Origin of the sequence: Pseudomonas lini (genome assembly GCF_030812475.1) — a bacterium.
GTDB lineage: Bacteria > Pseudomonadota > Gammaproteobacteria > Pseudomonadales > Pseudomonadaceae > Aquipseudomonas > Aquipseudomonas lini_A.
In genome coordinates, this window is the sequence record NZ_JAUSSR010000012.1 from 115344 (window position 1) to 173014 (window position 57671).

A 57671-nucleotide genomic window follows, 5' to 3' on the forward strand; every position below is an offset into this window, starting at 1 on the left:
CGGAGGGTGTGAACTGGTTCAGTGTCGGATCTGCCATGCATGCCACGCCGCCCAAGGTCAGCGTTGTCAGCACCGTGGGTGCTGGCGACTCATTATTGGCCGGCATGCTCCATGGTTTGCTCAGCGCCGACACCCCTGAACAGACCCTGCGCACCGCCACGGCGATTGCCGCGATGGCGGTCACCCAGATCGGTTTCGGCATCGGCGACGTCGCGCAATTGGCGCGGCTCGAACAGGGTGTGCGCATACGCCCCCTGACAGAACAATAAGAGGGATAGTCATGAAGTTAGCCATTGTTACGGCGTGCCCGAACGGCATGGTCACCAGTGTGCTGTGCGCCCGGCTGCTCGATGCCGCGGCCCAGCGTCAAGGCTGGAGCACCAGCGTCGAAGTCGCCGACGCCGCGCATCCGGAACGCCAATTGTCGGCGGCCACGATCGAAGCCGCCGAGTGGGTGCTGCTGGTCACCAGCGCGCCGGTGGACATGTCGCGGTTCGTCGGCAAGCGCGTGTTCCAGAGCACGCCGGCCCAGGCCCTGCAAGATGTCGAGGCGGTGCTGCGTCGCGGCGCTGAAGAAGCCACGGTTTACGTCGCTCCCGAGGTCGTCGCCGAGCCGGCTGCCGCCACCAGGAACGCACCACGCCTGGTGGCAGTGACCGCCTGTCCGACCGGTGTCGCGCACACCTTCATGGCCGCCGAAGCTTTGCAGCAGGCCGCCAAGCGACTGGGTTACGACCTGCAAGTGGAAACCCAGGGCTCGGTCGGCGCGCGCAATCCGTTGAGCGCCGACGCCATTGCCGATGCCGATGTGGTGTTGCTGGCGGCGGACATCGAAGTCGCCACCGAGCGCTTCGCCGGCAAGAAGATTTACCGTTGCGGCACCGGCATTGCCCTCAAACAGGCCGAAGCCACGCTGAACAAAGCGCTCGCCGAAGGCAAGCAGGAAACGGCTGCCACCGGCGGCAAAGGCCCGGCCAAGCAAGAGAAGACCGGCGTTTATAAACACCTTTTGACCGGCGTGTCGTTCATGCTGCCGATGGTGGTGGCGGGCGGCCTGATGATCGCCTTGTCGTTCGTATTCGGCATCACCGCGTTCAAGGAGGAGGGCACGCTCGCGGCCGCCCTGATGCAGATCGGTGGCGAGACCGCGTTCAAGCTGATGGTGCCGTTGCTCGCGGGGTATATCGCCTACTCGATCGCCGACCGTCCCGGCCTGGCGCCGGGGATGATCGGTGGTCTGCTGGCCAGCACCCTGGGCGCCGGTTTCATCGGCGGGATCATTGCCGGCTTCATCGCCGGTTATGCGGCGCAGGCGATCAATCGCTATGCGCGCTTGCCGCAGAGTCTCGAAGCGCTGAAGCCGATCCTGATCATCCCGTTGCTGGCGAGCCTGTTCACCGGTCTGGTGATGATCTACGTGGTCGGCAAACCGGTGGCCGGGATGCTCACCGGGCTCACGCACTTCCTCGACAGCATGGGCACCACTAACGCGATCCTGCTCGGTGTGCTGCTGGGCAGCATGATGTGCGTCGACCTCGGCGGACCAATCAACAAGGCCGCCTACGCTTTTTCGGTGGGGCTGCTGGCGTCGCAGAGTTATGCACCGATGGCCGCGACCATGGCCGCGGGCATGGTGCCGCCGATCGGTCTTGGCATCGCCACGTTCATTGCCCGGCGCAAGTTTGCCCAGACTGAACGCGAGGCCGGTAAAGCGGCGTTGGTGTTGGGGCTGTGCTTTATCTCCGAAGGCGCGATTCCGTTTGCCGCCAAAGACCCGTTGCGGGTGATCCCGGCGAGCATTGCCGGTGGTGCGCTGACGGGGGCGTTGTCGATGTACTTCGGCTGCAAACTGATGGCGCCCCATGGTGGGTTGTTCGTGCTGGCGATTCCGAATGCAATCAATCATGCCTTGTTGTATCTGCTGGCGATTGTGGCCGGGAGTCTGCTGACGGCGGTGGCGTATGCGCTGCTGAAGCGGCCGGAAGTGGTGGAGATGGCGCTGGAACCCGCCAAGGCCTGACCCCCCTCACCCCCTGTAGGAGCGAGCTTGCTCGCGATGGTCGTTAACGATAACGCTTGAAACCTGACACCCCGTGGCGTTCTCTGGTTTTTCGCGAGCAAGCTCGCTCCTACAGGGGATCGCATTTCACGTCAGTGTCATGCGAAGGTGCTTAAGTTTTCCTTTTTCAGGGAGAACCCCATGAGCGAATTCGACCTCGGCCGCCGTCGTGTCATGCAAGCCGTCGGTGCCGGCCTGTTGTTACCCGGCCTGGCACCCGCGGTGATTGCCTCGGTCAAGGACCGTCCGCAACTCACCGATGGCGTGCAGTCCGGCGACCTGCTGGGCGACCGGGCGATGGTCTGGAGCCGCAGCGACCGTCCGGCGCGGATGGTGGTGGAGTGGGACACCCGCAGCCTGTTCAGCAACCCCCGTCGATTCGTCTCGCCCTTGGCCGATGCAAGCACCGATTTCACCGCCCGGGTCGAACTCAGCGGCCTGCCTGCCGACCAGGCGATTTTCTATCGTGTGTCTTTCGAAGACGCCCGGAGCGGTGTTGCCAGCGAACCCTGGTTCGGTCACTTGCGCAGCGTGCCCCAGGCCCGCCGCGACATCCGCTTCGTCTGGAGCGGCGACACCGCCGGCCAGGGGTACGGCATCAACCCGGACATCGGCGGCATGCGCATCTACGAAGCCATGCGCTTGCGCCTGCCGGACTTTTTTATCCACAGCGGCGACACCATCTATGCCGACGGCCCGGTGCCGGCGCAGTTGATGACCGAGAGTGGTCGCCTGTGGCGCAATATCACCAGCGAAGCCAAGAGCAAAGTCGCCGAGACCCTCGACGATTACCGTGGCAATTACCGCTACAACCTGATGGATGAAAACATCCGTCGCTTCAACGCCGAAGTGCCGCAGATCTGGCAGTGGGACGACCACGAAGTGGTGAACAACTGGTCGCCGGGCAAGCAGCTGGACCAGCGTTACAACATCAAGGATATCCACAGCCTGGTCAGTCGCGGGCGCCAGGCCTGGCTGGAATATGCGCCGATGCGATGGCAGGATGCCGATGGCGGTGGGCGGATTTATCGCAAGCTCGGTTACGGCCCGTTGCTCGACGTGTTCGTACTCGACATGCGCAGTTATCGTGGGGCGAATGACGACAACCTGGGCGCCGCCAAACCCTTCCTCGGACGTGAACAACTGGACTGGCTCAAGCGCGAATTGAAAGGCTCCAGTGCCCAGTGGAAAGTCATCGCCGCCGACATGCCGATTGGCCTGAGTGTCTCTGATGGTGAAGTCAGCCCGGGCGTGGCGCGCTGGGAAGCCGTGGCCAATGGCGATCCGGGACCGGCCCAGGGGCGCGAACTGGAGATTGCCGAATTGCTCGGTTTCCTGCGAGCGCAGCAGGTGCGCAACTACGTCTGGCTGACGGCGGATGTGCATTACTGCGCGGCCCATCACTACCACCCGGACCGTGCGGCGTTTCAGGACTTTGAACCGTTCTGGGAATTTGTCGCCGGGCCGCTGAATGCGGGGAGTTTCGGCCCTGACCCACTGGATAAAACCTTTGGCCCGCAAGTGGTGCTCGAAAAGGCACCATCGGCTCAGAACGCTTCACCCTTTGCCGGATTTCAGTTTTTTGGCGAAGTGAATATCGATGGGCAGACGGGGGAGTTGAGTGTGGTGTTGCGGGATCTGGATGGGGTGGGGGTGTTTGAGCAGAAGCTGCAGCCGGTCTGAGTCCAGCATAATCAGCAGGCCAACACCGGACCCTTGTAGGAGCGAGCTTGCTCGCGATGGACTCAAGAGCGCCGCGTTTAATCAGTAAACACGCGTTATCGTTAACGACCATCGCGAGCAAGCTCGCTCCTACAGGGAGTGTGGTGGGTCAGTAAACGTCGCGGCGGTAGCGGCCTTCCTCGATAAGGCGGTCGACCTCCTCGATTCCGAGCACTTCATTGAGCACGTGATCCACCCCTGACGCCATGCCCTGCAAGCTGCCGCAGATGTAAATGACTGCGCCGTCCGCCAGCCATTGCTTCAGTTCCGTTGCCGACTCGCGCAGTAGATCCTGCACGTAGATCTTCTCGGCCTGATCCCGCGAGAACGCCAGGTCCAACCGTTCCAGATCGCCCGAAATCAGCCATTCTTCAAGCTCATCGCGGCACAGGTAGTCGTGCTCGCGGTTGCGTTCTCCGAACAACAGCCAATGGCGCTGCTGCCCATCGGCAATCCGCGCCTTGAGCAAGCTGCGCAGGCCCGCCAGCCCGGTACCGTTGCCCAGCAGAATCATGGGCACCGGCTCGGTCGGCAGATGGAAACCGCTGTTGCGCCGTACCCGCAGGCTGACGGTGCCGCCCACCGGCACGTGTTCGGTCAGCCAGCCGGAGCCTATGCCGAGACTGCCGTCGGGATGCAGTTCCTGGCGCACGATCAGTTCCAAAACGCCATCGGCGGCAATCGAAGCAATGGAGTATTCGCGCATGGCCAACGGCACCAGGGCGTCCACCAGCGCTTGCGCGTGCAGACCGACCAGATGGGCGCGGTTCTCGGGCAACTGTCGGCTGGCCAGGGCTTGCTCCAGCGGTTGCGACAGGTTATCGAGCGTCACTGTGGCTCGACCGTCGATGCCCAGGCCATCGAGGAAGTGCTCGATCGCCCACGGGCAATTGCGCGGCAGGACTTCCACCAGGTCACCGGCCAGCCAGCTGCTGGTGGTAGGGGCGGCGAGGCCCAGCAAATACACGCCCGTGGCGCTGCTGTCAGGGTTGAGCAAATCCCGGCGAACCAGGGTCCAGTGGTCATAGCCGGGCGCTTGCCAGGTGTCCACGGGCGCCTGTCCGGTCACCAGGCCGAGTTGCTGCTGCCAGTGACGCAAGGCGTAGGGGTCGCCGCTGTCGACTTCCACCGGGGCGAACAGGGTCTTGCCGCCGTGCTCGCCCAGCCAGGTGTGCAGGCGTCGGGCGAAACCGCAGAAGTGCTGGTACTGCCGATCACCGAGGCCGAGCACTGCATAGTTCAGGCTTTCCAGGCTCGGCCCCTGGCCCAGCACCTTGCGCTCGAAGCCCCGGGCGCTGTCCGGCGCTTCGCCGTCGCCGAAGGTGCTGACCACGAACAGCGCGTTGCTGGAATCGCACAGATCCTGCTCACTGACATCCGCCAGGGGTTGAACCTTTACCGGCAGGCCGGCGGCCTGCAATTGGCCGGCGGTCTGCCACGCCAATTGCTCTGCAAACCCGCTCTGGCTGGCGAAACCGATCAACCAGGCCGGCGTATTGCTACCCGATTGCGCAAGATTTTTGCGGGCTTCTCTGATGTGCTTTTTCTTGCGTCGACGATCGAGGTACAACAGCCAGCCCGTGACGAAAAACAACGGCATGGTCAGCGCGCTGAGTGTCAGGACGATCCGCCCGACGATACCGAAGTAGCTGCCGACGTGCAGCGCGTAGATGCTGGTCAGCAACTGCGCCTTGAGGCTCTTGTCGCTGTAGCGGTCATGGCGTTTGACGATGCCGGTGGCCGGATCGAGGCTGATCTGGTTCAGTGCCCGGTCATGGGGGGAGCTGTTCAACAGATAGAACACGGTCGCCGGTTGCCCGGCCACTGGCGGCATACGAATGTTGTAGGCACTCAGGGCCGGGCCGGCGACGCTGTAGATGCTGCTCCACATCGCGGCGTAATCGGCGGTCGGTGCCGGGCCGGCTGGCGCAGGACCACGGCCGCCGCGAACACGCTCGTTCTGCGGTGAATCGGACAGCAGCCGCGTCAGGCCCTTGTTGTACCACTCATAGGACCAGGACAACCCGGTCAGCGCCGCCAGGAGGTAAAACACCAGGCACCAGGTGCCCGCCACCGAGTGCAAATCCCAATTGAAGCTGCGACCTTTTTTCTTCCAGTCGAGGGTCAGCCAGGCCCGCCAGCTGTTCCACTGGCGGGGCCACCGCAGGTAGAGACCCGAGAGGCAGAAGAACACCAGGATCAGCGTACAGGCGCCGGTGATCTGCCGGCCGGTATCGCCCATCGCGAGGAAACGGTGCAGCTGCAGCATGAAGCCGAAGAAGTCTTGGCCGATGGCATCGCCCACGAATTCGGCGGTGTACGGGTTGAAGTAGCGCATCTCGCCGCGGCGCTCACCCGGTGGCGGGGTGAAGGACACTCGCGCGGCGTTTGCGCTATCGGTCTCGACCCAGAGCATCGCCACTTTCTTGCCCGAGGCGCCTTCGATTTTTTCCACCAGTTCGGCGGGCGGCAGGACGCCGGCGACCTGCTTCTCGACCTGCAACACGCTCGGGTTCAGCACGCTCAGGATTTCGTCCTGAAACGAGACCGTCGCCCCGGTAATGCCCATCAGGGCCAGGACCAGCCCGGCGCTGATGCCGAAAAACCAGTGCAACTGGAACAGGGTTTTCTTCAACACGTCGCTCGCCTTGTTCGTTCGTAAATGATCATCACGGCGCGCATTATGCCGTGGGTGGTCGAGAAGCATTCTGTTTTACGCACAAAGGCCCCGTTCATCTGGATGAACGGGGCCTGGCCCAACGCCGATACTGTAGGAGCGAGCTCGCTCGCGAAAAAACCGAGAACGACGCGGGGTGTCAGATTCCCCGCATCATCGTTGACGACCATCGCGAGCAAGCTCGCTCCTACAAAGGTTGGGCTCACTGTAGGAGCGAGCTCGCTCGCGAAAAACCCGAGAGCGCTGCGGGGTGTCAGGTGTATCGCGTCATCGTTGACATCCATCGTCGGAACGCCGCCCGGAGCAAGCTCGCTCCTACAGGTTCTATCAGAAGTGGAAGTTGGTGCTCAGCAACGCGGTACGGCCTGCCGCCTGGTTGGCGAAGTGGGTCGAGAACGCTTTGTCGTAATAGGTTTCGTCGGTCAGGTTCTGCACGTTCAGCTGCAGGTCGACGTTTTTGGTCAGCTTGTAGGCCACCATCGCGTCGTAACGCACATAGTCATCCACCATGGTGGTGTTGGCCACGCTACCGAAGACGTCGTCGACGTAGAACGCTCCACCACCGATAGTCAGCTTCGGCGTGACCTGGTAGGTCGTCCAGAGGCTGGCGCTGTTTTTCGGCGTGTTAGGCAGTTCGTTGCCGTCGTTTGCTGCACCCAACGGGCCGCCATCGACTTGCTCGCTGTCCATGTAGGCATAACCGGCGAAGACTTGCCATTTGTCGGTGATCTTGCCGGTGGCCGACAGTTCGACACCTTGAACCCGGGTTTTACCTGCGTTTTCATAAGACGTGGTGTCGACTTGTACCCGGGCGTTGTCCTTCTCGGTGCGGAAGATATCGGCGGTCAGGGACAGGCGATCGTTGAGCAGATCCCACTTGGTGCCGATCTCGTAGTTCTTGGTGGTTTCCGGCTCCATGTCACTGCTTAGCAGGTTGCCGTTGCGATCCGGAGTGCCGCTCAGCGGGTTGCCTTCCTGGCCTTCACCCAAGGTGTTGCCCGGTGGGGTGGCGGAGGTGGCGTACGAGGCATAGATGCTGCCGTTTTCAGCCGGCTTGTAGATCACGCCGAACTGACCGGTGACGAACTCGCTCGTGTCATCGCCCTTGGACGTGGTGTTGCCGGCCGCCGTGTAGGTCTTGTACTTGGTGTCGAAATGGTCGTAACGCAGGCCCATGTTCACCAGCCACTGCTCGGACAACTCCAGGGTGTCGAACACGTACAGCGCGCGGGTGGTGCTGGAGGTGTCGGTGCCGGCGTAGTTGCGAGAAATCGCACCGTTCCACGGGTCGTTCGGGTTCGGGCTGGACAGCGAGGTGCAGTTGTAACCGCTTGGCGCGCCGATCAGGGCCGGGGTGCAGTTGGTACCTGATGGAGTCGCAGGCGTCGTTGGCGTCAGTGGCGTAGTGTCGGTGTTGACGTTGTACGAGGATTTTTCGCTGTCCTCGTGGCTCAACTCGATACCGGTGGAGAAGTTGTTCTTGAAGCCTGCGATGTAAAACTCACCAAACAGATCGGTCTGGTTAGTGGTGGTCTCGGTGTTGCTGACACGGGTATTCGCCCGACGCCAGAGACTGCCGTTGTTGACGTTGCCTTTACTGTCGTCCGGCTGGGTCAGGATGTAATCCTGCATGCTGCTGCCGTGGCGCAGAGTGTTCTTGACCGTCAGCGCGTCATTCAGGTCGTGCTCGATGGCGAAGGTCGCGGTGTCGGTGCGGCCCTTGCGGAAATCGCGGTCCAAACCGTAGAAATTGCTGTCATCGCCACCGGCGTAAGGCTTGTCCGGATTGGACTTGGTGCGGGCGGCGGCAAGGCCGGCAGGAATGGTGTACGGAATGCCCGAGTCCGGGGTGTCGTTACTTTCCAGGTGGTAGTAATCGAGGTTCACGCGAGTGTCGGTGCCCAGACCGAACGCCAGCGATGGCGCAATACCCCAACGGTCGTAATCGACCTTGTCCCGGCCGGCGACGTTGCTTTCGTGGCTCATCAGGTTCAGACGGCCGGCGGCGGTGTCGGTGAACTGGTAGTTGCCGTCGAAGGTGTAGCGCTGGGTCTGGTCCGAGCCCCAAGTGAAACCACCATTGAGCGAGTCGCCCAGGTGTGCTTTTTTGCTGACCAGGTTGATGCTGCCACCGGCAGCGCCACGGCCGCCAATGGCGGAGTTCGGGCCCTTGCTGACTTCGATCGACTCGACGGCAAAAATTTCGCGGCTCTGCGAACCGGTATCGCGCACGCCGTCCAGGTAGGTGTCGCCCTGGGCATCGAAGCCACGAATGAATGGACGGTCACCCTGTGGGTTGCCGCCTTCACCGGCACCAAAGGTGATGCCGGGAACCGTGCGCAACGCGTCCTGCATGTTGAGAGCGCCGGTGTCCTTGAGAACTTGTTGCGGGATGACCGTCACCGAACGGGGGGTGTTCACCAGCGGCGCGGTGTACTTGGGCGAGGAGGCTTTCTCGACGGTGTAGGAAGTCTGGTCCTGGGCCTCGCCGGTGATCGCGGTCGCGTCCAGGGAAATGGCATTGCCCGGCGCTTTCCCGTCGGTCTTCTCTGCAGCAAAAACCATGTGGCCAGCAGAGCCGGCAGTGATCGCCACGCCAATTGCAGACGCGAGCAAGCGCGGTGAACTGACCGGTAATTGTGAGTGTTGGCGTGACATGAGCATTCCCCTCCCCAAGGATTTGAGGCCGCGGAATATAGGGTAAACAGTTATTCGTATCAATTGCGAAACATTACTATTCGCAATGAATTTACATTCTTTACAATTTACCCTTACGGTTTTTGATGTTTCATTCGTCGCCAGGGTTTTACATGGGCAATAAGAATCAATACCATTGCCATCCTTTTGCCTTCAGGTGCTTCCCCATGCTGCTGCACATTCCCGGCTTGTTCGCTAAAGAAGAAGTGCGGCGCATCCGCGAGGCTCTGGAGCAGGCCGATTGGGCGGATGGCAGGATCACTGCCGGCTATCAGTCGGCCAAGGCCAAGCACAATCTGCAACTGCCTGAAGGTCATCCGTTGGCCAAGGAAGTCGGTGAGGCGATGCTCGAACGGCTGTGGAAAAACCCGCTGTTCATGTCGGCCGCGCTGCCGCACAAGGTCTTCCCGCCGCTCCTGAATTGCTACACGGTCGGGGGCAGTTTCGATTTTCATATCGACAACGCCGTGCGCCAGCCAAAGAACAGCATCGAGCGGGTGCGCACCGATCTGTCGGCGACGCTGTTTTTCAGCGAGCCCGAGGACTATGACGGTGGCGAACTGGAAATCCAGGACACCTTCGGCACCCAACGGGTGAAGCTGCCCGCCGGCGACATGGTGCTGTACCCCGGCACCAGTCTGCACAAGGTCAACGCCGTCACCCGCGGTACGCGCTTTGCCTCGTTCTTCTGGACCCAAAGCCTGGTCCGCGAAGACAGCCAGCGCGCCTTGCTGTTCGAGATGGACGGGGCGATCCAGCAGTTGACGCAAGACCTGCCCGACCATCCTTCGCTGATCCGCCTGACCGGCACTTACCACAACCTGCTGCGCCGCTGGGTCGAGGTATGAGCTTTCAATTGCGCCGCGAAGAAGTGCTCGATGGCGATCGACTCAAGGCCATGCTCAATGAAAGTCCCGCTCGCGCGGCCCAGGCGATACTGATCGCTGCCCGTGAAGGCGTGCTCGACGCCCAGGCCTTGCTCGGGCAGATTCTGCTGGACGGGCAGGGCATCGAGCGGGATCAACCCCTGGCGATGCGCTGGTTTGCGATCGCCGCCAACGGCGGGCACCTGATGGCGCGCAACATGCTCGGCCGGTGCCATGAGCATGGCTGGGGGTGTGCGGCGAATGCTTCGGTTGCCGCACGGCATTACCGAATCGCGGCAGACGCCGGGCTGGATTGGGCGATGTACAACTTCGCCAACCTGCTGGCGACCGGGCGTGGTGTGATTGAGGATCAGCAGCAAGCGTTGAGTCTCTATCACCGCGCCGCAGAACTCGGCCACGCGAAGTCGATGAACCTGCTGGGGCGTTATCTGGAAGAAGGGCAGGTGTGCGCGCCGGATTTACCTGCCGCACGCGCCTGGTATCGACGCTCGGCGGTCGGCGGGGACTTTCGCGGGCAGTTCAGTCATGCCGCTGTGCTGACGGATGAAGGGAAGATCGAAGAGGCACTGGACTGGTTGCGCAAGGCACTGGCGGGCGGCAATCTGAATTTTTTGCGGGTGGCGAGCAAGGCGTTGCAGGAAGCGGGTGATCCGCGCATTCGCGCCCTGGCCAGCGACTATGCCCGCCGCCGCGCCGAACTGGAGCTGGAACTCGTACCCCTGTAATTGGATGGACTCGCCCAAGCCGAGGCGTCAATGCGCCACGGTGGCAGTCTAAACAGCCATCGACAGCGAGGGCGAGTCCATGAAAAATCATAGTTCGATTGATCCATCCCTGTCTTCTACCGATTTGTCGGCCTGCACAACCTTGGCGGTCGATCTGGCCAAGCAAGTCTTTCAGGTCGCCGGTGAAGATGTTCTCGGCCAGGTGAGCTACGAGCGGCGAATCAAGTCGCGCGAGGCGTTTTATGAGTTTCTCCGACAGTTGCCACCTCATGTCGTAGTTTTGATGGAGACCGGTCCAGGTGCTCAAGCCTGGGCCCGGCAGCTGCAAGAGCAAGGCAACCTGGCGCGCATCCTGCCTGCCGGTCTGGTGGCCAAACATCGCAGCGGGCCAAAAAATGATCGCAACGATGCGCTGGCGATTCTGCGGGCTAATCGCGATGAAAAAATCTGCGCAGTACCGGTCAAAAGCATTGCGGCGCTGGCGATGCAGGCGTTGCATCGCGCCCGTCAGGGCTATGTGCGTCGACGCACGGCAGTCAGTAATCAGATGCGCGGCCTGCTGCTCGAGCACGGCGTAGCCTTGGCGCAGGGCGATGTTGCGATCAGCCAGAAAATTCCGCGGGTGCTGGAAGATGCTACCCAGCCGGTGCCGGGCCTGCTGCGTGAACTGATCGACGAACTGTTGGCCGAGTGGCGCCATTTGGGCGAACGCATCAGCGTACTGACGGGACGCCTGGAAGTGGCCGCCAACGCCGACATGACGGCGAAGCGATTGATGACTGTGCGCGGCATCGGCCCCGTCACGGCCACGGCACTGGCAGCCAAGGAAACCAAGCCTGAGCGATTTCCCAATGCCCGCAAGTTTGCCGCGTACTTTGGCATGGTGCCTGACCAGCACAGCAGCGGGGAGACGATCCGGCTGGGGGACATGACCAAGCGAGGTGATGTTTATTTACGCAGCTTGATGATCCAGGGAGCCCATGCGGTGCTGCAACAACTACGACCTGATTCCCAGCAACCCGATGACCGCCGCTTGTTGCGCTGGATGAGCCGGCTGGGCCGTAAGGAGGCTGCGATCAGGCTAGCCAATCGCAACCTGCGAATCGTCTGGGTGCTTCTACAGAATGACCAGACTTATCGTCGCCACGCGGGTGATGGCCAGCAGGCGACGATGAGCCATTGAGCGACAGAGTTCTGCCACCGAGGTACTGACTGTTCGACCCTTTGCTGAAAAAAAATTGACCCCAGGTAAGACCGGCGTGGATTGATGCCTAAGCTCCTACTGGCCTTCGAGGCCTGACTGTAATGGGCATACCACGAGCTTTTCCAATTTTGGCCAGAAGCCGAAGACGGCTTCCACGAATAGGCCTGATACATAGATGCAATGGGGCGACGGTTTTTCAAAAGCGGGTAGACAGTGGGGGCGAGTCCATACATAGGAGCTGGCTTGCCAGCGAAGACGGTCTATCGGCCAATACATGTATCGCCTGACACGCCGCCTTCGCTGGCAAGCCAGCTCCTACAGGGGGGCGGTGTATTCCAGATACGAAAAAGCCCATGACACGTCATGGGCTTTTTGATTTTCAGCGTGCAGCGTTTACACGTAGAACGATTTCAGCGGCGGGAAGCCATTGAATTCAACCGCGCTGTAGCTGGTGGTGTAGGCGCCGGTCGACAACCAGTACAAACGATCACCGATCGCCAGGTTCAGCGGCAGGCCGTACTTGTAGTTTTCATACATGATGTCGGCGCTGTCGCAGGTCGGGCCGGCGATGACCACTTCTTCCATCTCGCCTTTCTTCTCGGTCCAGATCGGGAACTTGATCGCTTCGTCCATGGTTTCGATCAGGCCGGAGAACTTGCCCACGTCCGTGTACACCCAGCGCTCGACGGCGGTACGGGATTTACGCGCAACCAGTACCACTTCACTGACCAGGATGCCGGCGTTGGCGATCAGCGAACGGCCCGGTTCCAGGATGATTTCCGGCAGGTCGTCACCGAAGTCTTCCTTGAGGAAACGGATGATTTCTTCGGCGTAGGTTTCCAGGCTGTTGGTGCGGGTGATGTAGTTGGCTGGAAAGCCGCCGCCCATGTTGATCAGCTTGAGTACGATGCCGTCTTCTTCCTTCAGGCGCTCGAAGATCACTTTGACCTTGGCGATCGCCGCATCCCAGACGCTGATGTCGCGCTGTTGCGAGCCGACGTGGAACGAGATGCCGTAAGGCACCAGGCCCAGGTCACGGGCGAGGATCAGCAGGTCCATGGCCATGTCGGTCTGGCAGCCGAATTTGCGCGACAGAGGCCAGTCGGCGGTGGTCGAGCCTTCGGTGAGGATGCGCACGTAAACTTTCGAACCCGGTGCGGCCTTGGCGATGTTACGCAGGTCGGCTTCGGAGTCGGTGGAGAACAGGCGCACGCCTTTCTCGTAGAAATAACGGATGTCTTTGGATTTCTTGATGGTGTTGCCGTAGCTGATACGGTCGGCGCTGACGCCGCGGTCCATCACCTTGTCCAGCTCATAGATCGAGGCGATGTCGAAGCTCGACCCCTTGTCTTTCAACAGGTCAATGATCTCGACAGCCGGGTTGGCTTTTACCGCGTAATAGACTTTGGCGAATTCGAAACCGGCGCGCAGGTCATCGTAGGCCTGGCTGATCATCGCGGTGTCGATCACCACGAACGGGGTTTCTTGCTTGTCGGCGAACGCTTTCATTTTGTCAAAGGTGGCGCGCTCGAAATAATCTTCGACGTTGATCGACATGCTGGAGACTCCTAAGGGCAAACTGAAATTAACAATGGGTGCAAATGAACGTCCTCCGTATCCCCACTTTGGTTCGCCTACTTCCCAAGGCATGTCGCCGAAAGCAAAAAGGCCACGGGAAGCGGTGCTTTCCCTTGGCCTTGCTGTCTCGTCGTCAGTACTTGAGCCGGATGGATCGTTTCCAGCATGGACGTTCGGCGCGAACTTTAGGGCGTGAGGGGCTTGAGATCAACAAAAAATGTCGCGTTTTTGCACGCTTCCGTCGTGCGGCACCGCACAGATACCTGTGTAGCTGACAGTGATGACGGTTTTATGTTCCCCGGATGGAGGCGTGGATAAGCATCCTGAACATCAGGATCGTCAGATGATCTGGTCGATTGCCGCCCGCCGCCGCAGCATAAAAAACGCGCAAAAAAGAGTTTGATCGGGCGCATGCGTCGCAAGATCGAATACGCGAAAGCGCGAGTACGGGCGAAGGTTGAACGTCCGTTGCGGGCGATCAAACGCCGGTTTTTGGCTGTGCAAAAGCGCGCTTTCGTGGCTTGTCGAAAAAACATTGCTCAACAAACGACTTTGTTCGCGTTATCGAACCTGTGGATGATGCGAAAACGCTCGTTGAATGCAGGAGATGTGCGTTTGTAATGCGGGCTGATCGTCCTGAAAAGGGCGATTAAAGGAAGAAGTCATGAACTAAAGGTAAGGAAGAGTCTGTTTTTTGACCGATTTAGAATTATTTGAACCTCCGCAAGCGAGGGCCTCAAAAATCGGAGCTACTTCAGACCTTCCTTAGCTGGTTGGAATAACCGAATCAATCAACCACTACGACTTCCACGTTATAATCCCCTGAAACAGACGGACTGGATGTCGTAGTAACTCTAACGCTGATGGTCATGTGTTGCTGCACGTTTGTTGCTAAAACTCTTCCGTTCAAGCCCCCTCGGGGATACACCGATACCCCGGGAAGGGGATTGACTAATGCCCAGCTCCCTGACACGCCGGGTACTATGTTGCCTTGTGCATCCAGCGCATCACCGACCGGAAGTTTTTCAAGGGTGCTTCCTCGGCGAACTCTGTTCGGATTGCCAGCACCGCTGAATCGAAGTGTAACAGGAGGGCCGGCGGTGACGGTGGATTCACTCGGTGAGGTCATGTTGGAATCGTCCATTGATTACTCCTAAGGCGAATAAAGGCGGATACCTGAGTTCGTCAGTTGATCGATGGGAATGGTTAATCAACTGTTCGTCTATGTTGGAGCGAGTTATGCGAGAAAGCACCTGATAGATATGACAGTTTTAGTTGTGGATTTGGCATAAGCACGTTCTTTTTAAGATTGGTTTTATCCAGTAAGTGGTTATTTCCTGTTGATCAAAACCGCCGCTGAAGACAGACAGCGACGGCACTCTCAGATCAGGCGACCGCAGTCTCCGCAGGCGAAACAATACTGGTCTTGCCCCCACGGGACTTACCGGAACTCAGGTACTCGGCAATCGACTCCTGAGTCACTTCACCGAGGAACACCCGCTCGGCATCCATCACCGGCAGCCACGAACGGTTGAACTCGTACATGCGCGACAGCAGGATTCGCAAATGCTCGTCGTACGCCGCGGTGGCATTGAATTCGCGCCGGTATTGCGCGCAAGTGCCCGTCTGACGGTGCAGGTCGCGACGTCGTACATAACCGAGCGCTTTATTCTCAGCATCAGTGACCACCACATAACGACGGTCAAGTTCGTCCATCAATTCCAGCGCTTCGGCCACCGGGGTTTCCGGGCTCACCGACGGTGCGTTGTCCGCGGCGTCTTCGGCCTTCACCAGCAACAGACGCTTGAGCGTGCTGTCCTGGCCGACGAAGTTGCTGACAAAGTCATCCGCTGGATGCGCCAGCAGCGTATCCGGGTGGTCGATCTGCAACAGCTTGCCGGCGCGGAAGATCGCGATCTTGTCGCCCAGCTTGATCGCTTCGTCGATGTCATGGCTGACCATGATCACCGTCTTGTTCAGCGCCCGTTGCATCTCGAAGAACTCGTTCTGGATCATCTCGCGGTTGATCGGGTCGACCGCGCCGAACGGCTCGTCCATCAGCAACAGCGGCGCATCTGCCGCCAGCGCGCGAATCACGCCGATCCGCTGTTGCTGGCCACCGGACAACTCACGGGGGTAGCGAGTCAGGTACTGCTTGGGCTCAAGCTTGATCATGCTCATCAACTCGCGGGCGCGGTCGTGGCATTTCTGCTTGTCCCAGCCCAGCAGGCGCGGAACGATGGTGATGTTCTCCTCGATGGTCATGTTCGGGAACAAGCCGATCTGCTGGATCACATAGCCGATGTTGCGGCGCAGGGTCACGGCGTCGAGGTCGGTGGTGTCTTCGCCGTTGATCAGGATCTTGCCTGAGGTCGGTTTGATCAGGCGGTTGATCATCTTCAGCGTGGTGCTTTTGCCACAGCCCGATGGCCCGAGGAACACACAGATCTCGCCTTCATTGACGGTCAGGCTTACCGAGTCCACGGCTTTCACATCTTTGCCGTTGCTCTGGAAAGTCTTGCTGAGGTTTTGAAGTTCGATCATTTCAGGAGTCCTTTTGGAGTCAGCGTGCGTTGCAGCCATTGCAGAAGCAGGTCGGCGAAGATGGCCAGGAGACTGACCAGCACGGCGCCGACGATCAGCATCGACATGTCGCTGCGGCTGATGGAAGCGAGAATGAGTACACCGAGGCCGCCGGCGCCGATGGTCGCGGCGATGGTCATCACACCGATGTTCATCACGACGGCGGTGCGTACGCCGGCGAGGATCACCGGCACCGCAATGGGCAACTCGACCATGCGCAGGCGCTGGCCGAAGGTCATGCCGATGCCGCGAGCGGCTTCGCGAATGCCGGGCTCGACACCGGTCAGGGCCAGGTAGGTGTTACGCATGATCGGCAGCAGCGAGTACAGAAACACTGCAGTGATCGCCGGCATCGGGCCCAGGCCCTGGCCGAATTTGGAGTAGAACGGCAACAGCAGGCCGAACAGGGCAATCGATGGCACGGTCAGCAGCACCGTGGCGCTGGCTTGCAAGGGACCGGCGAGCGTCGGAAAACGCGTCATCAGGATACCCAGAGGCACGCCGACCAGAATCGCCAGGGTCACGGCGATGCCGACCAGGGTGATGTGCTGCCCGGTCAGTTGCAGGACCTGCGCCCAGTCGAGATGGGAAAAGGCGTTCAGAAATTCCATGTCTTTTCCTCCTTAGTTGAGTGGGTGCTGGCGCAGGAAATCGGCGGCAACGGATGAGGGGCTTTCGTGATCGACATCGACCCGTGCATTCAGCGCACGCATGGTGGCGTCATCGAACAGCTCGGCCAGCGGTTTGATTTCTTGCGCCAGTTTCGGATGGGCGTTCAGGTACTCCTGACGCACGACCGGCGCGGCGGTGTAGTCCGGGAAGTAATGCTTGTCATCTTCCAGCAGTTTGAGCTTGAAGGCGTTCAAGCGACCGTCGGTGGTGTAGACCAGACCGGCAAACACCTGACTATTGCGCAGGGCGGTGTAGACCAGTCCGGCATCCATCTGGCGGGTGTTCTTACGGGTCAGGTTCATGCCGTAGAGGTCGACCATGCCGGCCATGCCGTCTGAACGGTTGGCGAACTCGGTGTCCAGGGCGACGAGGTGGTTGGTCTTCGCCTCAGCCTGCATCACCGTGTTCAGCTCGCTGATGGTGTTGATCTGCGGATAAGCTTTCGCGGTTTTTTCCGGCAGCGCCAGGGCGTAGGTGTTGCTGAACTTCGACGGGGTGAGCCAGACCAGGCCTTTTTTTGCGTCGAGTTCTTTCACCCGGGCGTAGGACTGAGCGCTGTCGAGTTTGTCGGTAATGTGGTTGTAAGCCACCAGCGACACGCCGGTGTACTCCCATATCAGGTCCAGTTGGCCGCTTTCCTGAGCGCTGCGGGCGAGGTTGCTGCCCAGACCGCCGGTCACCTGGGTGTCGTAACCCTTGCTGCGCAGGTACTGGGAAGTGATTTCCGCCAGCAGGGTCTGTTCGGTGAACACCCGGGCGCCGATGCGGATCACGGGTTTTTCAGCGGCTTGGGCAAATCCTGCGAACAGCAGGGCGCAGCCTAGAAATAAGCATACTTTTTTCATATCGATTCCTTTGCCGAGGCTTAAGACGGGCGCAGCCCGCGTTCGAGCCAGAGGCGGCTGGCGAGTGTCACCAGGCCGTCGAGCAGCAAGGCCAGCAGGGCGGTGCAGGCCGCGCCGAGCATCAGTTGCGGCTGATTGTTCAGGGCGATGCCGGGGAAAATCAGGCTGCCCAGACTGTTGGCGCCAATCAGGAACGCCAGCGGTGCCGTCCCGACGTTGATCGCCAGGGCCACGCGCACGCCACCGATGATGATTGGCACGGCGTTTGGCAGTTCGACCCGCCACAGCACCTGAGTCGGCGTCATGCCGATCCCGACGGCCGCTTCCTTGAGCGAACCCTGGACGTTTTTCAGGCCTTCATAGGTGTTGCGCACGATCGGCAACAGCGAGGCGAGGAACAGGGCGAAGATCGCGGGGCCGCTGCCGATGCCGAGGATACCCAGGGCGATGGCCAGTACGGCGAGGGGCGGCACGGTGTTGCCGATGTTGAAGATCTGCATGAAGCGTTCAGCGCGGCCCACCATGGTCGGGCGGCTGAGGAAGATGCCGGCGGGTATGCCCACTACAAGGGCGGCCAGCATGGAAACGAGGACGAGAATCAAATGAGCTTGCAGGTAAAACAACAAATCGTCGCGGTAATGTTCGATCGTGTTGATGCCGATCCAGTGGACCAGCAGGGCCAGGAGGGCGACGACAACCGCACCTCCTATCAGCCCCTTGCCATAGCGAATAGCCACAGGCGGACTCCTTTTCTTTGTCGGCGAACGCAGTCCCGTGTGGCAATGCCATTCCTGGCTGCCGGGATAACAACGTTCGCGAGAAGCAGCTCATATACCGAGCACTTTCCCCTGTAGGAGCTGGCTTGCCAGCGAAGGACGTCAACGATGACGCGTTCGGTCTGAATGAACGCATTGGTCTGGACGTTTTTCGCGAGTAAGCCAGTTCCTACAGGTGGAAAACGTACGGCTTATCGAGCCATAAGCGCAGCCTCGTCAGGCTAACTTGCTGATTTTTCAACCCTGACGAATAGTCGTAACAGGGGAGTGGACGCCTCCACGGTCTGAAAGGTTCCCATCTGAAGCAGCATTTGGCCACCCCTAATGTGCTCAACGGTTCGGTTATTGACTCAAGTTGGGCTATAATCTGCGCCCTTTTTTGAATCACCTGCCAGGCGATTTCCCATGACCAAACAGGCCGCCGAAGTCGCGAAACGCCGCACTTTCGCCATTATTTCCCACCCCGATGCAGGTAAAACCACCATCACCGAGAAGCTCTTGCTGATGGGCAAGGCGATTGCGGTTGCCGGCACGGTGAAATCTCGCAAGTCCGACCGCCATGCCACCTCCGACTGGATGGAAATGGAAAAACAACGGGGTATTTCCATTACCACGTCGGTCATGCAGTTCCCGTATCGCGACCACATGATCAACCTGCTCGACACCCCGGGCCACGAAGACTTCTCCGAAGATACCTACCGCACCCTGACCGCGGTGGACTCGGCCTTGATGGTCCTCGACGGCGGTAAGGGTGTAGAGCCTCGGACCATCGCCCTGATGGACGTCTGCCGTCTGCGCGATACGCCGATCGTCAGCTTCATCAACAAACTCGACCGTGACATCCGCGACCCGATCGAACTGCTCGATGAAATCGAAGCCGTCCTGAAGATCAAGGCGGCGCCGATCACCTGGCCGATCGGTTGCTACCGCGACTTCAAGGGCGTCTATCACCTCGCCGACGACTACATCATCGTCTACACCGCCGGTCACGGCCACGAGCGCACCGATGTGAAAATCATCGAGAAGCTCGACTCCGATGAAGCCCGCGCCCACCTGGGCGACGAGTACGATCGCTTCGTCGATCAGCTGGAATTGGTACAGGGCGCCTGCCACGAATTCAATCAGCAGGAATTCCTCGACGGCCAACTGACCCCGGTATTCTTCGGTACTGCATTGGGCAATTTCGGTGTCGATCACGTGCTCGACGCCGTGGTCAACTGGGCGCCGAAACCCCTGGCCCGTGTGGCCAACGAGCGCACCGTGGAACCGGTCGAAGAGAAATTCGCCGGCTTCGTGTTCAAGATCCAGGCGAACATGGACCCGAAACACCGCGACCGAATCGCCTTCATGCGCATCTGCTCCGGCAAGTACGAAAAAGGCATGAAGATGCGCCACGTGCGTACCGGCAAGGACGTGCGGATCGGCGACGCGCTGACGTTCTTCTCCTCCGAGCGAGAGCAGCTTGAGGAAGCGTTTGCCGGCGACATCATCGGCCTGCACAACCACGGCACCATCCAGATCGGCGACACCTTCACCGAAGGCGAAGTCCTGGGCTTCACCGGCATCCCGCACTTCGCCCCGGAACTGTTCCGTCGCGTGCGCCTGCGTGATCCGCTGAAATCCAAGCAACTGCGTCAAGGCCTGCAGCAACTGGCGGAAGAGGGCGCCACCCAGGTGTTCTTCCCCGAGCGCAGCAACGACATCATCCTCGGCGCCGTCGGCGTGCTGCAGTTCGATGTGGTGGCCAGCCGCTTGAAAGAGGAATACAAGGTCGAGTGCTCCTACGAGCCGATCACCGTGTATTCCGCGCGCTGGATCGATTGCGACGATAAGAAGAAGCTCGAGGAGTTCCGGGTCAAGGCCGTGGAAAACCTCGCGGTCGACGGCGGCGGTCACCTGACCTACCTGGCCCCGACCCGGGTCAACCTGGCGCTGATGGAAGAGCGCTGGCCGGACGTGAAATTCCGCGCGACCCGTGAGCATCATTAAGCGCTGAGCTGAAACACCAAAAGCCCCGTTGCGAAAGCTGCGGGGTTTTTTGTATTCGACGCAGTTCTTTGTAGGGGCGAGCTTGCTCCGGTCGGCGTTCCGACGATGGACTTCAGGACGCCACTGTTCGTCAGGCAACCCGCGTTTTCGTTGACGTTTTTCGCGAGCAAGCTCGCTCCTACACGCTATGGCGGACTGCCAGTCACCCCTTCGGAATAGATGTTCCCTGATGAAAGACCATCTGCCATTGCTCTTCCTTCTTGCGCCAGATTGAACTGCGCAAGCTGGTGCTGGCAGCGGTGTGACATTGATAGGTCACCAGGGCGGTATGCTCCGAGAGCGGTTTGACCGCGAATTCGCTGATGGTGCGCTCGGTGAAAATCTCATCAGGCAATCGCTCGACCACGTCAGTTTTGTTCCAGACGCCGCCACTGGCACCGAATTCGCTGAAGTCGTCGGCGATCAGTCGAGAGATTTCTTCGGCATCGCCTCGGGTGGCTTGTGACAGCAAGCGTCGTTCGAGTTCGAGCAATGTGTGCAACAGATCCATTGTGTTGACCTTCTTCCGACATGTTGAACAAAACCCTGTAGGAGCGAGCTTGCTCGCGATGGAGTGTCAGCTGAGCAGATGTCGACTGACCCACCATCGCGAGCAAGCTTGCTCCTACAGTGGACCTCATGCCTGTTAAATAACCATTCGCCATAGCGATTATGCGAAACCATTCTCTGCAACCGTGGCATTTCCCGGCGATCATCAACGTTCTGGTTTGAGAACCCGCTCGATTACAACTGGATCTCGCAAAAACGCCACGGCACCCGGGTTCGTCGTGGGCAGGAGGGCGTTGGCTATGAGCATGTTTCTTCGCGGTATTTTGTTGCTGAAGGTGTTGGTGTTGCTGTCCCTCGGTTCGTCGGCAGCGTGGGCGGAATGTCAGGACCATGAAAAACAGGCCTGGAATTGGCAGGGCACGCAGGGCGAGACGATGATCGCCCGATCCGGACCCGAGCCGGGTGAGCTGCTGCTGGCTGGCAGCACGGATGAGGACGATTCGATGGACGGTGACGAGGGTGAGGACGACAGCCAGACATAAAGCGCAAACAAAAAAACCTCTTCTGCGCCGACTGATGTGCGTTCGCGGTGGAAGAGGTTGGGTTATCACTTAACCCCGAGTGAACCACAGTCCCTGTGGGAGCGGGCTTGCCCGCGAAAGCGGTGTGTCAGTCGATACTTCATTGACTGATCCTCCGCCTTCGCGAGCAAGCTCGCTCCCACAGTTGTTTTGTGTCGGTTTCCAGGCTTGCTTATGCCGCGCCGTCGAGGAACTGCTCGGCGTAATGGCACGCCACCTGCCTGCTGTCGAGCAGACGCAGGGCCGGCTCTTCAGTGCTGCAGCGCTCGGTCGCGTACGGGCAGCGCTTATGGAAAGCACAGCCTGATGGCGGGTTCAGCGGGTTGGGCAGTTCGCCGACGATCTTGATTTTCGGCTTGTCCGAGCCCGGGTTTTGCGAGGCCTGCAAGGAGTGATTCGATTATGCAAGGAGTGGAGTATTTACGACGGATGGGATCATCAGGAGAGCCTAAAACCTTTGGATTGTAGGATTTTTCCGTAAGGTTTTTTTCATCAATCTTGTAGCTTGATTCTTCTTTTGAATAATCTGAGGTTTTTTATACTCGACAATGAATTGGTAGGCGACTAGTTTCAGAAGATGTTTCGCAAAAAAGCAAAAAAGCAAAAAGAGCGACGCATCACTAATAGGAATGAGGGAGCTCCAAAAAATCACTGTCATTGATCTAGTGCAGGTTGAGGAGTTCCAAGTGTAAGAATGACTTCTGAGATTTATACTCACGCTAATGCTCTGGGTGATGGTTGAAACGTTTTCTTTTGGGGCTGATACGCAATGGATTGTATAAGTGTAAAAAATTTGTCGAAGACCTATCGAATCAAAGAATGTTCGGAAGGGCCGTTCGGTTGGCTGAAAAATCTTGTTTCTCCCCGGTCCTCTGAAAAAATCGCTGTTGACGATATTTCATTTACTGTCAAGCAGGGCGAAGTCGTAGGCTTCCTCGGTCCGAATGGTGCGGGTAAAACCACTACATTGAAAATGCTGTCGGGGTTGCTCTATCCAACTGCCGGGCAAGTATCGGTTCTGGGCTATAACCCTCAACTGCGCAGCAAGGATTTTCTGAAGTCCGTCTCGCTGATCATGGGGCAACGTCAACAGTTGATCTGGGATTTGCCCGCAATGGAAACTTTCCGGCTAAACCAGAAGATATTTGATATTCCTGATGAGCAGTTCAGGCGGACCTATGGTTATCTGGATGAATTGCTTAACGTCTCGAAGTTGGCCGAGGCGCCGGTGCGAACCCTGTCTCTTGGCGAGAAGATGAAATGCGAGCTGGTGGCATCTTTGCTTCATGATCCAAAAGTTCTGTTTCTCGATGAGCCTACTATCGGGCTTGATGTCGGCGTCCAGAAAATAGTCCGTTCTTTTATTCGAGACTATAGTCGCGAGCGAAATGTAAGCGTACTTCTAACGTCGCATTATATGCAGGATATTGAAGCTTTGTGTGAGCGGGTCGTTGTCGTTTCTGACGGCAAGATTTCTTTCGATGACACCCTGGAGTCATTACGTAAACGTATGTCGAATCACCGCATCATCACGATGGAGCTTTCCGAAAGTGTCATGGCCTCGGAGCTTGGCAGATATGGCTTGGTGCGTTCCACGGACGGCTTTGTGCATGAGCTGCTGGTGCCAATTGACGAGGTACTGGGTGTTTGTTCCCAGGTTCTCGCTGAGCAGCTGGTCATCGACATTTCCATCGGTGATCCACCGATCGAAGAAGCTCTGCTGAAGCTGTTCATGACGTCGAAGATCGATGCCGAGCACAACATCGAGGATTCGTCCGGGGAGTGTGTTGCATGAGCCGTTTTGCCATGAAAGTTGCAGGGGTTGCGCGCACTGCCATCCGTCGAAAGGTTGCACATCGCGCAGAGTTGTTCGTGTTGGTGCTCGCCTCGTTAGTGCCGTTGTTTATGATGCTCATCTGGATGGGGATTGCGAAAGATGCCGCGCTGGAGGGTTTTACACCAGCACGGTTTGCCGCCTACTTTGCCTTGGTGTTTCTTGTTGGCGAAGTAGTATCGAGTACGGCTGCCGAAGAAGTAGAGAACGACATACATTCGGGCGATATCGGCAGCCTATTGTTAAAGCCGTTCAATATTGCCCTCTACTACTTTCTGGGCGAACTCGCTTCGGCAATGGTGAGGGTCATTCCCATATTTTTCCTGGTGGCAGGCGTATTCCTGTTCTCCGAGGCGGGTAAATATTTGAATCTGAGTTATTTGCTTCCTGCACTGATAGGGGTGATGCTTGGGTTTGCCATAAATTACTTGCTCTATTTTGTTGGCGGGCTTGCGGCGTTCTGGTCTGATCAGGCAAGTGCCTTTGATCTGGTGTTGACTTATATGCTAACACTGTTTGGTGGCGTCCTGGCGCCCTTGACACTTTATCCATTCTGGATGCAGTCGGTACTTGAGTGGTCACCTTTTCCATACATTATTAATTTTCCAATTCGCATCATCATGGGGGAGCTGAAAACCGAGCAGCTGATTAATGGATTGCTGTTTCAGGTTGCGCTGGTTGTTGCGCTTTCATTATTGGCTCATCTCATTTGGGCAAAAGGTGTTAAACGCTATTCGGTGTTCAGTTAATGAAGGCGCTGAGCGCAGTCAAGGCGCTTTTAATAGCAAGGTCGCGGGCAAGCATGAAAGACCGTGTTCCGGTCTTTGTAAGCCTGCTGAATACAGTCCTACTTGGTTTGTCGGTTTATGTCGTGATTGAAATTTTTTTCGAGAATGTCGAGACAATTGGTGGCTGGAACAAACAGCAATCGATCGTGCTGTATGGTGCATTCATCCTTATTCGCTCTTATGTACAAATGGTGGTATTGCCCAACTGCGAGGCCGCCTCGAAGCTGATCATCAGCAAGTCCATTGACACCTACTTGTCCAAACCGGTTGATGTTCAAACCATTCTGGCCTTTGGGCAGTTGCGCCTGTGGCATATCTTCGGCGTCCTGCTGGGGCTTGGATTGATGCTGGGCGGTAGTTATGTGCAGGGGCAACTGAATCTGCAAACGCTCGGCGCGTTTCTCATCTTCATAGTTTTGGCGTGTGCCTTGGTTTATTCGGTCTGGTTCAGCATCGCGAGTCTGGCGTTCTGGACCAAGAAGACCGGCAACATTTCCCACCTGCTGTTTATGTTTCTGACTACCGGGCGGTTTCCTTCCGGTGCGTACCCGGAGTGGATCCAGGTCGTGATCATGACCGTAATGCCAGTCTTTTTCATCATGGAAGTTCCCGCGCAATCAGCGATGGGAATGACGACGGGCCGGTCATTGGCAGGCGCTGTGCTGGCGACGCTGGCCTTCTTGTTGTTGTCTCGATTGCTTTGGCGCTGGGGGGTCAGGAAATACCTTCGAGAAGGCGCCTGACACACAGAAACACCAAAAATTTAGAACCATAAGACATGGAAGATATGGAAAACTTTCTAGATTTATTCACCGACCAGGTCCGACGGACGCCTGACGCCATCGCAGCTTCGGATGGCTGCAACACTCTGAACTATCGCGATCTTGACGAGGTATCTGACGGTTTCGCTCGCATGCTGAACGCGGCCTCCGTCAGGCAGGGCGATATTGTCGCCATCGGTCTGGAGCGGGGGCTCGGATTTCTGGTTTCGATGATTGGCCTGTTCAAGTTGGGGGCCGCTTATCTGCCACTGGATCGAACTCTCCCGCTGGACCGGCGGGCCTATATGCTGGAGCAATGTAGCTGCAAGTGGCTGATAGCGGAGGAAGACGCCCAGGTACTTTTCGATGGTGTTCGTCTTCTGGCGATGCCGGGCCTACTCAGAAACCTCAAGGGCGGGGCGTCATTCGAGCGCAGCGTGCTGACGGACGATAGCCTCGCTTATGTGATCTTCACCTCTGGTTCGACGGGAATGCCCAAGGGGGCGATGGTTCATCACGGTGGAATGCTCAATCACCTGCTGGCTAAAGTCGAAGATTTGGGGATGCACAAGGCACCCAATGTGGCCCAAACAGCACCACAGAGTTTCGATATTTCCGTCTGGCAATTTCTCGCGCCGCTCATCTGTGCCGGACGTACGGCTATCCTGACCCGCTCGGAGTTTCTTGATCTGGATCTTCTGGGCGCGCGTATCCTGCGTGACGAAATCGATATCCTGCAGGTGGTGCCGAGTCACCTGCAGGCCATTCTCGATGCGATTACCGTGGATGCGCAGAATGCGCGTTTTGATCGTTTGAGCTGCCTGGTAGTGACTGGCGAAGTGCTGCCCGTTTCACTTGCCCGACGGTGGCTGGCGACTGAGCCTCACGTGCCTTTGGTCAATGCCTATGGGCCAACTGAATGTAGTGACGATGTGACCCACCAGGTTATTACCCGGATGCCTCCTGCCAACATGGCAATCCCGATCGGGCGGGCGGTTCGGGGGGTACGGCTGGTCGTGCGAGACGCTGACCTGGTGGCGTTGCCCGAGGGTAAAGTCGGCGAGCTCTACGTCGAAGGGATTGCGGTGGGGCTGGGATACATCGGTAGCCCCGACCTGACCGACAAAGCGTTTGTCACTATCGACAGCCGACGAGCCTACAAGACCGGCGACCTCGTCAGTTGTGATGGCGATGGTATTTTTCACTATCACGGTCGAGCCGATGATCAGGTCAAGGTGAGAGGTCACCGAATCGAGTTGAGTGAAGTCGAATTCGGCATCCTGCGACTTGCTTACATTAAACAGGCGGCAGTGGTACTCAATACTTCGCACACCCGAGCCGTTCTGACGGCTTTCATCGTCGAGCAGCAGGGAGCCCCAACAAATCTAGACACGCTGGGTATCGATCTGCGCGATCTCCTGCCGGAGCACATGATTCCATCCGAGTTCCGCATTCAGCCATTTCTGCCCGAGACGCCCAATGGCAAGGTCGACAAGAAAAAACTCACGGCCATCGCCAATGAAACACCGGCGCCTGACACTGCACAGGGGGTTGCGGCGAGTGCGACTGGCGACGGACAGGAGCTACTCGAGACCTGGCGCGATCTGCTCCGTAACCCGGCGCTGCAGCCAACCGACGATTTTTTCAAACAGGGTGCTGATTCGATTTTCGCCTTGCAGTTCATCGCTCGGGCAAAGGCTCTGGGGCATGCCTTCACACTGGGGGATATCTTTCGACACCCGACCGCGCTCGGGCTGCTCAAGGTGGCACGAACCCAAAGTGCCATAACTGGCACTGCGGATACTACGGGCGTAAAACACTTGGATCTGCCGAAAGCGAAGGGTGACACCTTATCGTTCAAACAGGTTTCGCCGGCCCAGAAGGGCATCTACGTGCAGTCGTTACGGACCCGTCATCGCACGACTTACGTTCTGCAGTATTCGTTCCGCATGGTGTTGCCCGATGAGGGCGCCGCACTGGAAGAAGGCTGGCGCAAGGCCCATCAACACCACGAGTTGTTGCGCAGCGCTTTCGTTCTAACGCCGTCGAGCCAACCGGTGCGTGTCGTCGTTGAAGGCGCTCCATTGAGATGGACCCGGACCAGCCTTCTGCACCTTGAAGAGGCTCAACAGCGCAAATGCGTGGAAGACTTCCTTTTCCAGGACAAACTGGCCGGTTTCGAGCTTGATAAGCCCGCGCTATATCGATTGCATCTGTTCCATCTGGGAGGCAAAGACTATCAATTTGTACTCAGTGCCCACCATCTCGTACTTGATGGTGCATCGGTCTTCGCGCTGATGACCGAAGTGTTCTCAGGTGCGCCGGGAGCGGAGGATGCGTTTCCCGCCTATATCGCCGGTCAGGAAAAATTCCACCTGCAGCCGCAGGATCAACAGCTCTGGTCGGATCTCCTCAAACCTTTCCAGATGCCGGTCTGCGTAGCTGACAAAGTCGCGGAACCGTCCTTGAGCCCCGTGGAGCATCAGCTCTTCGAAAGACGCCTGCCGGCTACTCTCGAGCAGGCAATCATGCATCTGTGTGGTCGTGCCGGAGTCACGATTGCCTCTGTCGCGGCAACAGCCTGGGGAATGGTGCTCAATGCGATAAACGGCGGGCAGCACCAGTTGTTCGGCATGATCGTTTCGGGTCGTGCCGAAACCGGGGTTGGGCTGGATGATGTCGGAATGTACGCCAATACCTTGCCGATTCCCATTTCCCTTTCTGCGGCGGAGATTCCCGAGATCAGCCTGCAGGAGGTTAGTAGACGTATCGCCGAGTTGCTGCGGTTTGAATCGATATCAATGAACGAGGCCTTGGTCAGCACTCGTTCGCGTTTTGCCAACGGCGCTTTTGATACGGTGCTGAACGTCGAGACGCTGGCGGACTGGGCCTCCCTTGATACCCCCGGCGTCACCGTACAACTCACCCAAGTGACTGACCTCACCGAGTTTGCCTTTGCCGTTGAAGTCCTTAGCAGTGGCGATGCCATCACTGTGGATTTCATTCGCGATCCCGAACAGGTCTCCAAGGAGCGAGCAGAGGCGCTGAGTGAATATTTCCTGAGTGCGCTGACTTATATCTGTGGAGCACATCGTCCCCTGCAGGAGTGGCAAAACTGGCAAGGCGTGCCTGTGATCGGGGATGAATCTTCAGTACCGAAAAATCTGCACGCGGCTTCCTCGGAGCATTCGTCTTTCGAAGCTATTGTGCTTGCTGCCTCGCGTACGATCATCGGCAATGACACGATCACCCTGCATCAAAATTTCTTTTCCTCGGGCGGAGACTCGATCAGCGCTTTGCAACTCATTGCACGCCTGAGAAGTGACGGGATGACGATTGATCTGGATCGCATCTTTGCCAGTCGGTCGCTGTCCGACATTGCCCAGTCGGTGCGGTCGCTGCACATTACCGCTGGCGGGGAAATCCATCCGCCGACCGGTGCGACCGCGCTGGTGCCTGTACAACGCTGGTTCACCGAACAGCAGCTGGTCAATGCTGACCATTGGTGTCTCGGGACGGCGATCGAGATTCACCGTCCCGTTGCGGCCGATACCCTTGTCATGGCCATTCGCAAGATACTGCAGCGCTATCCGGTACTGAGCGCCCGGTTCAAGGTCGAAGAAGGATACGCCCAGACCATTCCGGCCAATCCCGTTGACACGCAGTCAAGTTGCAAGACAGTGCAATTGGCCGCGCCGATCGCTCAGTCGCTGGACCATATCCGGGCCGTGCTGGATGAGTCCCTGTCCGGTCTCGATCTTGAACAGGGTGATCTGTTTCGCGCGGTGCTGTTCCGCACCCCGAATCCCGACGCCAATCTTTTGGTGCTGGTGGCACATCATCTCGTTGTCGATGCGGTGTCCCTGCGCATCCTCGTCGAGGATTATCTGCATCTCTGTGCAGGCACCGTAGTTCCTGCGCAGGTCACACCGTTTCGCAGTTGGGCGCAGCAGCTTGCGAATGACGGGCAAGCATTCAAGGACGAAGTTCTAGCGCAGACCGGGTACTGGTCACGGGTCATCGAAACGATTCCTGCCTCGATACCTTTTGATCTGACCCGGCGACCTTCGAGGCGGACCGCAATACTTTCCCGGGGGCTGAGTGCCGCTGCGACCAGCGCGCTGATCCGGGAGGTGCCTGCGGCTTACAACATCCGTATCAATGACATCCTGATATCGGCGCTGGTTCGGACATTTTCCGATTGGCGGGCGAGTCCAGACATTGCAATCAACCTCGAAGGACATGGTCGTGAAAGCGTCCTGGAAGGTGTCGACGTGTCCCGCACGGTGGGTTGGTTTACTTCTGTGTTTCCAGTGTGCCTGCATGATCCTGAAAACGACCTTGGGAGTCTGATTCAGGCGACCAAGCGCACACTCGCGAACATCCCCCAGCGGGGTGTCGGGTATGGACTGTTGCGTTACCTGTTCAATGAGCCCCGGGTGATTCCTGCTGCCGAACCCATGGTGCAGTTCAACTATCTTGGGCAGTGGGACAACGTGTCGTTTGGCGATCCGGATGTGTCGATGCCATCTGCCAAGGTCTTGAGTCTCGTCGATCAGGTGTCAATTGACCCGCGCAACGGACGCCAGCATGCGCTGGAGATCGAGGCACGGATTGCCCAGGGCCGATTTGAAATCGATTGGTATTACGACGATGGGATCTTGACCCCGCAGGAAGCCGAGGATCTTGCGACGCGCTACGTCGGTGCACTGGGTGAAATCATCGATCATTGCACTGCGGGCGCTGTGGTACGCGTGCCTGGCGACTATCCGGATGTCGAACTGACTGAAGATGAACTGCAGTCGCTGGTTGCCAGTGCCGGAGCCATACCTGTGGATATTTATCCTTTGTCACCGACACAAGAGGGGATTCTGTTTCAGCACCTGATAAGCGAGGGCGATACCTATACCCTGCAATACGTCATGGACATCAACGGCGAGATCGACATCGGCGTGCTGGAAGCAGCATGGGGATTGTTGGCTGAGCGTCATCCGATCCTGCGGACGGGGTTCTTCTGGGAAGCGGTGTCCGGGCCGGTGCAGTATGTGGTGCAGAAGGCAACCTGCCGCTGGCAGTTTTTGGCGGACAGTGATGAGCCGTCGCAGTATGAACGCCTGATGCACAACGATCGCTCGCGGATCTTTGATCTTGCAATACCCGCGCTGACCCGCTTCACGTTGCTGTCCAATGGTTCGCAGACGCACAAGTTGATCTGGACTTACCATCACATCCTTCTGGATGGCTGGTGTGTGGCCAGGGTCATCAAAGAACTTTTTGCCATATACGACCAAATGATCCGCGGCGTTCAGCCCGAGCCGGTCTTCGGGCACGTCTATCGCGATTACATCGAGTGGCTGGCCAATCACCCCGAGCGGGAAAAGCGTCCGTTCTGGCGACGTTATCTGGCTGGTGTCAGTCCGAGTTTGTTCACAAGTCCAGTTGCGTTTCAGCCGTCCTCTCGTGCGAATCACAGTGTCTACCGTTTTAAACTCGGGTGTGATCTGTCGGATGGCATCGAGCGATTCTGCAACGGGCAGGGTGTGACCGTTGCGGTTCTCTTCCAACGTATCTGGGCAGAAATCCTGGCAGAGAACACCCAGAACCTCACACCGGTGTTCGGCTGGGCGATTTCGGGACGGCCTGTGGATCTTGAGGGCGCCCACGACATCATCGGACTGATGACTTCAATCGTTCCGTGCAAGGTAGATGTACGGGCCCCGTTTTCTGCTGAGGCCCTTCGGCAGTTGCAGCGCAGCAATGCAGCACTGCAGGACGAAGGGCATGTCCCGATGAGTCATTTCCAGAGTGCCGCCGGCCGTAGCCTGGAGGAACTGTTCAATACCGTTCTGGTGGTCGAGAACTTCGAGCTTCAGAACAACTTGCCGGTAGGTGATCATTACCGGCTCAGTAATCTGCAGTGGATAGAGAAGTCTGAGTTTCCTTTGGTGTTCGGTCTTGTTCCGGCAGATGATTTTATGATCGATCTGAACTTCAACCCCGAAAAGTTCTGCATTGCGCAATTGGCCGATCTTCAACAAAGGATTGTTTTTCATTTGCGCCGAATATCTCCTCTTGGAAATGGATACCCTGAGCATGATGCAAATTTACAGTACGAATCAATATCATAAGCTGGATAGCTTTATTGGCGATGTGCCGGTCTACCTGAAGATAGAAGGGTTGAATCTGGCCGGGTCGATAAAGCTCAAGACTGCAATATCACTGATCGAAGAAAGTGAGCGCCTAGGGCTACTTTCGCCCGGGCGAAAGGTAATCGAATCCAGCTCCGGAAACCTCGGTGTTGCGTTATCGATCATCTGTGCGCAGCGCGGTTATCCGTTTACCTGCGTAACCGACCCCAACGTCAATCAGGTCAGCAAAAACTTGATGAAGGCTTATGGTGCCGAAGTCATTATCTGTGACACCCGGGACTGCAATGGCGGATTTCTTGGGGCGCGCATTGCGCTGATTCAAGAAGTGATCCGTCAGGACCCGAGGTACTTCTGGACCAACCAATACGCCAATCCGGCCAACCCGCTGGCGCACTACAGCAAGACTGCGCCGGAAATCCTGCAGCGGTACCCCAACTGTAAATGGCTCTTTGTCGGTGCCGGCACCACCGGGACGCTCATTGGCTGCGCGCGATATTTGCGTGAAAAGGCACCGGACGTAAAACTGATCGCAGTCGATACCGTCGGCTCGATCAACTTTCAAGAGGTGGCCAAGAAGCGGTTGATTCCCGGCCTAGGGACGAGTCGGCGCCCGGAAATTCTCGACCGGGATCTGGTCGAGCATGTCGAGTTCGTCGATGAGGTAGAGACGATCCGCATGTGTCGCAGCGTTGCGCGGGACTACGGCTTGCTGGTTGGTGGTTCCACGGGGACCGTACTGGTGGCGGTGAAGCGCCTGTGGAAACAGATTCCGTCGGGTGACGAAGTTGTCGTGATCAGCCCCGATATGGGGGAACGGTATCTCGAAACAATCTATTCGGATAAGTGGTGTGACGCCAACTTTGGCAGCCAGATGTATCAACACATGCTGGTGGGTTGAGTCCGGCTGTGCGTTGGTCAATCTTTTTCAGAGCGGAAGGAGCCTAACGTGTCACAACTTCAATTTCCCCCAAACGGTATTACGGAAACACAGATCTTTCTCGATCAATGGGCCGGCATCATCCACGACCTCAAGGATGCACCGGCCATAGAAGATGGCGGTGTTTTATATAGCTATGTCGAAGTGGACGCAGACAGCCACCGGATTGCTGCCTATTTGGCAAACAACGCGATTGGTGCAGGCGCGATAGTTGCCATTGGTTGTTCGCGCGGCAAGGACCTGCTTGTAGCCTTGCTGGGCGTTATGAAGAGTGGCGCAGCCTTTATCCTGGTTGACTTAGACGTCGCGCCAGCCCGCTTGTGCGTACAGTTCGACGCTGCCCCTGTGAAGCTGATATTGGTCCCCGACGGTTATGTCGTCGGCGACAATCCCGCCCTTGCCGTGGAAAAGGTCGTGACCCTCGGTCAAGTCCGGGACGCTGCGCAGTCTCTGCATTTCGAACAACCGCAGATAACGCCGCAAGACCTGGCCTACATCATCTTCACTTCGGGTTCTACCGGGCAACCAAAAGGGGTGTTGGTTTCACATCGGGGTATCCCCAACCTGGCGCGTCATGCAATGACTTATGGCATCAAGCAGGGCAGTCGGGTGCTGATGTTTTCCCCGGTATGCTTCGACGCGATCATCGCCGAAATCGCAATGACCCTGTTTGCCGGCGGCTGTCTTGTTGCGGTGGCCGATCACGAGCTTCGGGATTTGGACAGCCTGCAAAATCTGCTGTGCAACCGTCTGATCGATGTCGCTACGTTGCCTCCGTCACTGGTGTCGCTGTTGCCGGTAGATCTGCCGGTCAGCCTGAGTACATTGATCGTGGCAGGCGAGAGGTGCAGCAAGGAGGTGATTGCCAATTGGGCGACCAAAATCCGGCTGATAAACGCTTACGGGCCTTCCGAAGCGACAGTCGCCACGACGGTGAAGTTGTGCGCTCTCGAGACTTCACCGGCGGATATTGGTCAGGCGATCTCCAATGTCACCGTGCGCATCCTCGACGAGGTACTGGAAGAAGTACCGGATGGCGAACTCGGTGAGATCTACATCTCTGGGGCGAGTGTTGCCTTGGGCTATCTGGGCAATCCGGAATTGAGTAATGCACGGTTTGTCCGTGGCCAGGATGGCGATGAATGCCTGAGCTTTCGAACCGGGGATTTTGCCAGGCGCAATGTGAACGGGGACATCCTGTTCGAGGGGCGCAAGGACGATCTGGTCAAGATCAACGGAAACCGGGTTGAGCTTGCGGAAATCGAGGCCTGTGCCATGGCTTCACGGCTGGTTCGAAGCTGCCATGCCTGTTGCGTCGATACTGGCAAATTGGGCATGAGAATCGCGCTTTTTGTCACCCCATCGGTCAAGGTTGAAAACATGCGGCTGGAATCTGAGTTGAGGGCCAGGATCAGCGCCGAGTTGCCGATCTTCTTCATGCCCGCGTGTATCCTCGTTCTGGACGAGTTGCCCCGCAATCCAGCGGGCAAAATCGATCGGCCAGCGTTGATCACACAGCTGGAAGACGTGACGGACAATGGCGGGGGAGCAGAGGCAATGACCCGTCAGGAAAAAAACCTGGCGCTGATCTGGGCGCAGATTCTTGGACGTCCGATTGAAAACCGTGAGGCGAATTTTTTTGCGTTGGGCGGCAATTCCGTTTTGGCGATGCGTCTCGTCGCCCTGATGAAACGCAGCGGTATTCAGATCAATTTGAAGCGCGTGTTTGGCGCGCCGACCCTGGCGCAAATGGCCTGCCTGATCAAGGAGTAAGTGATGGCGGGCAAAGGACTGAACCCATATCAACGGTATTACTGGAGCGCGTCGAGCGCATACGATCTTGCAGAAACGGCCTGCGTAAGCATTGGTTTTGTGCTGGACGGGCCATTGAGCATTGCGCAGTTCAGCCGTGCGGTTGATGCGGTGGTTAATCGTCACGAACAGCTGCGATCCCGTTTCCACGAAACGGAACAGGGCGTGCGACGTTTTCCCGGAGCAGCAGTGCACGATGTACTGAGGGTGAATTGCGAACCATTCGAGTTATCCCGGCTGGAAGAGTATGTCGAGAATTTGTGCAGGCTACCTCTTGATCTGAAGGTGGATATACCATTTAGGGCCTATCTGAAAAAGCTCGGGCGTGACCGTCATCTGTTTGCGCTGATCATTCACCACATCGTTGTTGATTCTTGGTCGCTGGAGGTGATCCTCGACGATCTGGCGACCGCCTATAGTGGCGCGATATCCGCTGCGCCGGAACCGTTGCTGGAGCCGCTTACCTTCGATCATGAAACGCTGGCGAAGCCTTTGAAGCACGATGAGCGTCAACGGCAGGCGCTGTTCTGGCGGCATTATCTCAAGGGCGCCAAGATTCCTCTTATTCCGTATTTGCTCACCGGCGAGAGCGCGCAAGCCAAATCGACCTTCGATGTGATGACACCGGATTCAAAGGTTCATGCGGCCATTAACCGACTCTGCAACGCGCTGAATGTAACCCCCTTCGTGGTTTACACCGCCGCTGCGTCTATCGCTCTCGCGTACTTTTGCGCCTCGGATGACTTGTTGATCCAGACTAATGTGACGCCGCGCTGGACGGAGGACACGCAAACCGTAGTCGCCTACCTGTCAGCCCGCATTCCATTGCGAGTTCGCGTCGATTCGAAATTGTCGTTACAGACTCACATCCTTAATGTGGCCGATTCACTCTACGAAACTTTCGACAGCGTCGGTCTTTCGATCGGCGAAATCATGGCTGAATCTGAGATCAAGCACAGCCTGCCTGTTCATATTGGTGCCGAAAGCCCGATTGAAGGCTGGGATCTTGAAGGCGTTGCAGTCTCCCAAGTCCAGCTACCCGACTATCAGCCTTGGCCGCTGTTCATGTGGGTTCCTGTAACGATTGAATATTGCTTTATCAAACTGCAGTACCAAGCCGACAGAATTTCGCCTGAGAACATTCTGAAACTGAAACGCCTGCTGAACGAAACGTTAGATCAATTCAGTCTCCTTGAGGCGGAAGGAAGCGCTCGTGATACGGCGGTTTTAAAACACGAAGCCATTCAATGAGACCGTCCATGAAAGACTCCCAGCACCTGTCATCCCATGCATTGACCATCGTTTCCGGCGCGCAGATCGCCAACCTTCTGCCGTCATTGCGCAGGGATATCCTGCGTCTGGTTGAAGAGACCTACTTGCAGCACGATGCCGGCCTAACCAACAACCCCGACAGTTATTTCCTGCGATTCGAGGAGCGACAATCGGATCGAATCATTGCCTTGCCGGCTGCCATTGCAAACGATTCGCCCATTTCCGGCATCAAATGGATTGCTAGTTATCCGGGGAACATTGAGCGCAATCTGCAGCGCGCGTCGGCCGTCCTTTTGCTGAACGATTACGAAACGGGTTACCCGGTGGCATGCCTTGAAGCGTCACAAATCAGTGCGGCCAGAACCGCAGCTTCTGCGGTAGTCGCCGCAAGGGCTCTGGCGGCCGACCCGAAGAAAGTGGTGAAGATCACGTTCGTGGGGGCCGGGGTGATCTCACGCGCGATCTTTGATTTCTTCCTGGCCGACGACTGGATACTGGACCAGGTAACCGTCTGTGATCTGGACGCAGGTTCGGCCACTGAGCTTCGGCACCATGTAAAGGCCGGGACGGGCAAGCAAGCGCGTTTCGTCGAGGACTGGAAGTCTGCAATCAGCGCGGCCGACATCGTTGTTTTCGCCACCAACGCAGGCACGCCTTATGTGTCGGGAGACGATGTATTTGCTCCCGGACAGATCATTCTGAATGTCTCGCTGCGCGATATCAGCCCAGACATCATTTGGAACGCGTTCAACATGTTCGATGATGTGGAACATTGCATGAAGGCCAATACCTCACCCCATCTGGCGGAACAGAAATACGGTGACCGATCATTTGTGCATGGAACGCTCGCCCACATCCAGAACAATCCAGCCTTGATTGACCGATCGCGTCCGCTAATTTTTTCGCCATTCGGGCTGGGCGTTCTGGATCTCGTGGTTGGCAAACTGTTTGTCGACAAGTGTCTGGAGGCCGGATCCTGTACCAGCATTGAGGACTTCATTCCCGATACGCGACGTTGGGCTACGTTCAATGGCTGAACCATTCAAACAGCAGAAACGCGAGCCTTCGCACGTTCCATTTCAGGGAGAAATGACCTGATGCAAAACAAAAAATGCATGATCATCGGCTTCAATGATTTTTCGTTTGACGACTATTGTCAGATGCTCGATCAGCTTGCACCCGAAGCGGCAGCAAAACGTGATTTGCGGTTGGCGTTTGTCAATTATGAAGGTTCGCGGTTTCATGCTTTGGGCGTGCTCAACAAGACACGTGAGATGCAGGGGCTACCGGACTTGAACCTGAACAATTCCGATTTTCTATGGCCAGTTGTGATGGTGTTGGGCACCTATCTCGAAAAGCACGGCATTGCCTTTGACTACGTCAATCTTTTTCAGAGGGAAAAGGAGGTTCTGGCGCAAAAACTGGCGTCCGGCACAATCAACACCGTGGTCATCACCACGACCCTCTATGTAATGCCCCATCCCGTGCAGGAAATCGTGGACTTTGTGCGTTCCTGTGCGCCCGAGGTGCAAATCATCATCGGCGGGCCTTATATCAGTGGCCTGTTCAAGGCCCACGACCGCGAAATGCTTGGTGATTATCTGAGTGTTCTTGGGGGCGATATTTATATCAACAGCAATGAAGGCGAGGACACGCTTCGCCAAGTGCTGGAGGCGATCAACCAGAATTGTTCGATCACCGGGTTAAGCCGCACGGCGGTGCTGGACAATGATGCGTGGGTGTTTGGTGCGGATGAGCCGGAATACAACGAGCTGAAGGAAAACTTCGTAAACTACAGGTTGTTTGAGCCGCGCGGCATCGGACGTTTTCTGTCCACACGTACAGCCAAATCCTGCCCGTATTCCTGCGCATTCTGCGGATTTCCCCAGAGAGCCGGTAAATACCGTTACTTGTCTACCAGCGATGTAGAACGCGAACTGGACGCGGTCAAGGCGATCGGCACCGTGGATACGCTGACGTTCCTGGATGATACATTCAATGTGCCCAAGCAGCGGTTTCGGGAAATCATGCAGATGATGATCGACAACCGCTACAATTTTAAATGGAACTCCTTCTACCGCTCTGATCAGGGCGATCCGGAAACCATCGAGCTGATGGCCCGTGCAGGGTGCGAAGGCGTTTTTCTGGGCATCGAGTCTGCCTCCGACAAGATGCTCGCGCTGATGCGCAAGACATCCCGTCGAAAAAACTATGAACAGGCCATCAACGCATTCCGGTCGGTGGGCATAGCGACTCACGCCTCTTTCATCATTGGCTTTCCAGGGGAAACCATCGACACGGTACAAGAGAGCCTGGACTTCATCGAAACCTTTCGGCCTGACACCTTCCGTGCCCAGGTTTGGTACTGTGACCCGCTGACTCCTATCTGGAATGACAGGGAAAAATACGGGATCACCGGGTCGGGCTTCGACTGGTCGCACGACACCATGGACAGTGAACTGGCCGCATCGATCACTGAGCGGTTCTTTCTCACGGCTCAGCACTCCACCTGGTTGCCGCAATTCGGCTTTGAACAGTGGAGTCTGTTTTACTTGCGTCGACTGGGAATGGGGCAGGTCAATATCCTGGGGTATTTGGATGGCTTCAATGCGGGAGTAAAGCATCAACTGTTCCATGGCGATGAAGCTGCGTTGCCCGGCTCGATAACAGACCGCTTCAAGTTCAGTGCAACCCTGCCTGCGCAGGATCCTGTGGCGCCGCAGCCCAGGCTATCGATGGAGTTGGCGGTGGACTTCAAGGCGGCCGAAGCACGCTTGCAAGCCGCCGCCGCGTGGCTGGATCCGCAGAGTATCGGACCAATGCCGGTGCACACGGGTGAGCAGACGCAAACAGCGCTGAGCCGGCCCGAGGGCATGGTCAGTGGCAGCGACCAGGAAATCGCCTGGATCGTGCCGTTTGTGAAATACGCTTCCAGAGTTCTGCAGGGCGATCGATTTCTTTTGCAATACGTCGTCGAACAAGGCCCCAGGCTAATTGCGGTCGATGAAGTCCTCCGTTGCAGCGACGATGTTCTGTACGATCGCATCGCAACATCACTTGCCCAGGCGCCATTGCTCGACAGCCACGACAACTATCTGGTGTCGCGTAATTCGCGGCTGAGTGCTTGCGGCATCGTTTTGCGTCAGCCGATTCTTCGAGTGTTCGCCAGTGATGTCGCCGCCCCTTCGCCTGACTGCGGACTTTACATGCACCTGGTGCTGGCGAGTACCGGGCAGGGGCGCACGAGCGCCAAGATGCTGAGCAATTTTGTCCGATGGGCCCCCGAGCTTCACGCAGAGAATGCACAACGTGCGCTTGCCGAACAGGCCGTGTTCGTCAGAATGCAATAGGAGGGGGCAGGGTGGAGAGCGCCAAGGGTTCCCACCCTGATTCCTGCCGCACGCGCAACGGGTCAGCCTTGCAGCGCTGTTTTCTTTCGTTCTTCGCGGGCGCGGGCTGCCGTCAACAGCTGGTCAGCGATGCGAACTTCCAGACGGTCCTCAATAAGCTTGATGAACAACGGATGGCCTGCGATGGCAGCGTCAAGTTGATAACCGCGTCCGTCAGATTCCCGCATCCAGTAGTGGCCATCGATCAGCGTGCGCCGCAGCTCCACCACATCGCTTCGCAGCATGGGGGCGTACTGTGTCTTCCATTGATCCAGCAGCGCGGTAGTTTCACCTTCGCTGTAGCGTTCACCGGATTTCAACGCGGTGCTGATGTACAAGAGCATGACAGCCAGCTCCTGACGGTTCAGTCGGCCCAGGGTCAAACCGTTTTTGTTGCTCAGGCGCGTCAGTGTCTCGACGAACTGATCAAAGTCCGTTGGAAGTTCCTTGTCCAATATCTTGCTCCTAGGGTCTGAAAGGTCCACGCAGATTATCGGGGGGAGCGAGCAGGCTCGCTCCCACATTTGCTTCAAACCACCTTTACGCCGCGCCGTCGAGGAACTGCTCGGCGTAGTGGCACGCCACCTGCCGGCTGTCGAGCAGGCGCAGGGCCGGCTCTTCAGTGCTGCAGCGCTCGGTCGCGTACGGGCAGCGCTTATGGAAAGCACAGCCTGACGGTGGGTTCAACGGGTTGGGCAATTCGCCGACGATCTTGATTTTCGGCTTGTCCGGATCCGGGTGAATGGTCGGGGTCGCCGACAACAACGCCTGGGTGTAGGGGTGCAGAGGACGGGTGTAGATATCTTCCTTGGGACCCATTTCCACCGGACGGCCGAGGTACATCACCATCACGTGATCGGCGACGTGACGCACCACCGCCAGGTTGTGGGAGATGAACACGTAGGCGGTGTTGAACTCTTGCTGCAGATCCATGAACAGGTTCAGCACCTGGGCCTGGATCGACACGTCCAGCGCGGAAGTCGGTTCGTCCGCCACCAGCACTTTCGGTTGCAGCATCATTGCCCGGGCCAAAGCGATCCGCTGGCGCTGGCCGCCGGAGAACATGTGCGGATAACGCTGGTAGTGCTCGGGACGCAAGCCGACCTGCTTCATCATCGCCTGGACTTTTTCACGGCGCTCAACCGCTGAAAGATTGGTATTGATCAGCAGCGGCTCGGCCAGCTGATCACCGACTTTCTGCCGTGGGTTCAAAGACGCGTACGGGCTCTGGAACACCATCTGCACGTCTTTGCGCAATTGCTTGCGCTGGGCCTTGTCGGCGCCGGCGACTTCCTGCCCGGCGATTTTCAAGGAGCCGGAGGACGGCTCCTCGATCAGGGTCAGGGCACGGGCCAGGGTGGATTTGCCGCAACCCGACTCGCCTACAACCGCGAGGGTCTTGCCGGCTTCCAGTTCGAACGACACACCGTTCAGGGCGCGCACGGTGGCGTGGCCCTTGAACAGGCCGCGGGACACTTCGTAGTGACGGGTCAGGTTGCGGGCGGTAAGTACGACGGCCATTACGCCACCTCCTGATTCAGCGGGTAGAAGCAGCGGGCGAGGCTGTGGCTTTTCGGGTCAAGGGCCGGACGTTGCGTGCGGCAGTTTTCCTGCACATAGGGGCAACGCGGCGATAGCAGGCAGCCTTGGGGACGGTCGTAACGACCGGGGACGATGCCCGGCAGCGTCGACAGGCGCGCGGCCCCGAGGCTGTGTTCCGGAATCGCCTTGAGCAGCGCTTCGCTGTAGGGGTGGGCCGGGATGTCAAACAGTTGTGGTACCTGACCGACTTCCACCGCTTGTCCTGCGTACATCACGCACACGCGCTGGGCGGTTTCGGCCACGACCGCGAGGTCGTGGGTGATCAGCACCAGGCCCATGTTCTGTTCTTTCTGCAGGGCCAGCAGCAGGTCCATGATCTGCGCCTGAATGGTCACGTCCAGCGCCGTGGTCGGTTCGTCGGCGATCAGCAGTTTCGGTTCGCCGGCAATCGCCATGGCGATCGCAACGCGCTGGCTCATGCCGCCGGACAGTTGATGCGGGTAGGCGTTCATGCGGCTGGCGGCACCCGGGATTTCCACTTTTTCCAGGAGTTCGATGGCACGGGCGCGGGCTTGCTTGCCGGACATTTTCAAATGCAGGCGCAGCACTTCTTCGATCTGGAAACCGACGGTGTAGCTCGGGTTCAGCGCGGTCATCGGGTCCTGGAACACCATGGCCAGGTCTTTGCCGACAATTTGCCGGCGCTGGCGGTTGCTGAGCTTGAGCATGTTTTTGCCGTCGAAATTCAGGGCGTCGGCGGTGACGATCCCTGGATGTTCGATCAGGCCCATCAGCGCCATCATGGTCACGGATTTACCTGAACCCGATTCGCCAACGATGGCCAGCACTTCGCCCTTGTCCACGGTGATATCGAGCCCGTCGACCACCGGAACGGCGTTCTTGTCGCCGAAGCGAACGTTGAGATTCTTGATTTCCAACAGTGACATGTGAATCTCCTCAGGCGGCGTTCTTGAGTTTCGGGTCCAGCGCATCGCGCAGGCCGTCGCCCATCAAGTTGATTGCCAGCACGCTGAGCAAAATGGTCAAACCAGGCAGACTTACCACCCACCAGGCGCGTTCGATGTAGTCGCGAGCCGAAGCCAGCATGGTGCCCCACTCAGGGGTTGGCGGTTGTACGCCTAGGCCGAGGAAGCCCAGTGCCGCGGCATCGAGAATCGCCGAGGAGAAGCTCAAGGTCGCCTGGACGATCAGTGGCGCCATGCAGTTGGGCAGTACGGTGACGAACATCAGGCGTGGCAGACCGGCACCGGCCAGGCGCGCGGCAGTCACGTAGTCGCGGTTCAGTTCGCCCATCACCGCGGCGCGGGTCAGACGAACATAGGACGGCAACGAAACCACGGCGATGGCGATAATGGTGTTGATCAGGCCAGGGCCGAGGATGGCGACAATCGCCACGGCCAGCAGCAGGGACGGCAGGGCCAGCATGATGTCCATCAGACGCATGATGGTCGGGCCTAAAATACGCGGGAAGAACCCGGCGAACAGCCCCATCAGGATCCCGGGGATCAGCGACATCACCACCGACGACAAGCCGATCAGCAGGGACAGGCGCGAACCGTTGATCAGCCGCGACAGCAGGTCGCGACCCAGTTCATCGGTGCCAAGCAGAAACTGGATCTGCCCACCTTCCAGCCAGGCCGGCGGGGTCAGCAGGAAGTCGCGGTATTGCTCGCTGGGGTTATGCGGGGCCACCCACGGCGCGAAGATCGCGCAAAAGATCACCAGCAACATGAACATCAGGCCGGCTACGGCGCCTTTGTTGCGGGAGAAGGCGTGCCAGAATTCTTTGTACGGCGACGGGTACAGCAGGCTTTGATCGACTGTTACCGCTTGATTTGAAGTTGAAGCTGGAGTGGTCATGGTCATGATGATCTCAGCGCTGATGACGGATGCGTGGGTTGGCAAAGCCGTAGAGGATGTCCACCACGAAGTTGACCAGAATCACCAGGCAGGCGATTAACAGGATGCCGTTCTGCACCACGGGATAATCCCGTGCGCCAATGGCTTCGATCAGCCATTTGCCGATGCCGGGCCAGGAGAAGATGGTTTCGGTCAGGACCGCACCCGCCAGCAACGTGCCGACTTGCAGGCCGACCACGGTCAGCACCGGAATCAGCGCGTTACGCAGGCCGTGGACGAACACCACGCGCGACGGCGACAGGCCTTTGGCGCGGGCGGTACGGATGTAGTCCTCGCGCAGCACTTCGAGCATCGAAGAACGGGTCATCCGCGCGATCACCGCCAGCGGAATGGTACCGAGCACGATGGCCGGCAGGATCAGGTGATGCAGGGCATCGAAGAACGCCCCGACGTCATCGGCCAGCAGCGTATCGATCAGCATGAAGCCGGTTCGCGGCTCGATGTCGTAGAGCAGGTCGATCCGCCCGGACACCGGGGTCCAGCCCAGGGACACCGAGAAGAACATGATCAGGATCAGGCCCCACCAGAAGATCGGCATCGAATACCCCGCCAGGGAGATGCCCATCACCCCGTGGTCGAACAGGGATCCTCGCTTGAGTGCCGCGATCACCCCGGCCAGCAGGCCCAGGATGCCGGCGAACAGCAGGGCGGCCATGGACAGTTCCAGGGTCGCGGGGAACAGCGAACTGAACTCGGTCCAGACGCTTTCCCGGGTGCGCAGGGATTCGCCAAGATCGCCCTGGGCCAGTTTGCCGATGTAATCCAGGTATTGGGCATACAGGGGTTTGTTCAGACCAAGGCGTTCCATTGCCTGAGCATGCATTTCGGGGTCGACCCGACGTTCACCCATCATCACTTCCACGGGGTCGCCCGGAATCATGCGAATCAACGCGAAAGTCAGCAAGGTGATGCCGAAGAACGTAGGGATCAACAACCCCAGTCGGCGGGCAATAAAACTAAACATCGTGTGGTGTACCTCATCAGCCGGTTAGGCGTGCCCGGCGTCCCTGGGGTCAGGGACACCGGGAGTTTTCTTATCTACTTCACCTGGGTGGTGGCGAAGTTATTGGTGGTGAGGGGGCTGATTTGATAGCCCTCTACGTTGTTGCGCATTGCGGTGAACATACGGGTATGCGCGATGCTGATCCAAGGCTGGTCCTGGTTGAAAATCGCCTGGGCTTGCTCATAGAGCGCCGCGCGTTCGTCGGGGTTCACTTTGGCCCGGGCTTCATCGAGCAAGGCCTGGAACTTCTGGTTGCACCAGCGTGCGTAGTTTTCGCCGTTTTTTGCGGCCTCGCAACTGAGCATAGGCGTCAGGAAGTTATCCGGGTCGCCGTTATCGCCCGCCCATCCGGCGGACACCATATCGTGTTCGCCGTTTTTGGCGCGCTTGAGCATTTCGCCCCATTCCATCACGCGGATGTCGATCTTGATCCCGACCTTGGCGAGGTCGGCCTGCATCATTTGCGCGCCGAGCATCGGGTTCGGGTTGGTCGCGCCACCGCCATTGCGGGTGAACAGGGTAAACACGGTGCCCTCCGGAACGCCTGCTTCCTTCAACAGGGCGCGGGCCTTGTCCAGGTCGCGAGGCGGGTTGTTCAGGCTGTGGTTGTAGCCCAGCAAGGTATCAGGGTACGGATTGACCGCCACCGTCGCATTGCCTTTGCCAAACAGCGCGTTGACCGCCGCTTCCTTGTCGAAAGCAATATCGATGGCTTTGCGTACGCGCACATCGCTCAAATATTTGTGAGTGGTGTTGAGGGCGATGTACGCGACGGTCATCGCGTTCATTTCGTCGACTTTCAGCTGGGCATCTTTCTTGATGCTGGGGATGTCGTCCGGCTTCGGATACAGCGCGACCTGGCACTCGTTGGCCTTGAGTTTCTGCAGGCGCACGTTGTTGTCGGTGGCGATGGCGAAGATCAGTGCTTCTGCCGGTGGCTTGCCGCGGAAGTAGTCCGGGTTGGCCTTGAAGCGAACCTGGGCGTCCTTGTTGTAGCGCTGGAAAACGAACGGGCCGGTGCCGACCGGTTTGTTATTCAGATCGCCGGTTTTGTCGGCCTTGAGCAGTTGGTCGGCGTACTCGGCGGAGTAGATCGAGGAGAAGGCCATGGCGATGTCGGCCAGGAACGGTGCTTCGCGCCGGGTCAGGGTGAATTTCACCGTGTTGTCGTCGAGCTTCTCGACACTTTTGAGCAGTTCCTTGAAGCCCATGCTTTCAAAGTACGGGAAGCCTACGCTCGACTTGTCGTGCCACGGGTGTTTCGGGTCCAGCTGACGCTGGAAGCTCCAGACTACGTCGTCGGCATTCATGTCACGGGTCGGCTTGAAGTAGTCGGTGGTGTGAAACTTGACGCCTTTGCGCAGGTGGAAGGTGTAGGTCAGACCGTCCTCGCTGATGTCCCAGGCGTCTGCCAGTGCCGGAATCACATCCGTGGTGCCGGGCTTGAAGTCGGCCAGGCGATTGAAGATGGTTTCGGCCACGGCATCGGCGGTGACTGCGGTCGTGTACTGGGCCATGTCGAAGCCTTCGGGGCTGGCTTCGGTGCAAACCACCAGAGGCTTGGCCGAGACGCCAACGGCGACACTCAGCAACGCGGCAGCGATGGCTGCACGTAGGGGGAGCATTTTCATCAAGAACCCTCTGCAATCGGTTAAAAGGACCGCGTCCAGGTGGCCGACTCATGACGAGTCAGCCATCTGGCTGGCGTTTCTACAGAATGTTGAACGGGATGGTGGTCACGAGACGGAACTCGTTGATGCTGCCATCCGCCTGGTTTTCGCTGGCGCGGTGCGTGGTGTAGGTCGCGCGGATCGCCGTGGCTTTGAGCGGGCCGCTCTGCACCGCGTACGCTGCGCCGATTCCGTATTCCTGGTGATGTTCGCCATCCTGGGCCTGGATGCCGTCGTAGCCTTTGCCCGCCACGCCTTCGTTCCCCTTGTAGTGAGTGCCGTCGATCCCCCAGCCCCGGGCGCTGTAAATGTTGAACTTCAGGCCGGGCACGCCGTATTCGGCCATGTTCAGACCATAGGCCACCTGGAAGGATTTCTCGTTCGGGCCGTTGAAGTCCGACAGCAGGGAGTTGGCCAGGTAGATGCCGTTGGTTTCGTGCAGGTAGTCGAAGTACTCGTCCCCGTTAATTTCCTGGTACGAGAAGGTCAGGCTGTGAGCCTGGTGGGTCAGTCCGAATGACAGGGAGTAGGTGTCGTTGTCGATATTGCCGATCAGCGCTTTGCCTTCTTCCTGGGTCTTGTAGTAGTTCAGGCCGGTGGTCAGGCTCAGGATCGAGCTGTCGCCCAGTACGTGGGAGGCGCCGAAGTAGTACTGGTTCCAGATGTCTTCGGCCTGGGTGGCCCAGAGGCTGGTGGTCAGGCTGGCAAATGGCGTGTAGGTGATGCCCGCGGTGTGGACGTGATCGCTTTCAACGATGCCGTTGGCGTATTCGGTGCGGAATTTGCGTTGGCTCTGCTCCGTACGGGGAGAGTTGCGATCGAAGGTGCCGACGTCGAAGGACAGGTTCTCCAGCTCTTCGCTGTGCAGGCTCACGCCCTCGAAGCTTGAAGGCAGCGCACGGTTGCCGATCACGTCGACCATCGGGCTGCTGAAATTCTGGCGGCCGGCCGTCAGGGTGGTATTGGAGACACGGGCCTTGACGTTGGCCAGGCCGAGCTTGCTCCACTGGCCGACGGCGTCGCCGCCTTCTTCGGTCAGGGTACGGTTGTTGCCCGCGCCTGGACGCGTGCCCGGGGCGCCGCCGTTGTTGGACGCCAGATCCTTGCGATCACGGTCCAGGGCAATGGCGTTGTACGCCGCCACTTCGGTGCTGATGCCCACGGTGCCTTCGGTGAAACCGGAGTTGTACTTGATGATGGTGCCTTGCACCCAGTTGATCCGACGATCCGTGTCGGTCGAGATGCCGTTTTTCTTGTAAGCGAACTGGCCGCCCCGTTTCAGTTGCTCGTTCGCATACCAGTTACGCGTGGTGCCGCTGATCGACTGGCCTTCGACGAAGCCGGTGGCTGCGCTCTGGGCACTTTTCTCTTTCACGGTAACCGGGGTGAACGCCTGGCTTTGGGATTCTGCGTAGGCCGTGGCGGTGACGCTGCTGATGGCCAGGGCCAATAACGCGGTGCTGCTCAGTTTCATGGGTGAAGCTCCTTGGTTTCTTTTTTTATGCCGGTCTTTTTTTGGTGATCCGGCTATTGGTTACAACGCTAGCAAGGCATCGCAAACGTTTGCTGCAGGTCGATTTCACGAATTGCGGCAATACGCTTGCGTGAGGGCGCAAGCGCCCCCATCGGTTCTGGCTGATCGGTTATTTTTCCAGGCTGACACCCGAGAACACGTTACGGCCGAACGGACTCACTTTGAATCCTTCGACCTTGGCGCTTAACGGCTGGTTGACCGTCGAGTGGGCGACAGGCGTGATCGGCACTTGCTGCTTGAGCAGTTGCTGAGCCTGTTTGTAGAGGATGGTGCGCTGGTCACGGTCAGTGACGACCTTGGCCTGCTTGATCAGCTTGTCGTAAGCCGGATCACACCACATTGAGTAGTTGTTGCCGCCAATGGCGTCGCAGCTGTAAAGCGTGCCGAGCCAGTTGTCCGGGTCGCCGTTGTCGCCGGTCCAGCCGATCAGGCTGACGTCGTGTTCGCCGTTCTTGGTGCGCTTGATGTACTCGCCCCATTCGTAGCTGACGATCTTGACCTTGAGCCCGATCTTCGCCCAGTCGGCCTGGAGCATTTCGGCCATCAATTTGGCGTTGGGGTTGTAGGGGCGCTGGACCGGCATGGCCCAGAGGGTGATTTCGGTGCCTTCCTTGACGCCGGCGGCCTTGAGCAATTCCTTGGCTTTTTCCGGGTTGTAGGCGACGTCCTTGATGCTGTCGTCGTAGGACCACTGGGTCGGCGGCATGGCGTTCACCGCCAGTTGACCGGCACCCTGGTAGACGGCATTGAGAATGCCTTGCTTGTTCACCGCCATGTCCAGTGCCTGGCGCACTTCGAGCTGGTCGAACGGCTTGTGACGCACGTTGTAGGCGATGTAGCCGAGGTTGAAGCCGGGCTTCTCGATGAGCTTGAGTTTGGCGTCGTTCTTCAGCGCGGTCACGTCGGCAGGGCGCGGATGCAGGGTGATCTGGCACTCGTTGGCCTTGAGCTTCTGCACTCGCACCGAGGCGTCGGTGTTGATGGCGAAGATCAGGTTGTCGAGCTTGACCCGGCTCGGGTCCCAGTACTGTTTGTTGCCGGTGTAGCGGATATTGGAATCTTTCTGGTAGCTCTTGAACACGAACGGGCCGGTGCCGACCGGTTTCTGGTTGATATCGCTCGGCTTGCCGGTCGCCAGTAACTGGTCGGCGTATTCGGCCGACAGAATGGCGGCAAAGCTCATGGCGATGTTCTGGATGAACGCGGCGTCCACGCTGTTAAGCGTCATGACCACGGTCAGCGGCCCGGTTTTTTCGACCTTGGCAATGTTCTTGTTCAGGCTCATCCCGTTGAAATAGGGGAATTCGGTCGGGTAAGCCTTGCGGAAGGGCTGCTGCGGATCGAGCATGCGATTGAACGTGAACAGCACGTCATCGGCATTGAAGTCACGGGTCGGCTTGAAGTAGGCAGTTGTGTGAAATTTCACCCCTTCGCGTAGGTGAAAAGTGTACTTAAGGCCGTCCTCGGAAATATCCCAACGGGTTGCCAACCCCGGGACTACGTTGGTCGCGCCTTTTTCGAACTCTGCCAGTCGGTTGTACAGCGGCTCGGCCGCGTCGTTATCGGTCGCGGTGGTGTATTGCGCGGTATCGAAGCCCGCCGGGCTGCCTTCGGAGCAGAACACCAGGCTGTTGTTGGCGGCCTGGCTGATGGACGCGGCGCCCAACAGGCCGGCGCCCAGCAATGCGGAAAAAATCATGGAATGGCGCATGACGCTCGCTCTTGTTTAGTGTTTTTGACAATGAGTCTTTCCCGTCCGGGGACGTGGAGGCCTCACTGGTCTCAAGCCATGACGTGCAGCAATAACCGAGAGCCCACGGACTAACTGGTCAGATCCCGACGGTATGAACCTTGGGTCCGGCAGTAAATACGAAAATTCCGAAAGGCTTGTGGGAAAAGGCGACACATCCGAAACCGCTGCTGTAGTACGCAGCGGATCAGGATGTAGGCAAATTCCTACTTTCTCGGTAGATAACGCGACGGCGACTGCAAAATCGCCGTTGCGCTCGCTTATTTGCTGACGCTGACGCCGTAGAAGGAGTTCAAGCCGAATGGGCTGATCTTGAAATCCTGCACGTTGGCGCGCATGGGTTGGAACACCGTCGAGTGAGCGATAGGTGTCATCGGAACCTGGTCTTTGAGGAGGTGTTGCGCCTGCTTGTACAGTTCGGTGCGCTTGGCCTGGTCAGGTGTCTTCTTGGCGTCTTTGACCAGCTTGTCAAAGTCCTTGTCGCACCATTTGGAGAAGTTGTTGCCGCTCAGCGAGTCGCAGCCGAACAGCACGTTGAGCCAGTTGTCCGGGTCACCGTTGTCGCCGCTCCAGCCGATGATCATCGCCTGGTTCTCGCCGCCCTTGGAGCGCTTGATGTACTCGCCCCATTCGTAGCTGACGATGTTGACGTTCAGACCGATTTTCTTCCAGTCCGACTGCAGCATTTCAGCCATCAGTTTAGCGTTCGGGTTATACGGACGCTGGACCGGCATGGCCCACAGCGTGATCTGGGTCCCTTCCTTGATGCCGGCTTCCTTGAGCAGTTCCTTGGCTTTCTCAGGATCGTACTTGGCATCCTTGATGGTGGTGTCATAGGACCATTGGGTGGGCGGCATGGCATTGACGGCCAGCTGGCCGGCGCCCTGGTACACCGAATCGATGATCTGTGCCTTGTTCACCGACATGTCCAGCGCCTGACGGACCCGCAGGTCGGCCAACGGGTTGTTGTCGGTGCGGCCCTTGAGCACGGGCATCACGTTATAGGCGATGTAACCCAGGTTGAACCCGGCTTGTTCCGGCAGCTTCAGGGTCTTGTCTTCGCGCAGTGCCTTGAGGTCGGCAGGACGAGGGAACAAGGTGATCTGGCATTCGTTTTTCTTCAGCTTCTGGATACGCACCGACGGGTCGGTGGTGATGGCGAAGATCAGGTTGTCGATCTTGACGTCTTCAGGCTTCCAGTAGTCCTTGTTCCCGGTGTAGCGGATGTTGGAGTCTTTCTGGTAACTCTTGAACACGAACGGGCCAGTGCCGATCGGCTTCTGGTTGATGTCGCCGGGCTTGCCGTCCTTGAGCAGCTGGGCCGCGTACTCGGCGGACTGGATGGAGGCGAAACTCATGGCCAGGTTCTGGATGAAGGCTGCGTCTACGCTGTTGAGGACGAATTTGACGGTGCGGTCGTCAACCTTCTCGACCTTGGCGATGTTGGTGTCCATGGCCATGTCGGTGAAGTACGGGAATTCGGTCGGGTACGCTTTGCGGAACGGGTCATCCTTGTTAATCATGCGATTAAAGGTGAACAGCACGTCGTCGGCGTTGAACTCACGAGTCGGTTTGAAATACGGGGTGGTGTGGAACTTCACGCCTTCACGCAGGTGGAAGGTGTAGGTCAGCACGTCCGGGGATATGTCCCAGCTGGTTGCCAGGCCAGGAACGACGGCAGTGCCGCCGCGCTCGAATTGAGTCAGGCGGTTGAACATGGTTTCTGCAGAGGCGTCGAAGTCGGTTCCGGTGGTGTACTGACCAGGATCAAAACCGGCCGGGCTCCCTTCGGAGCAGAACACCAGGTTAGTCGCCGCTTGGGCGAAAGGTGCGCTGGCTAACAAGCTCGCGCCGACTAAAAACGGAATGACCGCGTGTTTAAGCATGGTGGCCTCATGATTTGTTGTCATTTTTGGAATTAGAGGACGACCTCGTGAGTCGTGCCTGCGGATACTTATGCAGGGGCCATACCCAATGCAAGATCCGGATCAGCAACAAGCCTTAAACAGTGGCACGAACGTACCTTAATGTCGCATATGTATAATTACCTGCGCATTTGACCGTTTGCGCAGGTTTTTTTCGGTGCAACCCGCGCACTGACAAAGGGCAACCGGCGTGCCTGGGGCACTCGATTGGCGCGCAGTGTTACTTATTTATACCTAATCGTATTGTAGGCACTCATCGGGTTTTGGCCTGGCAAAAAAAACGGCGATCACGTGGGTGATCGCCGTTATCGGTACGGGTTATCCAATCAAGGCATCAGCACTTCAATCGCGCCGTCCGCTGTCATGCTGACCTGGCTGGTGCCCGCTTCAACTTCCGGCGTCACCGGCGCGCTGTCCATGCTCGCCGCTTTCATCATCATCGGTCCACGCATGTAGGGCTGTGGGTAACCGTTGCTGTTGAGGTTCAGGTTGACGATTTTGTAACCCTTGCCGCCCAGCGCGTCGGTGGCCAGTTGGGCGCGGGCCTTGAACGCGGTGACCGCGTCTTTGAGCAGCGCGTCTTCGCTGGCCTTGCGGGTCGGCGTGGCAATGGCGAAGTCCATGCCGCCCATCTTCAGGTCGGTGAGCAGTTCGCCGGTCAATTTCGACAGGGCGGCGAAGTCCGAGCTTTCCAGGCGCAGTTCGGCGCGTTCACGCCAGCCGGTGATTTTCTGGCCTTTGGTGTCATAGATCGGGTAGCTATTGCGGCTGCCCTGGCGCAGAGTGATGTCCTTGACCTGCTTTGCCTGGGCCAGCGCCTTGTTCATGGTGGTGCTGACGTCGGCGGCGAGTGTGGCCGGATCGCTGTTCTGTTCTTCGGTGTAGAGCGTCACGATCATCAGGTCGCGGGCCACTTCCTGACTGACTTCGGCGCGCAGGGCGATCTGGTTGTAATGCAACTCGTCGGCGGCCAGGGCCGGGAGGCTGGCGAGGGTGCCAGCGCCAAGGGCAAGAAGGGCGGCGCTACGGCGGAAACTGTGCATGAAAACTCCTTGGACGATGCGCAGGGGTTAGGTCCGAGCCTGCGTGAAACCATCAGACTCTATCTTTAATGATCCGGTTCGCACAGTTACAACTTCTATACAGATGATTGGCCGCCAAACGCGGGACTCTGTAGGAGCTGGCTTGCCGGCGAAGCACTCCTGGGCGCCGCGTTTATCCTGACTGCATGCGTTATCGTTGACGACCTTCGCTGGCAAGCCAGCTCCTACAGGCGCCGCGTTTATCCTGACTGCATGCGTTATCGTTGACGACCTTCGCTGGCAAGCCAGCTCCTACAGGGGGACGGGTCAGAACGTGTTCTGCCATGTGGCCGTTTGCCGCACTTTCGCCTGCCAGCCCCCGTGCTTGGTTATACTCCCTGCGATCCGCCTGGAGCGCTCATCAGGAGAGCTCATGCTCGCCCCCGTTCAAATCACTTCCGCGACTCGCCAGAATCTCTGGCGGCTGACGTTCATCCGCACCTTGGTCCTGGCTGCCCAGGCCGGTTCCGTGGGCCTGGCTTACTGGCTCGAGCTGCTGCCGCTGCCCTGGTTTCAACTGGCCGCGACGCTCGGGTGCTCGATGCTGCTGTGCGCGTTCACGGCGATTCGCCTGCGTACCTCGTGGCCGGTCACCGAGCTTGAGTACGCCGTACAACTGGCGTGCGACCTGTTTATCCACAGTGCCTTGCTGTATTTCTCCGGCGGCTCGACCAACCCGTTCGTCTCTTATTACCTGGTGCCGCTGACCATCGCCGCCGTGACCTTGCCGTGGCGGTATTCGGTGATTCTGTCGGGTATCGCGTTGACGATGTACACCCTGTTGCTGGCGCGTTTCTACCCGCTGCAAACCTTCCCGATCGCTCGGGAAAACCTGCAGGTGTACGGCATGTGGCTGAGCTTCGCCCTGGCTGCCGCGGTCATTACTTTTTTTGCCGCGCGGATGGCCGAGGAGTTGCGCCGTCAGGAAGAGCTGCGTGCCATTCGTCGCGAAGAGGGGCTGCGTGATCAACAACTGCTGGCCGTCGCGACCCAGGCGGCCGGCGCCGCCCATGAACTGGGCACGCCGTTGGCGACCATGAGCGTATTGCTCAAGGAAATGCGCCAGGACCATCACGACCCGATGTTGCAGGACGATCTGAGTGTGCTCCAGGATCAGGTCAAGCTCTGCAAGGAAACCTTGCAGCAGCTGGTTCGGGCGGCGGAGGCCAATCGCCGGTTGGCGGTGGAGATGCAGGACGTCACCGATTGGCTCGACGAAGCCCTGAATCGCTGGCACCTGATGCGTCCGGAAGCCAGTTATCGCTTCCAGCGCCTGGGCCAAGGGACCGTGCCGCGGATGGCGCCACCGCCGGACCTGACCCAGGCGCTGCTGAATTTGCTCAACAACGCCGCCGATGCTTGTCCCGAAGGGCTGCAAGTGACGCTGGACTGGGATGCCGAAGACCTGACCATCAGCATCCGCGACCACGGCGCCGGTGTGCCGCTGGCTATCGCCGAGCAGATCGGCAAGCCGTTTTTTACCACCAAGGGCAAAGGTTTCGGCCTTGGCCTGTTTTTGAGCAAGGCCAGCGTGACACGCGCCGGCGGCTCAGTGAAACTCTACAGTCATGAGGAAGGCGGCACGCTCACCGAGCTGCGCCTGCCCCGTGTCGCCCGAGGAGACGAACATGAGTGACGATATCCAGGTCGAAGGCGAAGGCGAAGAACTGCCACATTTGCTGCTGGTCGACGACGACGCAACCTTTACCCGGGTGATGGCCCGCGCCATGGCCCGCCGCGGCTTTCGCGTCAGCACCGCCGGTTCCGCCGAAGAAGGCCTGACCATCGCCCAGGCCGACTTGCCGGACTACGCTGCGCTGGATCTGAAAATGGACGGCGATTCCGGCCTGGTGCTGCTGCCCAAGCTGCTGGAACTGGATCCGGAAATGCGCGTGGTGATCCTCACCGGTTACTCGAGCATCGCCACCGCCGTCGAAGCGATCAAGCGCGGCGCCTGCAATTACCTGTGCAAACCGGCGGACGCCGATGACGTGCTGGCGGCTTTGCTGTCCGAACACGCCGACCTCGACACCCTGGTGCCGGAAAACCCGATGTCCGTGGACCGCCTGCAATGGGAACACATCCAGCGTGTGTTGACCGAACACGAAGGCAACATCTCCGCCACCGCCCGCGCCTTGGGCATGCACCGCCGCACGCTGCAGCGCAAACTGCAGAAGCGCCCGGTCCGTCGCTGAACCGGTGCTGAACAATTGTTGTCCTACCGCGTTACAACACGAACTGATCATCTATGATCGGTTCGTGTGTCGTTCTTTTCTCCAATGAGCCTTTTCCATGAATCAGAACGCTGAATATTCCGCGGTCAATGATGCTGTGCGCGGGCAGTTTTTTCGCAAAGTCTGGGCGATGACCACGCCTTACTGGCGCAGCGAAGAGAAGGGCAAGGCCTGGACGTTGTTGATCGCCGTGATTGCGCTGTCGTTGTTCAGCGTGGCGATTTCGGTATGGGTCAACAGTTGGTACAAGGACTTCTACAACGCCTTGCAGAAAAAGGACGAAGCGGCCTTCTGGCAACTGATTCTGTATTTCTGCGGCATAGCAGCGGTGGCAATCCTTGGCGCAGTGTATCGGCTCTACCTGACGCAGATGCTGACGATCCGCTGGCGAGCCTGGCTCACCGAACAGCATTTTACCCGTTGGCTCGGCAACAAGAATTACTACCAGCTGGAGCAGGGCGGTTACACCGATAACCCGGACCAGCGGATTTCCGAAGACCTGAATAAATTCACGACCAACACCTTGGGCCTGGGGCTCGGTTTGATTCGCAACATCGTCAGCCTCGTATCGTTCTCGATCATTCTGTGGGGCGTTTCGGGCAGTATCGAAGTGTTCGGTTTCACGATTCCTGGTTACATGTTCTGGTGCGCGCTGGTTTATGCCGCCGTCGCCAGTTGGCTGACACATTTGATTGGTCGTCGCCTGATCGGCCTCAACAACAACCAGCAACGTTTCGAAGCCGACCTGCGTTTCTCCATGGTGCGGGTTCGCGAAAATGCTGAAAGCATTGCGCTGTACAACGGCGAACCGAATGAGAACCGCCGCTTGAGCAGCCGTTTCGGGATGGTCTGGCACAACTTCTGGGACATCATGAAAGTGTCCAAGCGCCTGACCTTCTTTACTTCCGGTTATGAGCAGATTGCAGTCATCTTTCCGTTCATGGTTGCCGCACCGCGTTACTTCACCGGCAAGATCGAGCTGGGTGAGCTGATGCAAATCAACTCGGCGTTCGCTAACGTCCAGGATAACTTCAGCTGGTTCATCACTGCATACCAGGACCTCGCCGAATGGCGCGCCACCTGTGATCGTCTGCTGAGTTTCCGTCAGGCCATGAGCGACAACGAAAATCGCGTACCGATGGTCGATGTGCAGAATTCGGGCTCGGAGCTGAAGGTGCACAACCTGGGCCTCGACCTGGCTGACGGTCGTCACCTGCTGACCAATGCCGACATGACCGTGGAGGAGGGCGAGCGCGTTATGCTCAGTGGCCGTTCCGGCAGCGGCAAATCGACCTTGCTGCGGGCGATGGGGCATTTGTGGCCGGCGGGCCACGGCAGTATCCGTCTGCCGGCGGCGCGTTATCTGTTTCTGCCGCAAAAACCCTATCTGCCGATTGGCACCCTGCGCGAGGCGCTGAGTTATCCACAGTCCGGCGATACCTATGCGAACGAGCGTTACGCGCATGTGCTGGAAACCTGTCGCTTGCCGCATCTGGTCGCGCGTCTGGATGAAGCCAATCACTGGCAGCGCATGTTGTCGCCGGGTGAACAACAACGCTTGGCGTTCGCCCGTGCGCTGCTCTATGCACCGCAATGGCTATACATGGACGAAGCGACCTCGGCAATGGATGAGGAGGACGAGGCGTCGCTGTATCAAGCGCTGATCGATGAAATACCGGGCTTGAGCATCGTCAGCGTCGGGCATCGCAGCAGCCTGAAACGCTTCCACCCACGGCACATTCGTATCGAGAATGGACATCTGGTGGAGCAGACCGTGACCGCCTGAACACCACCGCCCCTTGTAGGAGCTGGCTTGCCAGCGAAAGCGACCGTCCAGTCGAAAAATATATCGACTGGTCCACCGCCTTCGCTGGCAAGCCAGCTCCTACAAGGGAGGTGGGTGATCGTACAACCGCGTTGAGCTATGATGCGGATTCAGCCGAATTTTTCGAGAATGACGTTCACCATGGAAAACCCGATCGACACGCCACGCCTCCCTCGCAAGCGCCGCAGCCTCGCACAGGAACTGGTGACGGTGCTGTCCGAGCAGATTCGCGACGGTCAACTCAAGCGCGGCGACAAATTGCCCACCGAGTCGGCAATCATGGATGCCCATGGCGTCAGCCGTACGGTGGTCCGTGAAGCGATTTCGCGGTTGCAGGCGGCCGGGCAGGTTGAAACCCGTCATGGCATCGGCACCTTTGTGCTCGACACCCCCAGCCCGAGTGGTTTTCGCATCGATCCGGCAACCGTGGTCACCCTGCGTGACGTGCTGGCGATTCTCGAACTGCGCATCAGCCTCGAAGTGGAATCCGCCGGCCTCGCCGCACAACGCCGCAGCCCCGAGCAGTTGGCGCTGATGCGAGCGGCGCTGGACGCGTTGAATGAAAGTGTCTCCCACGCCAGCGATGCCGTGGCGTCGGACTTCCAGTTCCACCTGCAAATCGCCCTGGCGACGGGCAACCGTTACTTCACGGACATCATGACCCACCTGGGCACCAGCATTATCCCGCGTACGCGACTCAATTCGGCGCGCCTGGCCCATGATGATCAGCAGCACTACATGAATCGCCTGAGCCGTGAGCATGAAGAGATTTATGACGCGATTGCCCGCCAGGATTCGGATGCGGCACGGGCGGCGATGCGGTTGCACCTGACCAACAGCCGTGAGCGGTTGCGCCATGCCCATGAAGAGGCTGAGGCGCAGCGCGGTTAAGGTTGCTGAATCGGTTAAATCATTGCCTGACCGACCGCTTTCGTCGGAACGCTATCCGGAGCAAGCTCGCTCCCATATTTTTGATCGCTGCCAAGTCCAGACTTTATGTTCGCCGCAGCCCCCCTGTAGGAGCTGGCTTGCCAGCGAAGGCGGCGGCACATTCAACATCCGTGCAAGCTGACCCAACGCTTTCGCGAGCAGTCTCACTCCCACTTGATCGCTGTCGTGCCCGGACATTGTAGTCGCCGCGAATCCCTTTGTGAGAGCGAGACCGGCTTTGCCGGCGAAGGGGCCCGCAGTCATGCCACCATTATCCGGTCCGGTCCTGAAACCAACTCCCCTCCGTTGTCTCTCTCTTCCGACAACGTATCTCCTGAAAGCCTATCGGGCGCGTTGTCCATGCCTCCGTTTCTATTGAACCAAAGCCCCATGAATTCTTAGCCCCCGTCCTTCTTTACCAACAATTTTCACCCTCGGCGATGAAATGCAGTTGACGGTTATTTTTTAAGTTGTACGATGACCTACAACTTCGGCGCAGGCTGAACGCTTTTCTCACACATAACGTCGCTACCCAGGGTGTTCGAATAATGAATCCACAAGAACTGAAGTCCATCCTCTCTTCCGGTCTGCTGTCTTTCCCGGTTACCGATTTCAACGCCCAGGGCGATTTCCATCGCGCTGGCTACATCAAACGTCTCGAGTGGCTGGCCCCATACGGCGCCTCGGCTCTGTTCGCCGCGGGCGGCACCGGTGAGTTCTTCTCTCTGGCGGCCAGCGAATACTCGGAAATCATCAAGACCGCCGTCGACACCTGCGAAACCAGCGTGCCGATTCTGGCCGGCGTTGGCGGTTCGACCCGTCAAGCCATCGAATACGCTCAAGAAGCCGAGCGTCTGGGCGCCAAGGGCCTGTTGCTGCTGCCGCATTACCTGACCGAAGCCAGCCAGGACGGCGTGGCTGCTCACGTTGAAGCCGTGTGCAAATCGGTGAACATCGGCGTGGTGGTCTACAACCGCAACGTGTGTCGTCTGACCGCGCCGCTGCTGGAACGCCTGGCCGAGCGCTGCCCGAACCTGATCGGCTACAAGGATGGCCTGGGCGATATCGAATTGATGGTCTCGATCCGTCGCCGCCTCGGCGACCGCTTCAGCTACCTGGGCGGTCTGCCGACCGCCGAAGTCTACGCCGCGGCCTACAAGGCGCTGGGCGTGCCGGTTTACTCGTCGGCGGTGTTCAATTTCATCCCGAAAACCGCGATGGATTTCTACCACGCCATTGCGCGTGAAGATCACGCCACCGTCGGCAAGATCATCGACGACTTCTTCCTGCCGTACCTGGATATCCGTAACCGCAAGGCCGGTTACGCAGTGAGCATCGTCAAGGCCGGGGCAAAAATCGTCGGCTATGACGCAGGTCCTGTGCGTGCGCCGCTGACCGATCTGCTGCCAGAAGAGTACGAAGCTCTGGCCGCGCTGATCGACAAGCAGGGCGCGCAGTAAAAAAACCGATTGAGAAAGGCCGCTGAGCAATCAGCGGCTTTTTGCGTAAGGACTCTTTTGCAGGAGAATGATTGTGGCTGATACAAAGCGTTTCGATAACTACATCAATGGCCAATGGGTCACCGGTGCCGACTACAGCGCCAACATCAACCCGTCGGAGTTGACCGACACCATCGGCGAGTACGCCAAGGCCGATCTGGCTCAGGTTCACGCCGCCATCGACGCCGCTCGCGCCGCGTTCCCGGCCTGGTCCACTTCAGGCATTCAGGCTCGCCACGATTCCCTGGAT

42 protein-coding genes and 2 pseudogenes (2 of these 44 cut by a window edge) are annotated in these 57671 nt (G+C 58.3%); 24 read left to right on the forward strand and 20 right to left on the reverse strand.

Annotation, left to right across the window (positions count from 1 at the left end; genetic code table 11):
- From pfkB to J2W17_RS22485, 3 genes are all read left to right on the forward strand, one after another.
- A protein-coding gene (gene pfkB, locus J2W17_RS22475) for a 1-phosphofructokinase (protein ID WP_307339572.1) crosses the window boundary here: on the forward strand, positions 1–269 show its end. The gene continues 673 nt to the left of window position 1, outside the view; the window shows 269 of its 942 coding nt (coding positions 674–942); its start codon lies off the left edge, out of view; the stop codon is at positions 267–269.
- An 11-nt stretch (positions 270–280) separates the two neighbouring features.
- Complete coding sequence (locus tag J2W17_RS22480; protein ID WP_307339575.1) at positions 281–2020, forward strand: PTS fructose-like transporter subunit IIB; 1740 nt, start codon at positions 281–283, stop codon at positions 2018–2020.
- A 180-nt stretch (positions 2021–2200) separates the two neighbouring features.
- The gene (locus J2W17_RS22485) at positions 2201–3742 is read left to right on the forward strand and encodes an alkaline phosphatase D family protein (protein WP_307339578.1); all 1542 of its coding nucleotides are present in this window, start codon (positions 2201–2203) and stop codon (positions 3740–3742) included.
- A 148-nt stretch (positions 3743–3890) separates the two neighbouring features.
- On the opposite strand, the gene J2W17_RS22490 is transcribed toward J2W17_RS22485, so the two are convergent.
- Positions 3891–6419 (reverse strand): sulfite reductase flavoprotein subunit alpha, encoded by a 2529-nt coding sequence (locus tag J2W17_RS22490; RefSeq protein WP_307339580.1) that lies wholly within the window; start codon positions 6417–6419, stop codon positions 3891–3893.
- A gap of 366 nt (positions 6420–6785) precedes the next feature.
- The gene (locus J2W17_RS22500) at positions 6786–9116 is read right to left on the reverse strand and encodes a TonB-dependent receptor (RefSeq protein WP_307339583.1); all 2331 of its coding nucleotides are present in this window, start codon (positions 9114–9116) and stop codon (positions 6786–6788) included.
- A gap of 206 nt (positions 9117–9322) precedes the next feature.
- Between J2W17_RS22500 and J2W17_RS22505 the strand changes: the two genes are divergently transcribed.
- The 3 genes from J2W17_RS22505 to J2W17_RS22515 all read left to right on the forward strand — a co-directional run bounded on the left by J2W17_RS22505 (position 9323) and on the right by J2W17_RS22515 (position 11950).
- Positions 9323–10003 (forward strand): Fe2+-dependent dioxygenase, encoded by a 681-nt coding sequence (locus J2W17_RS22505; protein WP_307339586.1) that lies wholly within the window; start codon positions 9323–9325, stop codon positions 10001–10003.
- On the forward strand, positions 10000–10767 hold the full coding sequence (locus J2W17_RS22510; RefSeq protein WP_307339589.1) for a tetratricopeptide repeat protein: 768 nt from the start codon (positions 10000–10002) through the stop codon (positions 10765–10767). The genes J2W17_RS22505 and J2W17_RS22510 overlap by 4 nt, the downstream gene beginning before the upstream one ends.
- Before the next feature lie 124 nt (positions 10768–10891).
- Positions 10892–11950, forward strand: coding sequence for an IS110 family transposase (locus tag J2W17_RS22515; RefSeq protein WP_307339839.1), 1059 nt, complete (start codon positions 10892–10894; stop codon positions 11948–11950).
- Between the two features lie 414 nt (positions 11951–12364).
- Here the strand turns inward: J2W17_RS22515 and J2W17_RS22520 are convergent, their stop codons facing one another.
- Positions 12365–13528 carry a type III PLP-dependent enzyme gene (locus J2W17_RS22520; RefSeq protein WP_307339592.1) on the reverse strand — a complete coding sequence of 388 codons (1164 nt, stop codon included), beginning with the start codon at positions 13526–13528 and terminating at the stop codon, positions 12365–12367.
- Between the two features lie 328 nt (positions 13529–13856).
- On the opposite strand from J2W17_RS22520, the pseudogene J2W17_RS22525 reads away from it, so the two are divergent.
- Positions 13857–14170, forward strand: a pseudogene (locus J2W17_RS22525) (transposase); the annotation flags it as partial.
- A gap of 166 nt (positions 14171–14336) precedes the next feature.
- Here J2W17_RS22525 and J2W17_RS22530 read toward each other — a convergent pair.
- From J2W17_RS22530 to J2W17_RS22550, 5 genes are all read right to left on the reverse strand, one after another.
- Positions 14337–14693 carry a hypothetical protein gene (locus J2W17_RS22530; protein WP_307339594.1) on the reverse strand — a complete coding sequence of 119 codons (357 nt, stop codon included), beginning with the start codon at positions 14691–14693 and terminating at the stop codon, positions 14337–14339.
- A gap of 242 nt (positions 14694–14935) precedes the next feature.
- Positions 14936–16093 carry an osmoprotectant ABC transporter ATP-binding protein OsmV gene (locus J2W17_RS22535; RefSeq protein WP_307339597.1) on the reverse strand — a complete coding sequence of 386 codons (1158 nt, stop codon included), beginning with the start codon at positions 16091–16093 and terminating at the stop codon, positions 14936–14938.
- Positions 16090–16743, reverse strand: a complete 654-nt coding sequence (locus J2W17_RS22540) for an ABC transporter permease (RefSeq protein ID WP_307339599.1) — start codon at positions 16741–16743, stop codon at positions 16090–16092. The genes J2W17_RS22535 and J2W17_RS22540 overlap by 4 nt, the downstream gene beginning before the upstream one ends.
- Before the next feature lie 12 nt (positions 16744–16755).
- Positions 16756–17649 carry a glycine betaine ABC transporter substrate-binding protein gene (locus J2W17_RS22545; protein ID WP_307339602.1) on the reverse strand — a complete coding sequence of 298 codons (894 nt, stop codon included), beginning with the start codon at positions 17647–17649 and terminating at the stop codon, positions 16756–16758.
- Positions 17650–17669: 20 nt separating this feature from the next.
- Positions 17670–18386 (reverse strand): ABC transporter permease, encoded by a 717-nt coding sequence (locus J2W17_RS22550; RefSeq protein WP_128871943.1) that lies wholly within the window; start codon positions 18384–18386, stop codon positions 17670–17672.
- Positions 18387–18830: 444 nt separating this feature from the next.
- On the opposite strand from J2W17_RS22550, the gene J2W17_RS22555 reads away from it, so the two are divergent.
- Complete coding sequence (locus J2W17_RS22555) at positions 18831–20414, forward strand: peptide chain release factor 3 (protein WP_064679762.1); 1584 nt, start codon at positions 18831–18833, stop codon at positions 20412–20414.
- Between the two features lie 202 nt (positions 20415–20616).
- On the opposite strand, the gene J2W17_RS22560 is transcribed toward J2W17_RS22555, so the two are convergent.
- The gene (locus tag J2W17_RS22560) at positions 20617–20964 is read right to left on the reverse strand and encodes a nuclear transport factor 2 family protein (protein ID WP_307339609.1); all 348 of its coding nucleotides are present in this window, start codon (positions 20962–20964) and stop codon (positions 20617–20619) included.
- Between the two features lie 298 nt (positions 20965–21262).
- On the opposite strand from J2W17_RS22560, the gene J2W17_RS22565 reads away from it, so the two are divergent.
- Positions 21263–21505, forward strand: coding sequence for a hypothetical protein (locus J2W17_RS22565; RefSeq protein WP_307339612.1), 243 nt, complete (start codon positions 21263–21265; stop codon positions 21503–21505).
- Positions 21506–21716: 211 nt separating this feature from the next.
- On the opposite strand, the pseudogene J2W17_RS22570 reads toward J2W17_RS22565, so the two are convergent.
- Positions 21717–21917, reverse strand: a pseudogene (locus tag J2W17_RS22570) (oligopeptide/dipeptide ABC transporter ATP-binding protein); the annotation flags it as partial.
- A 420-nt stretch (positions 21918–22337) separates the two neighbouring features.
- Here J2W17_RS22570 and J2W17_RS22575 point away from each other — a divergent pair.
- Genes J2W17_RS22575 through J2W17_RS22615 form a run of 9 tightly spaced genes read left to right on the forward strand, consistent with a single transcriptional unit; the run spans position 22338 to position 38447 of the window.
- Positions 22338–23339, forward strand: a complete 1002-nt coding sequence (locus tag J2W17_RS22575) for an ABC transporter ATP-binding protein (RefSeq protein ID WP_307339614.1) — start codon at positions 22338–22340, stop codon at positions 23337–23339.
- A complete protein-coding gene (locus J2W17_RS22580) occupies positions 23336–24127 on the forward strand; it encodes an ABC transporter permease (RefSeq protein ID WP_307339617.1) in 792 nt (263 codons plus the stop codon). Before J2W17_RS22575 ends, J2W17_RS22580 begins: the two co-directional genes overlap by 4 nt.
- Positions 24127–24909 (forward strand): ABC-2 family transporter protein, encoded by a 783-nt coding sequence (locus tag J2W17_RS22585; protein ID WP_307339620.1) that lies wholly within the window; start codon positions 24127–24129, stop codon positions 24907–24909. The genes J2W17_RS22580 and J2W17_RS22585 overlap by 1 nt, the downstream gene beginning before the upstream one ends.
- Before the next feature lie 35 nt (positions 24910–24944).
- Positions 24945–31055: a non-ribosomal peptide synthetase gene (locus J2W17_RS22590; RefSeq protein ID WP_307339623.1), complete on the forward strand. Its 6111-nt coding sequence runs from the start codon at positions 24945–24947 to the stop codon at positions 31053–31055.
- The gene (gene sbnA, locus J2W17_RS22595; protein ID WP_307339627.1) at positions 31021–31974 is read left to right on the forward strand and encodes a 2,3-diaminopropionate biosynthesis protein SbnA; all 954 of its coding nucleotides are present in this window, start codon (positions 31021–31023) and stop codon (positions 31972–31974) included. Before J2W17_RS22590 ends, sbnA begins: the two co-directional genes overlap by 35 nt.
- Before the next feature lie 48 nt (positions 31975–32022).
- Complete coding sequence (locus J2W17_RS22600; protein ID WP_307339630.1) at positions 32023–33786, forward strand: non-ribosomal peptide synthetase; 1764 nt, start codon at positions 32023–32025, stop codon at positions 33784–33786.
- Between the two features lie 3 nt (positions 33787–33789).
- Entirely contained in the window at positions 33790–35076 is a 1287-nt protein-coding gene (locus tag J2W17_RS22605) for a condensation domain-containing protein (protein ID WP_307339632.1), read from the forward strand.
- An 8-nt stretch (positions 35077–35084) separates the two neighbouring features.
- Positions 35085–36134 (forward strand): 2,3-diaminopropionate biosynthesis protein SbnB, encoded by a 1050-nt coding sequence (gene sbnB / locus J2W17_RS22610; protein WP_307339635.1) that lies wholly within the window; start codon positions 35085–35087, stop codon positions 36132–36134.
- A 60-nt stretch (positions 36135–36194) separates the two neighbouring features.
- Entirely contained in the window at positions 36195–38447 is a 2253-nt protein-coding gene (locus tag J2W17_RS22615) for a PhpK family radical SAM P-methyltransferase (RefSeq protein ID WP_307339638.1), read from the forward strand.
- Between the two features lie 62 nt (positions 38448–38509).
- Here J2W17_RS22615 and J2W17_RS22620 read toward each other — a convergent pair whose 3' ends face one another.
- The 10 genes from J2W17_RS22620 to J2W17_RS22665 form a co-directional block, all read right to left on the reverse strand.
- A complete protein-coding gene (locus J2W17_RS22620) occupies positions 38510–38941 on the reverse strand; it encodes a DUF2087 domain-containing protein (RefSeq protein WP_307339641.1) in 432 nt (143 codons plus the stop codon).
- Positions 38942–39026: 85 nt separating this feature from the next.
- Complete coding sequence (locus J2W17_RS22625) at positions 39027–40007, reverse strand: peptide ABC transporter ATP-binding protein (protein WP_150766177.1); 981 nt, start codon at positions 40005–40007, stop codon at positions 39027–39029.
- A complete protein-coding gene (locus J2W17_RS22630) occupies positions 40007–40975 on the reverse strand; it encodes an ABC transporter ATP-binding protein (protein ID WP_064679757.1) in 969 nt (322 codons plus the stop codon). Before J2W17_RS22630 ends, J2W17_RS22625 begins: the two co-directional genes overlap by 1 nt.
- A gap of 10 nt (positions 40976–40985) precedes the next feature.
- Complete coding sequence (locus J2W17_RS22635; protein ID WP_307339842.1) at positions 40986–41909, reverse strand: ABC transporter permease subunit; 924 nt, start codon at positions 41907–41909, stop codon at positions 40986–40988.
- Between the two features lie 13 nt (positions 41910–41922).
- Positions 41923–42933: an ABC transporter permease subunit gene (locus J2W17_RS22640; protein ID WP_064679756.1), complete on the reverse strand. Its 1011-nt coding sequence runs from the start codon at positions 42931–42933 to the stop codon at positions 41923–41925.
- A 74-nt stretch (positions 42934–43007) separates the two neighbouring features.
- The gene (locus J2W17_RS22645) at positions 43008–44603 is read right to left on the reverse strand and encodes an ABC transporter substrate-binding protein (RefSeq protein ID WP_307339650.1); all 1596 of its coding nucleotides are present in this window, start codon (positions 44601–44603) and stop codon (positions 43008–43010) included.
- Between the two features lie 79 nt (positions 44604–44682).
- Positions 44683–46116 carry an OprD family porin gene (locus tag J2W17_RS22650; protein ID WP_307339653.1) on the reverse strand — a complete coding sequence of 478 codons (1434 nt, stop codon included), beginning with the start codon at positions 46114–46116 and terminating at the stop codon, positions 44683–44685.
- A 169-nt stretch (positions 46117–46285) separates the two neighbouring features.
- Positions 46286–47887: an ABC transporter substrate-binding protein gene (locus J2W17_RS22655; protein ID WP_307339656.1), complete on the reverse strand. Its 1602-nt coding sequence runs from the start codon at positions 47885–47887 to the stop codon at positions 46286–46288.
- A 299-nt stretch (positions 47888–48186) separates the two neighbouring features.
- Positions 48187–49812, reverse strand: a complete 1626-nt coding sequence (locus J2W17_RS22660; protein WP_307339659.1) for an ABC transporter substrate-binding protein — start codon at positions 49810–49812, stop codon at positions 48187–48189.
- A 365-nt stretch (positions 49813–50177) separates the two neighbouring features.
- Positions 50178–50894, reverse strand: coding sequence for an SIMPL domain-containing protein (locus J2W17_RS22665; RefSeq protein ID WP_307339662.1), 717 nt, complete (start codon positions 50892–50894; stop codon positions 50178–50180).
- Between the two features lie 412 nt (positions 50895–51306).
- Between J2W17_RS22665 and J2W17_RS22670 the strand changes: the two genes are divergently transcribed.
- The 6 genes from J2W17_RS22670 to J2W17_RS22695 form a co-directional block, all read left to right on the forward strand.
- Positions 51307–52569, forward strand: a complete 1263-nt coding sequence (locus J2W17_RS22670) for an ATP-binding protein (RefSeq protein ID WP_307339665.1) — start codon at positions 51307–51309, stop codon at positions 52567–52569.
- On the forward strand, positions 52562–53128 hold the full coding sequence (locus tag J2W17_RS22675) for a response regulator transcription factor (RefSeq protein ID WP_045061485.1): 567 nt from the start codon (positions 52562–52564) through the stop codon (positions 53126–53128). The genes J2W17_RS22670 and J2W17_RS22675 overlap by 8 nt, the downstream gene beginning before the upstream one ends.
- Positions 53129–53225: 97 nt before the next feature.
- Positions 53226–54953 (forward strand): ABC transporter ATP-binding protein/permease, encoded by a 1728-nt coding sequence (locus J2W17_RS22680; protein ID WP_307339670.1) that lies wholly within the window; start codon positions 53226–53228, stop codon positions 54951–54953.
- Between the two features lie 180 nt (positions 54954–55133).
- Positions 55134–55883, forward strand: a complete 750-nt coding sequence (locus J2W17_RS22685) for a FadR/GntR family transcriptional regulator (RefSeq protein ID WP_191634278.1) — start codon at positions 55134–55136, stop codon at positions 55881–55883.
- A gap of 587 nt (positions 55884–56470) precedes the next feature.
- Positions 56471–57382, forward strand: coding sequence for a 5-dehydro-4-deoxyglucarate dehydratase (kdgD, locus tag J2W17_RS22690; protein WP_307339677.1), 912 nt, complete (start codon positions 56471–56473; stop codon positions 57380–57382).
- A 73-nt stretch (positions 57383–57455) separates the two neighbouring features.
- Positions 57456–57671 carry the 5' end (the start) of an aldehyde dehydrogenase family protein gene (locus tag J2W17_RS22695; protein ID WP_307339680.1) on the forward strand. 1230 nt of this gene lie beyond the right edge of the window, so only the first 216 of its 1446 coding nucleotides appear in the window; its start codon is at positions 57456–57458; the stop codon falls past the right edge of the window.

What these genes read in the sequence shown, in the direction of transcription:
- J2W17_RS22520 (WP_307339592.1), bottom strand. Translation starts at nt 13,528, where the DNA reads ATGTCGATCAACGTCGAAGATTATTTCGAGCGCGCCACCTTTGACAAA.
- kdgD (WP_307339677.1), top strand. Translation starts at nt 56,471, where the DNA reads ATGAATCCACAAGAACTGAAGTCCATCCTCTCTTCCGGTCTGCTGTCT.
- J2W17_RS22530 (WP_307339594.1), bottom strand. Translation starts at nt 14,693, where the DNA reads ATGGACGATTCCAACATGACCTCACCGAGTGAATCCACCGTCACCGCC.
- J2W17_RS22560 (WP_307339609.1), bottom strand. Translation starts at nt 20,964, where the DNA reads ATGGATCTGTTGCACACATTGCTCGAACTCGAACGACGCTTGCTGTCA.
- J2W17_RS22510 (WP_307339589.1), top strand. Translation starts at nt 10,000, where the DNA reads ATGAGCTTTCAATTGCGCCGCGAAGAAGTGCTCGATGGCGATCGACTC.
- J2W17_RS22485 (WP_307339578.1), top strand. Translation starts at nt 2,201, where the DNA reads ATGAGCGAATTCGACCTCGGCCGCCGTCGTGTCATGCAAGCCGTCGGT.
- J2W17_RS22505 (WP_307339586.1), top strand. Translation starts at nt 9,323, where the DNA reads ATGCTGCTGCACATTCCCGGCTTGTTCGCTAAAGAAGAAGTGCGGCGC.
- J2W17_RS22555 (WP_064679762.1), top strand. Translation starts at nt 18,831, where the DNA reads ATGACCAAACAGGCCGCCGAAGTCGCGAAACGCCGCACTTTCGCCATT.
- J2W17_RS22535 (WP_307339597.1), bottom strand. Translation starts at nt 16,093, where the DNA reads ATGATCGAACTTCAAAACCTCAGCAAGACTTTCCAGAGCAACGGCAAA.
- J2W17_RS22480 (WP_307339575.1), top strand. Translation starts at nt 281, where the DNA reads ATGAAGTTAGCCATTGTTACGGCGTGCCCGAACGGCATGGTCACCAGT.
- J2W17_RS22545 (WP_307339602.1), bottom strand. Translation starts at nt 17,649, where the DNA reads ATGAAAAAAGTATGCTTATTTCTAGGCTGCGCCCTGCTGTTCGCAGGA.
- J2W17_RS22630 (WP_064679757.1), bottom strand. Translation starts at nt 40,975, where the DNA reads ATGTCACTGTTGGAAATCAAGAATCTCAACGTTCGCTTCGGCGACAAG.
- J2W17_RS22605 (WP_307339632.1), top strand. Translation starts at nt 33,790, where the DNA reads ATGGCGGGCAAAGGACTGAACCCATATCAACGGTATTACTGGAGCGCG.
- sbnB (WP_307339635.1), top strand. Translation starts at nt 35,085, where the DNA reads ATGAAAGACTCCCAGCACCTGTCATCCCATGCATTGACCATCGTTTCC.
- J2W17_RS22685 (WP_191634278.1), top strand. Translation starts at nt 55,134, where the DNA reads ATGGAAAACCCGATCGACACGCCACGCCTCCCTCGCAAGCGCCGCAGC.
- J2W17_RS22645 (WP_307339650.1), bottom strand. Translation starts at nt 44,603, where the DNA reads ATGAAAATGCTCCCCCTACGTGCAGCCATCGCTGCCGCGTTGCTGAGT.
- J2W17_RS22500 (WP_307339583.1), bottom strand. Translation starts at nt 9,116, where the DNA reads ATGTCACGCCAACACTCACAATTACCGGTCAGTTCACCGCGCTTGCTC.
- J2W17_RS22680 (WP_307339670.1), top strand. Translation starts at nt 53,226, where the DNA reads ATGAATCAGAACGCTGAATATTCCGCGGTCAATGATGCTGTGCGCGGG.
- J2W17_RS22665 (WP_307339662.1), bottom strand. Translation starts at nt 50,894, where the DNA reads ATGCACAGTTTCCGCCGTAGCGCCGCCCTTCTTGCCCTTGGCGCTGGC.
- sbnA (WP_307339627.1), top strand. Translation starts at nt 31,021, where the DNA reads ATGATGCAAATTTACAGTACGAATCAATATCATAAGCTGGATAGCTTT.
- J2W17_RS22635 (WP_307339842.1), bottom strand. Translation starts at nt 41,909, where the DNA reads ATGACCACTCCAGCTTCAACTTCAAATCAAGCGGTAACAGTCGATCAA.
- J2W17_RS22625 (WP_150766177.1), bottom strand. Translation starts at nt 40,007, where the DNA reads ATGGCCGTCGTACTTACCGCCCGCAACCTGACCCGTCACTACGAAGTG.
- J2W17_RS22590 (WP_307339623.1), top strand. Translation starts at nt 24,945, where the DNA reads ATGGAAGATATGGAAAACTTTCTAGATTTATTCACCGACCAGGTCCGA.
- J2W17_RS22670 (WP_307339665.1), top strand. Translation starts at nt 51,307, where the DNA reads ATGCTCGCCCCCGTTCAAATCACTTCCGCGACTCGCCAGAATCTCTGG.
- J2W17_RS22540 (WP_307339599.1), bottom strand. Translation starts at nt 16,743, where the DNA reads ATGGAATTTCTGAACGCCTTTTCCCATCTCGACTGGGCGCAGGTCCTG.
- J2W17_RS22565 (WP_307339612.1), top strand. Translation starts at nt 21,263, where the DNA reads ATGAGCATGTTTCTTCGCGGTATTTTGTTGCTGAAGGTGTTGGTGTTG.
- J2W17_RS22655 (WP_307339656.1), bottom strand. Translation starts at nt 47,887, where the DNA reads ATGCGCCATTCCATGATTTTTTCCGCATTGCTGGGCGCCGGCCTGTTG.
- J2W17_RS22640 (WP_064679756.1), bottom strand. Translation starts at nt 42,933, where the DNA reads ATGTTTAGTTTTATTGCCCGCCGACTGGGGTTGTTGATCCCTACGTTC.
- J2W17_RS22660 (WP_307339659.1), bottom strand. Translation starts at nt 49,812, where the DNA reads ATGCTTAAACACGCGGTCATTCCGTTTTTAGTCGGCGCGAGCTTGTTA.
- J2W17_RS22650 (WP_307339653.1), bottom strand. Translation starts at nt 46,116, where the DNA reads ATGAAACTGAGCAGCACCGCGTTATTGGCCCTGGCCATCAGCAGCGTC.
- J2W17_RS22675 (WP_045061485.1), top strand. Translation starts at nt 52,562, where the DNA reads ATGAGTGACGATATCCAGGTCGAAGGCGAAGGCGAAGAACTGCCACAT.
- J2W17_RS22580 (WP_307339617.1), top strand. Translation starts at nt 23,336, where the DNA reads ATGAGCCGTTTTGCCATGAAAGTTGCAGGGGTTGCGCGCACTGCCATC.
- J2W17_RS22615 (WP_307339638.1), top strand. Translation starts at nt 36,195, where the DNA reads ATGCAAAACAAAAAATGCATGATCATCGGCTTCAATGATTTTTCGTTT.
- J2W17_RS22585 (WP_307339620.1), top strand. Translation starts at nt 24,127, where the DNA reads ATGAAGGCGCTGAGCGCAGTCAAGGCGCTTTTAATAGCAAGGTCGCGG.